Source organism: Methanimicrococcus hongohii (genome assembly GCF_032594095.1).
In the GTDB taxonomy this organism is placed as follows: Archaea; Halobacteriota; Methanosarcinia; order Methanosarcinales; family Methanosarcinaceae; genus Methanimicrococcus; species Methanimicrococcus hongohii.
Map to the genome: position 1 here is coordinate 403,699 of NZ_CP131059.1, position 57,671 is coordinate 461,369.

Below are 57,671 nucleotides of genomic sequence, written 5' to 3' on the forward strand. Positions count from 1 at the left end.
ACCCCGAGAGAATCGCAAAAGGAATTGCCGAAAACGCGGCAAGCGGTCTTCTTTTAAAAGTGAATCAAATCGGGACGCTTTCCGAAGCAATCGACGCGGCAACTTTGGCAACAAGAAACGGTTTCTCGCTTTTTGTCAGCCACAGATCCGCCGAAACCGAAGATACGACAATTTCCGATTTGGCCGTTGCGCTCGGCGCTGATATGATTAAAACCGGAGCGCCCGCGCGCGGCGAAAGAACCGCCAAATATAACCAATTGCTCAGAATCGAAGAAGAACTCGGCGATGCCGGAGAATACATCCGCTTGTAAGCGGATTTCTTTTTTATTTCTTTATTCTTTTTCTTGAAATTGTTTTTCCTTTTCATTTTTAAATTTGTTTTTAATTCATTTTTAAATTCATTTTTAAATTCATTTTTAAATTCATTTTTAAATTTGTTTTTAAATTTATAAAACAGAATTTTATTTATTTTTCATTTTTACATTTTTTATTTTTTACAGTTTCTTTGAATGCTTTTTTTGGTCAAAATCATGCATCAAATATTTATATGAGATTGTTTTTTTCAAAGTCATGGTGGAAATCAGTTCTTACATTATATTTTTGGCAGCAATTTATTTGATTTTAAATATTATTGCATTCTGTGCATATGGTTTTGACAAGGCAAAAGCTTCTATGAACAGATGGCGCGTCACCGAAAAAACACTTTTGATCCTGGCGTTTTTCGGGCCTTTCGGTGCTTATGCCGGCATGATGGCTTTCAGACACAAAACTCAAAAAAAACCTTTTACATGGGCAGTGCCTTTGTTCATGCTGATTCATATTATTCTCGGCGTAGCACTCGTTTATTTTGTTCTTTAAACCGGGTTGTAATATGATTTTTATTCATTTATAATTTTTAATTGATTATTTAAGAGAATATTTCATTTTATTACAGTTATATGATTCATATGAAAACAAACATTTGATATATTTTCAATAAACTTTATATACATTTGAATATTATGTTTGTTCTATACTCTTAATAGAAAGTATTTTGTATGAATACTTAAAAACATACAGACACACAACATTAATTTTAACAATTCAGCTGCCGGTCGTAAAATGAAATCTAAATTAAAACTCTCTATTTTAATATCACTTTTTCTCTCGATTGTTCTTTTGGCAGGAACATCGACGGTCGTTGCAGAAGAGTCCGTATCACCATTAAATTACCCGGAAACCGACAAAAATATCGAATATATTTATATTTCCGGTTTAAATGTAATGTATTCCGCTAATTTTAATTCAAATTTGTCTGTATATTATGGCCCGACAAACGGTTCTTATTATAATGCCGGAGGCAGCAGCACATATTTATCAACGGTTAATTTTGATGCAGGTCAGCCTGTCATATTTGATTTTCCGGAGAACAGACAATTATCCGATAATGAATTGGAAACATATGTTTTACGAGTAGCCGGATCCGGCAGATATTTGACACTGTGTGTTGATGAAATTCTTTTACCGACTGATTTGGATGCGGGTACGGAATCAAGCGGTACAGAATCAAGCGGTACAGAATCAAGCGGTACAGAATCCGAAGATATTCCGGAACAAAGTGTTAAAGTTATTTATCCCGTTTACAGTGATCGACCGTCACCGTCAGCCAGTTATTTCACTTATCTGCCCGAGTTTTATACCGCATTTGATGCGGATATCATGGAAAATCTGGCGGGCTCCGATGTTGTTTATGTTTTTGAAGATGAACAGCTCAGATACATTTATTGGTTTGACAATTCTCTTTTACAATCGAATTCTGAAACAATGGCTGAATCCGGCGTTTTTGATTTTGAATTCCTTGTAAATATGTCTGAAATTGAAATCGAAGAAGCAAATATAAATGTTTTATTTATTTGTCCCGATCATTTGCCGAGCTATGTCGGATCTTACACATCCAAAGATATTCCGAATAATCCGGATATTGAGTCATGTGAAATACATTGGAATCTTAAACTCAATGAATCTCAGATAACGGACGCTGACACAGAACTTTATTTGAATTTTGCCGAAGATTCTCATTCACATATTGTTTCGTTTACGGATGTTGCTCTGCTTGAAAATGATTTATCCAAATCAAGAACGGTAGCGTTGAAATTCTATGCGGGATATAGAAATGCTTTATCCGACGGATCATACGAGGACATTTCATACGAAGATATTTCCATTCCGTTCAAATTCTCAAGAGAATATCAGTCCGTTCAAATTAAACCTGTCTTGGACGAGGATACCGGAACATTTACTGTGGAAATAGATGATGACACGACTTCAAGTTTATCTTCCCTCTCTTTCCCCGAATCAGTTTCAGCTGTTTTGGAAGGCGCTTCTCTAATTATTGAGCCTGTCAGTCGCAGCGTTTTAAATGAAATTGAATCGGATGAACTTGACGAAACAACAAACATTTATTCAATTTTTAGTATTAATTTTGAAAACAACGGCGAAAATATAAAATCAGAACTAAACAATGCTTTAACAGAAAATGATGCGAATGTTTTGTTAACATTTGAAATTCCGAAAACAGATGAAATTATTCTTGATAATGATAATTTGGTTGTTTTTCATATTACTGATGCAGAGGACGGAATAGATTTTGAAATATTGAAACCTTCCGTTGAAGAGATCGGTGATCATTATAGCATTACGGTTTCAACATCAAGCTTTTCAACTTTTGCAATTGCTTCTTTGGAAAGTGATAAGCCTGTTGAGCCGATTCCAACTCCCGTTTCCAAATCCGAATCATATGGTCAAGCAACTCTTATTCCTGAGAGGATTGAAACCGAAGAAAATTCAGGTTATGAAGGAAACATAACACCCAACATTCCGACGATTACAGACATCATTACAGCCGTTCAGGGCTATATGTCCGTCTTCTCTGTGTTGGTTGTTCTCACATCCGGCTTGTTCATGTGGGATTACATCCGCAGAAGAATTTGAGATTAATTTTTCTTTTTCTATTTTGTTTTCGGTTTTATTTTCTATTTTATTTTCTATTTTATTTTCTATTTTGTTTTCTATTGTTTAATACTGCAGCAGACAGACGCTGCGCGCGATCTGCATCGTTTTTCATGATTCTTAAAACGCATCCGCATTTTATTTTGCTTTCATCATCGTGTTGTCGTTTTTTCAAAAAATGTTTCGGAAAAGCTGTTCCGGAGAAAACTGCTAAAAGTAAATTGTTAAGAGTAAATTGTTAAGAGTAAATTGTTAAGAGTAAATTGTTAAGAGTAAATTGTTAAGAGTAAATTGAATTGTTAACAAAATGAATCAGCATCTTTAAAATATAAAGCCGCTCATTCTTTTATTATTCAAATATAATTCAATTAATGTAAGAGATGGTATTTTGAAATTATTCAAAAATGTTGTTTTAACAGTTATCGGCGGCGTCGGCTATGATGTTTTATCAGAAAAACGCGCCGAATCTTATGAAATAAAAACGCCTTACGGCTCTGTTTTTGCTTCTATTCTTTATACCGGCGCGGGCGGCTCGAATTTCGATATTGCATTTATTTCCCGTCATCAGGGAAAACATCATGTTCCGCCGCACAAAATTAATTTTTTGGCGCTCATTGACGCTGCCCGTCAAATCAATGCGCCGATTTTTGCCGTCAATTCCGTCGGTTTGATGAGAAAAGTGCCGCTGGTTGAGAATTTTGAAACGGATGAATTCTTGAAAACGAAAACATTTACGTCTCCTGACAGTTTTTTAAGTTTTCCGTTTTTTGTTCCGAATGATTTTATTGATATGACTCAAAACAGAATCTCAACATTTTATGATAACGAAACAGTTCACACCGACATGACAGATCCGTATTGCACGGATATTCGAAATTTATTGTTCGGCGTTTTAAAAGAATTGTCTGTTTCTTATTCACAAGGAACTTATTTGTGCACGGAAGGGCCCAGATTTGAGACAAAAGCGGAAATTCGAATGTTTGCTCAATTCGCCGATGTTGTCGGCATGACAGGCGTTCCTGAGGTCGTGCTGGCAAAAGAAGCCGGTCTTTGTTATGCTTCGCTTTGCACGATTACAAATCCTGCCGCCGGACTCAGCCAAAATATGGTCACGGCAGATGAAGTTAAAGTCGTTGTTGAAAAAAATCAAAAAACAGTTTTTGAAATTATATCGGCGTTAGCAGCCGTTTTTGCCGAAAGAAAAAACAGTAAAAGTGAATGTAAAAAGAGTTGTCAGTGTCAAAATGCGACAATTCACGGCAAACTTTAATGCCGCTCTTGTTTTTATTTTTTTCGTTTTTAATCTTGTTTTTTATTTACTTTTAATCTTGTTTTTAATTTATTTTTAATCTTGTTTTTAATTATTCTTATTTTTCATTTATGTTTTTATTTTTTTGAATTAAATCGAATTGACATCGAATTCTGGTTTGACGGATTCAACCGGTTGTGCAAACCAGGCGAAAGCGGCCATTGCGCCGATGACGCCGTTGCCGTCTAAAATGATATCAACATGATTTTTTTGTGCCGTCTCAAGCATTTTTTCTCTTGAAACGCGCATCGTTCTGCCCAAATGACTGTATTCTTTTAAATCGTCCGTGATCTCAAAACCGGAATAAACAAGCATTCCCGTATTTTCACTGACGCTGTATTTTAAAAGGAGTTCTTTGATATCGGCAATGAGTTTTTCTTTGGCGGCATCCGTGGTGCAGCCGAATTCTAAAACAGTTGACATGCAATTTTGTGTTTTTTCGGGAACGGGATAAAGCTGAACAAGTGCCTGGGACAGGTAAACTGCATCTTCGCAGCTGACAGCTTTGCCGATGTTGTGCGTCAATGTCCAAGTCGCGCCTTCATCACATGAATCCGTATCGTCGATTGCGATTAAAACGCGTTTTCGTTTCGGGACAAATATTTTTCCGGTCGCGGTTTTGCCGCCGCCTGCTTCCGAAATGTCATATCTTAAAACGCCGTCGGCATAAGCGCGGCATTTGGTTGCGCCGATACCGCCGCCGCCGATTCCCATGTAAGTGATTTGAACTTCATTTTTAGAATCGTCGCAAATGACTGATTCAATGCCGGCCGCCGCAACGGATGATTTGAGTTCAAGCGTTGACGGTCCGATTTTAACAGAATAGCGGATGCATTCGCCGACAGCCCTCGCATTTGTGACAGCGGGTGATTTTGCGTAATGGTGCAAAGACCAGCAAGCGCCGCCGTAGCAATTTGAGTGTTCGATAATTTCAGCCTTTTTGCCGTCTTCATCGCAAATTGCATAAATGCCCTTATAAGGAACTGTATACGGATCTTCCATCAAAAAATACCTCTGGCGAATGTTTCTTTCTGTAAAAGAATCAGCCTTTTATAAATGATGTGGTGACAAAAGTCTCTTTTTCATTTATTTTTCTACTTTAAGGAATTTTTTGACTTTAAGGAATTTTTTGACTTTAAGGATTTTCTCTTTTCATTCAAATGTAATCTTTCTCTCTTAAACTGACATAACACCCGTCTCCGATTATTAAATGGTCCCACACATGAATTCCCAAAAGTTTTCCGCTGTCAATGATTCTGTTTGTAATAATAATGTCTTCACGGCTCGGTTCCGGATCTCCCGACGGATGATTATGGATCAGAACGATAGAAGCGGCGGATTCCAAAAGCGCCGCCTTAAATATTTCACGCGGCTGAACGATGCTGATATCCAAACCGCCGACAAAAACCGTCACGTCTGAAATAATTTGATTTTTCGTATCCAAACACAAGACAATGATTTTTTCCTGCTTTTCTTCTCTCATTTTCGGATAAATGTATCTGAAAATATCATCCGGTTCACTGATTTTTCGTTTCGGTTCATCCGAATAAGTTTCCAATCGGCGGGAAAGTTCAAAAACGGAAATGATTTGACAGGCTTTGGATTGTCCGATTCCGGGAATTTTCATCAGTTCGGAAGCAGTGCTTCTGCTCAGCTTTTTAAGAGACAAATCACGAAAAACATGCTGACAAACGGTGACAATATTCATTCCTTTGGTTCCCGTTCCGAGAACGACAGCCAGCAGCTCCGCATCCGACAAAGCTTCGGCCCCGTATTTCAAAAGACGTTCTCTCGGGCGTTCCGCAGAAGGCAAATCCTTCATTCTGATATCTGTTTTGAGTTTTTCAATCTGAATCATAAAAACAAATATTTCGAAGTTGGATATAACCGCTTTTAATTTTTCAAAATCAAAAACATTATATAGAGCTCTAAAAAATCAAAACTGTCAAAAAAGAATGTGTTAAAACAGAACACATCAAAAACAGAACTCATTTGTTTATTTTTTTGATTATTTGTTACTTCTTCATTATTTGTTACTTATTCATTCATTTTGAACGGAATTTGTCTTCGATTTAATTCATTTTCAATTTCTTCAAAAAAGACACCCTATCCTTCAGCGACTTGATTTTCTGAAGACAAACGAATTTCCTGCGGCAAAATGCTTGTCGTAAAAACGCCGCAGGACGGACTTTTCGGAACGCCTGTTATTGAAATTAAATATCCTTCTTTTGAAAACATTTCAATCATATCGGCGTACGGCAAAAACAGTTGTTGACAAAAGCAGCGATAATCGACTGTATCATAATCTTCCTTCGCTTTTTTCCCGCGGTCAGGTCCGGCGTAAATCAATTCCGGACACGGAAGCTGAATTATTCTTTTATTTTTTGTCTCAAAAGGCTCAGGCTGCCGAATGCCTTTAACACGCGCAAGCGGATTCAAAAGACAATGCGCAATCACAAATATTTCGCCTTTCATTTGATTAGTCATAATTTTACAGCTTCCGTTAGTGTATTTATTTTCGTTTAGATTTTTCAGCCATGTTCGGCTCCGGCTAAAGCTGCCGATCTGCAACTGTTTTTCAGATTGCAGGGGGGAGGTGTTTGTTTGCAGTCGGAGTCAGATTCCTGTTTCCGCTGCCGCTTTCTGCTTTTCCGCTTTTCTGTCAGGTTTCCGTCACAGAAGTCGCCGCCGCGCGCGAGCACCTCTATTTTTATTAAATCTCCAAACCGTCTCCCATTTTTATTTTTATTTTATTTTTATTTGATTCATAATTATTTCTTATGAATCTTTAAATTCTATCGTTTTCACATTTTTTTGTATTTTATTGTTTTAATTTAATAGATATATATTTATTTAACTTCGTTGTATAATTGTTTATCAGCGTGCGTTAAAGATTTTATTACAGCTTTTTCATCATGCTGATTTATTAATATTTGGTAATAATCACGCGACTTCAATTGAATTTTCAATCGCGATCGCAGGTTATTATTTTTCATTATTTCAATATTAAATGATTTAATATAAAAATCAAAATAAAAATTCAATTTAAAAATTTGAATCGTAAAATTTGAAATAAATAATAACTATAAAAATTCAAAATAACGGTGATATCGTATGTTTTCATTAAGTACAATTTTATCAGCGGGCTGGAAAAATTTAAAATCCAATCCGATTCTTTTGGTTCCCGGTATATTGTCTGCAATTCTTTCGTTCGTATTTATATTTGCCATTGCTTGGGCACTGGCCGGCGACCTTGATGCCGCAGCAACTACCGCACTCACATCCGGCGTTGATATGGTCACATATCTGAACTCCATCAATTTTGAAGCATTTGATTTCGGTCATTTCTTCCTGATTTTCTTTGTAGCGCTCATTCTCATGTTTGTTTGTTCCGCTTTTATTGAAGCCGGTTTAACAGGCATGGTCAAAGAAGCAGTCGTTACCGGAAAGACAAAATTCGGTGATCTTTTCACTTACGGCGCCAAATATTTCCTGAGATTTATCCTTTATACAATTCTCCTGAGTCTCGTTATCGGCATACCCATCATTATTCTTGCGGTCATTATGGGTTTTGTCGTGAGCAGTCTTACAGCCGGCACAACGACAATCGCGGTGGTTTCTTTCCTCTTCTTGCTCCTGATCTTTATTGCAGCAATTCTTCTCAGCTTGTTCTTCTACTTTGTTCCGTATATTATCATTGTTGAAGACATGGGCGTCATTGACAGTTTCAAGAGATCTTACCACCTTTTCATGGACAATAAGAAAAATGTTTTTGTCTTCGTTTTAGCAATGGTTGTCATTAACTTTATTCTTCTTCTTCTGACAAATATTCTTGTCGTCGTTCTTGACTTTATTCCGGTTGTCGGCGTTTTCATTGCTCTTTTGGTCAGCTTGATCTTCACGTCAGCAATAACAGCGCTTATCGCTGCTTGGGGAATTCACGCCTTCATTGAATTGGCAGGAAAAGATGTTATCGGCGTCGCTTACGTCGAATATGCGGAAATTACCGAAGAATAAATTTTCTCCAAAATTTCAAAATTTATAAAGTTAAAAAATTAAAAAAATGAATTAATAAACAATGAAAGAAAGGATTTTCCTTTTTTTCTTCTGTTTTTTATTTTTGTATGTGCCCGCGATTTGAAAATATAATAAAAATGCGGCAGTTCGCGCGCGGCGTCGGCTTATCATTTTTCAAATCTAAAATGTTTTGGATTTATTTTTGCTTGCTTTTGATCTCGTTTTTGCTTGCTTTTGATTTCATTTTTACTTGCTTTTGATTTGCTTTATTTTGAATGGTTTTTTGTTGCCGATTCATTTATCCGATTATATCATCAGTATAGTTTTTATATAAATAATTAGTAAATTCAGTTACCGTTTTGTATTTGTGACAGCGGTATTTCATAGTTTTATTCATTTCTAAAGTATTCATTTTTATTTTATAATTCTATAAAACATTCAAAATAAATGGTAGTATTTATGATTTCATTTAACGCAATAATGTCAGGCGGTTGGGAAGATTTTAAAGCCAACCCCGTTCTTTTTATTCCCGGTTTATTATCCGCGATTCTTGCAATTGTTTTTTCAATTGTGTTGATTTGGGCTATGTTTGGCGATCTTGAATCAGCCATCATGCTAACCGGCTCTTCCGGTTCAATGGACATCAATATGTTTGAATCAATAAACTTCGACGCATTTGATTATGCCAATTTCGCCTTGATCTATTTCGTATCAATTATTATAATGCTTGTCCTTTCATCATTTATCAGCGCCGGCTTAACCGGAATGGCAAAAGAAGTCACTTTGACCGGAACGACAAAATTCGGAGATTTCTTCTCTAACGGTTTTAAATACTTTTTCAGAATGCTTCTCTACACAATTGCTTTTATAATCATTCTTTGCATTCCCGCCGGTTTTTTGACTGCCATTTACATGATTTTGGTTTTCGGAATTGCCGCAACAGGTTCAGGCGGAGCTCTTGTATTTGCTCTTCTTCTCGGGTTGCTGCTGCTGATTCTCGTGGTTGTCATAACTGTCCTTTTTGTTCTGATGTTTTACTTTACAGCATACGCAATTGTTGTGGATGAAATGGGTGTCATTGACAGTTTCAGAAAATCTTACAATATCTTTAAGGAAAACAAAGCGGATGTCTTCATTTTTGTTCTGCTCATCCTCGTCATTACGTTTGCCGTTTCATTTGTTGTCGGGATCATTACGAGTATTCTCGGTTTGATTCCGTTCGGTTTTATCGGCGCGATTGCAGGAATTTTGATTAATATCATAATTACGGCAGGATTGACGGCTCTTACAACCGTTTGGGGCGTTCGTATGTATTACGCATTAACGGATGAAACAGTTGTCGAAGAAATTGTTTACGAAGAATATTCTGAATATTCCGAAATCGAAGACGGTATTTTAGAATAATTCAATTTAGAATAATTCAAAAATCATTTAAGAAAGGATTATCTCCTTTCTTTTCTTTCTTTTAATTATTCTTTGATTCGTTTGTCAGTTTTTTTATTCGTTTGTCAGTTTTTTATTCGTTTGTTTTAATTTTCAAATACATATCAGGTAAGTCAAGTAAAGTCGGGTAAATTTATGGCAGAAAACGCTTTCATTACGATTGTCAACGGCTTGAGGATTTTGAAAAAACATCCTGTTTTATTCGTGCCGTCCGTTATTTACTATTTCGCGACGATTGTTTTGGGCGTTTCATTTATTCTTCTTTTATTGGATTTTGAGAAATTCGGATTCGGAACTTTGCTGTATGTTCTTATCGGCTTTCTTGTTTTGATCTTTTTTATTTATTCATTTGTCAATGCCGGCTCAATCGGAATGGCAAAAGAAGCGGTTGAATCCGGTTCAACGAATTTTAAATATCTGTTTTCATACGGAAAAAAATATTCATTCAGATTAATGGCGGCGACCATTTTTATCATGCTGATTCGATCTGTTTCCGCCATTTTTTGGAAACCTGTGTTAAACAAATTCGGCGGTCTTGAATACGATGCGGACTATGTGATCGACGCTTTGAACAATGATCCGTCTTTGCTGCTGCCGATGTTTGAAACTTTGGCGGTTCCTGTTTTGATTGCCGTTTTCGCATCTGCAATTTATCTGATACTCGTTTCTTTTATGTTTTTCTTTGTTTCATACATTATCGTCATTGACGATCTGTCGGTTTTCAAAAGCTATCGAAAATCTTTTAAATTGCTTCGAACACGACCGATTCGCATCATTTCTTTTATTTTTCTGATAACCGTTATTCAGTCGCTGACCACTTTCATCAGTATTCTTTTTACCGCGGCGTTAAATTATTTCGGTTTTCCGTCTTTTATCGGGCTTGCCGTTCATTTGATTCTTTTGATTTTTACGGCGGCGGCGCTGAACATTTGGGTCACGCGGTTTTATATCATTTTGACCAAAAAAGAGACGGCTGCGATTTGCTGAACTCTTTTGGCATTTTCCGTTTTGCTGTTTGCCGTTTGCTGTTTGCTGTTTGCTGTTTGCTGTTTGCTGTTTGTTGTTTGTTGTTTGCTGTTTGCTGTTTGTTGTTTGCTTTTTTTCCGTTTTACTAAACTTTGATAAATTTTAATAAGTTTTGAAACTTGACGGTTTTGTTATACAAGTTTTTATAATGTATTGCCTATTTTACTTGTTGAATGCGATTTGTCATTCAAATTTTATACATTTCATATTTTCACATATTTCATATATTTGAGGAGATTTTCAATGGAAAATATTGGTGATACTTTTACAAAAGGATGGAAGAATTTATCCCGAAATCCTATTTTGTTCGCCCCGGTGGTCATTCTTGCTTTGATCAGTTTTGTTTTGGCGATTGTTTGGTCCGTTTCGTTCGTTGTATTTTTAGAAGCCGGAAATCTGCTCTATATCGGCGCGTCGTTTTTGATCTTTTTGATTGCTGTCATTCTTCTTTCCTGCTATTTGACGGCCGGATGGATCGGTATGGCAAAAGAGGCGATTGCTTTTGGAAGCACAAATTTTTCGGATATGTTCAAATACGGAAATAAATTTGCCATCCGCATGCTTCTTTCAACGATTTTGATGATTATATTGGAACTCGTTGCAGTTATTTTCTGGATTCCGTTAATTTATGTTTATTTGAATTCGGGATATACACTTGAAGGCATTGTTGATTCGATGGTGAATAATCCGGACGCTTTCCTTTCGATTATTCTTTCATTCGCTGTTCCGCTTTTGATCGGTTTTTTACTGACATTCATTTATTCCGTTATCCTGACAGTTCTTTTCTATTTCGTTTCGTATGCGATCGTCGTTGATGATATTTCCGTTATTGGCGCTTATAAAAAGTCATACGCGGTTTTAAAGCAGAATTTCTGGAATGTTCTTGTCTTCATCATTCTGATTTGGGCAATCACTGTGGTTGTTACGACGGTTTTCCAAGTATTGTCGATTGTCGGCGTACTGAGTTTCTGGCTGACTCTCATTATATCAATTGTTCAGATGATTGTCACTTTGTTCTTGTCCGTTGCCGTAACGGTATGGACGACCCGTTTCTACATGTCAGCAACGGATCATCCTTTGTACGAAGAAGAAAAGTTGACGGATTATTAAGTTTGTTTTAAAAACAGGAATCGGGAGAAAGATTCTCTTTCTCTTTTTTCTTTTTTATTTTTCTGCTTCTTTTATTTTTATAATACAAAAACGCGGTCTGCTTTTTTTCAATTTTAATAAATGCGATCTGCTTTTTTTTTCAATTTTAAATACTTGTGCAGCTCGCGCGCGGCGGGAGCCGCAAAAAATCGCTTGCGATTTTTTCATAAACACCTCCCTCCCTCTGCAAACAAACACCTCCCTCCCGCCGGAAACAAACACCTCTCTCCCTCTGCAAACAAACACCTCTTCCAGTTCGGTTAATTTATTTTTTTGTAAGCGGCAGCCGTCAGGTTTTCATGAGCAAAATTATTTTAATCCTTCAAAGAGATTGAATAAATGATTGAAAAGAAAAATTGAATTATTTTTAAAAATGATTTTGTGATTTTATGGAAAAAAAATTCAAAGGAAAAGTTTGGAAATTCGGAGACGACATTGATACCGATGTGATTATTCCGGGAAAATATCTTCGAACGACGGATATGCAGGTTTTTGCCGATCACGCGATGGAAGGCATCGACCCTGATTTTGCGAAAAATGTTCAAAAAGGAGATGTGATTGTTGCCGGCGACAATTTCGGTTGCGGCTCTTCCCGCGAACAGGCGCCGCTTGCGTTAAAATATGCCGGCGTTTCATGCATTATCGCGAAATATTTCGCCCGCATCTTTTTCAGAAATGCGATAAACATCGGGCTTTTGATTATTGAAGCAGATGTTGACGCAAAAGACGGCGACACGGTTGAAGTGGATTTGGAAAACAGCATTATTCGCGTCTTTCCGAAAGACAGTCCCGAAGATGTTCGCGAATATCCGACGGGAAAATTGCCCGATTTTTTGTTAGAGATTTTAAACGACGGCGGGCTTGTCGAGCATCGTAAGAAGCAAAACGCGCCAAATTAATTGAGTTATTGTTAGTAATTTAAATTAGCAATTTAATCATCTAATTATTTTATCTAATTATTTTATCTAATTATTTTATCTAATTGCAATCGGGTGAATGAATGAGAACGGCAATTATTGAAGGCGACGGCATCGGAAAAGAAGTGATTCCCGAAGCGGTTGCTATTTTGGATTATTTCAATGAAACATATGATTGGGGAATTGAGAAAGTTCCCGTTGAAGTCGGTTTCGGAAAATGGGAGCGAACAGGCTCTGCCATAACTGATGAAGATATTGCTGTTCTTAAATCGTGTAATTCAATTTTGTTCGGCGCCATTACGACTGTTATCGATCCGTCTTACAAAAGCGTTCTTTTAAGAATCCGAAAAGAATTGGATCTTTACGCAAATATCCGCCCGATTCTGCCGATTCCCGGAATTTACAAGCTTTTAAAAATAAAAGATCGAAAAGAAAGCGACGTCAACATGATTATTGTCCGTGAAAATTCGGAAGGCCTTTATTCAGGAATTGAAGAAATCGGCGATGAAAAATCAACGACGACGCGCGTCATTACGAAAAAAGCGTCTGTCAGAATTGCAGCGTTTGCGTCAAATTTGGCGGCGGGCGCGGAACGCAAAAACAGTTTGACCGTCGTTCATAAATCCAATGTTTTGAAATCCGATAAATTATTTTTAGACTCTTGTAAACAAACGGCTGAATCAAAAGGCGTGAACGTTTCGGATAAGTTGGTAGACATTTTTGCTTATGACATGATTATGACTCCCGAAAAATATGATGTTGTCGTTACGACAAATCTTTTCGGCGACATTTTAAGCGATCTCGGCGCCGTTCTTCTCGGAAGCATCGGTCTTGCGCCGAGCGCGAATTTTGGTGACAATCAGGCCTTTTTTGAACCGGTTCACGGCAGCGCGCCCGATATCGCCGGAAAAGGAATCGCGAATCCGATGGCAGCGATTCTCAGTTTGAAAATGATGTTTGAATGGATGGGCAAAAAAAGAGAAGCGTGTTTGGTAAACCGCGCCGTGTCCGCCGCCATTCATGATAAAATTGTGACGCCTGATCTCGGCGGCAAATATTCAACCAAAGAAGTCGGCGATTTTATTTTAAGCAAAGTTCGGCAGTTAGATGCGGCTTCTTTTTGTTTGGAAGATCCTGAAGACATGTCCAAATTAAAACCGTAAGTTGCATGGGAATAAAAGTTTAATTTTTATATTTCGGGCAACAACGAAATCCTAAAAATGAGTGAAAAGAATTTTGTTCACATTTCTTTTTCATATTTCCACAAACGGTAGACGAAATAAATCTGGCAGACAAAGAAAAGCGTAACCAATATGAAAAACGCTCTTGTATTGATGTAATCCAAAAGTGCCAGTGCAATTAAAACGAAGGCAAATAATACGCTCATGAGTTCATATGCTCGCGCTTTTGCTGCGTTTCCGATTGCAATATTTCTTTCATCTTTTTTTTCAATTTCTATTTGTTTGATTTCTTCTGGACTGTCAGCTTTCAAACGTGATGTCAACAGTTCCGTAACACCAATAACAATCAAAATGATTCCGCAAAAAATCATTACCCATGGAACAAATTCGGGGCGAATGAAACGGATGTGAATATGCGCTTTTCCAAAGAAAGCGATGATGATGCCGACAATTATCAATAAAAGGCCGATGAATGTCAACGATTGATTGATTAATTTTTTCAAACTTTACTCCTCCTCGTAAATGAAAACGCTTTCAATATCCGTTTCAAAATACCGCGCGATTTTAAACGCGAGGATAATGGACGGATTGTAGCGCCCGTTTTCAAGCGACCCGATGGTTTGTCTGGAAACTTCCAAAGCAGACGCCAGTTCTTCTTGATTAATTCCTTTTTGTTTTCGGAGCTCTTCTAATCTGTTTTTCATATTTTATCTCTTGTATTTGATTCCGGAAATCAAATCTGATAATTATGGAAAGTATACTTTACAAAAGGAAAGTTGGCTTTACATCTATTTATATTTTTAATTCTATTTGCAATTAATTTTCTTTTTGCATTTTTTGAAGGAATTGTTTTTGTTTAAAAAACGGGAATTGGTTTTATTTTTATTTTTGAAAACCGAGGTCTGTTTTGTTTCTATTTTAAATTTGGTGCGGTTCGCGCGCGGCAGCAGCTGCTGTGACTGCCGACAGCGGCAATTGCAGCGCAAACCTGACCGGCAAGCGGCAGCACAAACCTGAAGGCAGCAGCAACATTTAAAGACAGTTGCAGATTGGCAGGCTCAGCAGGAATCAAATGCAACTAAAAATTAGAACATTTTTGTGTTTTTATTTTGTATGGAAAGAATCTCCATCTCCTCCTTCCCTCCGCTTACGCTTCGGGAACTCGTCGTTGGAGGGGGCGGCTTTTGAAATTTAATTCAATTAAAAATAGGTTGAAACATCATTTTTATCAAAATTCTCAAAAATGGAACGCCTTCTTTTATCCAAATCTAAAACAAAGATTAGGATTTTATCGGGCGTTCGGGTTTCAACGTTTTTCAAAAATCGGATGTTTATGTTTTGTTTGTGTTTTTGTTATTATTTTGTTTATGTTTTCGTTTACTTTATTTCTTTTCTTCATCCGGTTCAAATTCCAATGACAAAGAATTCACGCAATGGCGGGTGTTTTTTGAAGTCATATATTCGCCTTCAAAAACATGACCCAAATGGGCGCCGCAATTGGCGCAAAGAATTTCCATTCGGAATCCGTCGGCGTCTTTTTCTCTTTTGACTGCGCCGGGAATTTCATCATCAAAACTCGGCCAGCCGCACCCGGAATCAAATTTGTCTTCCGAACGGTAAAGCGCCGTGCCGCATCTTTTGCAGGTGTAAATGCCTTTTTCTTTATTGTTCAGCAAAGTTCCCGAAAAAGCAGGTTCGGTTCCTTTATACAAAATAATCGATTCTTCTTCCGGCGTCAGTTTTTTAAATTGATCGGATTTCAAATCCTGAGAATTGATGATTTGAGCAGCTTTGTCATTTGAAATTTCATCGGCTAAGTTGTCTGTGTTTACGGGCTTGTAGTTTGACATAATTTTTAATATATAATTGATATTATAAATATTTGAAGTTCAAATCTCAAACAACAATACTTTTTTATGCTTTTGATAATGAAAGCATAGAACTTTAATGAAAATATTTTTAAATTTTGAAATTTTGAAATTTTGAAATTTTGGAATTTTAAAATTGTTTCAAATTTTTGAAAATTTTTAGAAAAATCTCTTTCAACAATTTTTAATTTAATTAATAAAAACAAAGGCGTTTTTCATGAAAACAATCAGTGAAAAAATATTCAGCCGCGCGGCCGGAACCGACGCAAAAGCGAACGATTTTGTTTCGGCAAATGTGGATTATGCAATGGCGCACGACGGCACGAGCGTTTTGGCCGTCAAATCTTTTCGGGAAATGGGTGTCGGAAGGGTTTGGGATTCGGAAAGAATTGTTATTCCGTTCGATCATTTGGTTCCGGTAAGCACGGATGTTGCAGCCGGTCTTCAAAAAGACATTCGCGAATGGATTAAGGAACAAAAAATTTCTCACTTTTATGAAGGCGGCGAAGGAATTTGCCACCAGGTCCTTCCCGAACAAGGTTTTGCGCTTCCCGGAAAATTAATTGTCGGCGCCGACTCCCATTCCTGTACTTACGGCGCATTCGGCGCGTTTGGAACCGGCGTCGGCGCAACCGATATGGCCGAAATTTTTGCGACCGGAAAACTTTGGTTTAAAGTTCCCGAAACGATTAAAATGACGGTCGACGGCACTTTAAACGACGGCGTTTATGCCAAAGATTTGACGCTTTATCTCATCGGCAAAACGGGAATTGCCGGCGCCACTTACAAAGCCGTTGAATTTTACGGCGATGCCATTACGGATTTGTCCGTCTCTGGACGAATGACGCTTTGCAATATGGCGATTGAGATGGGCGCAAAGGCGGGCATTGTTCCGCCGGATGAGAAAACCTTTGAATTTTTGAAAAACCGTTCTCAAGCCGATTTTGAACCGATTTACGCGGATGAAAATGCAGTTTACTGCAAAGAAGTCAGTTATCACGCCGACGACATTGAACCGCAGATTGCCTGCCCGCACGAAGTTGATAATGTTGTTCCCGTCAGCAAAGCCGCCGGAACGCATATTGATCAGGCGTTTCTCGGCACTTGCACAAACGGCAGATTAGAAGATTTGGCAATCGCCGCCGACATTTTGAAAGGCAAACAAGTCACTGTTCGAACAATTGCGGCGCCCGCTTCAAGAACGATTCTTTTGGAAGCCGTTCAAAGCGGTATTTATGAAACGCTTGTCAAAGCCGGCGTCAGTTTCATTACGCCCGGCTGCGGTCCGTGTCTCGGCGCGCATCAGGGAATTATTGCCGAAGGCGAAAACTGCATTTCAACCGCCAACCGCAACTTTAAAGGCAGAATGGGAAAAGGCGGATTTATTTATTTAGCGTCGCCCGCAAGCGTTGCGGCAGCGGCATTGAAAGGAGAAATCGTTGATCCGAGAGAATATCTCTGACGATTTTTCTTGTTTTTCTTTTCTATTTTTCTTATTTTTCTTTTTCGATTTTTTTGTTTGAGCCGTCGCCGCGCGTGAGCTGCTCCATTTTTTATTTGATTTTTAAACCCGAACCTCGTTTTTGTTTTATTTTTCAGAAAAACCCAAACATCCATTTTTCAAAATCGGTGAACCTGAACGCCCGATAAAATCCTAAATTTATATTTTTTGATTTTTGATAAAAAAAGGCGTTCCGCTTTTGAATAATTTTGATGAAAAACGATGTTTCAATTGAGTTTTAGATTGAATTAAATTTCAAAAACCGCTCCCGCAAGTTGAGTTTCCGAGCGCAGCGAGGAAACGAGACTTGGCGGATTCTTTCCGCACAAAATAAAAACAAAAAACAGTCAAATTTATTTCAGCTGCTTTCAGCTCCGAAAAAGTGTTTTCTTGCAACTGTCTTTTACTGCTGTCGGCTCCTGCCAAGCCTGCAAATTTGCAACTGTCTTTAAATTAATGCTGCTGCCTATGGATTTCTGTTTCCGCTGCCAAGCAGGTTTGCATTGCCGCTGCCGTCCGCCGCCGCGCGCGACTCGCTCATTTTTTTAAAAAATTAACTTAAAACACACCGTCGTTTTTTGGACTCAAAAAATCCGGCCAAAACAATTGTTATTGATATTGTTGCAACGCATCGGCAATCTTATTTTTAAGCCGATTTATTTGAAAAAAACTTCAAAAACTTTATTAATCTTCAAAGAGAATGTTTCTTTACGAAAAAATCAATTTCATTTGATAAATTTCCGTTATTTTTTGTCCCTTATTTTTTCAAAACGAGAGGTTAGGGTTATAACTTCTTTTATTTATCGTTCGTCAGAACAACGGATGTTTCCACCTGCCTGTCCGGGATATTCCAGTATTTCTTCAAAAGAACATTCTTCTCTTCCTCCGAAACCTGCCTGAATCCGTTTTTCAGATAGAAGTCTATCGCCCATGTAGCATCTTTCCAAGTGCCTATCAGGATAGTTTTCTCCGAATCATTGGTCAAATAATGGAGTAATTGCGTTCCTATTCCACCTTTCCGCCTATTGGTGCGTACATAAGCGTGGCGTATCAATTTGACATCCTGCACATCCTGCACGCCCATAACTCCGCATATTTCCCCGTCTTCTTCCAGACAGTAAAAAACGACCCCTTCGCCGATCTCATGTTTCAGTTCGTCCATCGGCATATAAGGTTCTTTCCAACGGTCTGCCGGAATATGACCTTTGTAAGCGATTGACGCATCGTTCACTATCTCATAAATCGTCTCAATATCCGAATCTGTATATTTCCGTATCATCTATTACTCTTGTATTGTAATCCGTATTTATTTCTTTCTTCAGCATTACCATATCCTTTAGCTGAACGCCATTCTCATAGATCGGGGTATCGTAAATATCGGTAAAGTAATTCTTCTTTATGTTGTATTTCACAAAACCGTTCTTCTCGTAAAAACGTATTTGTTTTATCCCGCAATCGGCTGTCCCGACAATAATCTGTTTGTATCCTTTTCCCTTTGCAACAGTAACGGCTTTATCTATCAACAAACTGCCGATTCCGCAGCTTTGACGGTTTTCCGCAACGGCAATATTTATTATTTCAACGGTATCGGTATCTATCCGATAAAGGCAGAATACGTCAATCAGCTATCTTATTTTCAGCCGAGCTATTTGAAAAAACTTCAAAAACTTTATTAATCTTCAAAGAGAATGTTTCTTAACGAAAAAATCAATTTTATTTGACAAATTTCCGTTATTGTTTTTATCTGTAATATCTTCAAAACGAGAGGTGAAAATATGGCAGTTATCGGCATTTTAAACTGCAAAATGCTTCAAGATGAAATCATTTATTTGATTCAAAACGATTCCGAAATCAAAGACATCACCGTTATTGAAAACGGTGAGCATGAAGAATTTATTCAAAAATTAAATGAAAACGGCATTTCTTATTCGCTTGCGCCGATGATTCATTCTGTTCCGGATTTAAACGACAGAAATGATCGAAACGACCAAAATGATCAAAATAATAAAAATAATCAAAATGAAGACGGCTTGTCTCTAATTGTTTGGAATTTAGAGCTCGGGCTTCATGAAAAACCGAAACTTTTGAAAGAAGAAGTTTATAAAGATCTGGAAATTTTTGCGAAGAAAGTCGACGGCATTTACCTGCTTTACGGTCTTTGCGGTAATGTTTTGGGTCACGTTGAAGACGATTTCAAAGACGTTTGCCCCGTTGTTATTCTCAGAGATCCCGAAGGCGAAATCGTAGATGACTGTATCGGCGCAACTCTCGGCGGACGCCGCCAATATTTGAATTTGCTGCGCAGTTTTCACGGTGTCGGCACTTTTATTTTCACGCCGATGTACGAAGCGACGACGGATGAATTTTTCAATCACAGCAGAGACAGAAACGGCTTTACCGAAGAGCAGATGATTGAAATGAATAAATTCATGTTTGAATCTTCCAATTATAAGCGAATCGCCCGGCTGGAAACCGGACTCCATTATACAAAAGATACGGAAGAGCCTTTGAAACGATTTGCCGATACATATAACTTTGAAATTTTCGATTTGGAAGGCGGCAATCAAAAAGTGTTTGATGAGTGTTATCAAAAATTGAAAAATCAAATCTCTGAGAAAAGCTGTTCGGTTTGAAGTTGATAACAAACTTCATTCCATTTGTTTTTGTTTTTACTTCCATTCTTATTTTCATTTCTTTTTTTCATTTCTTTTTTCATTTCTTTTATTTCAATTCGTTTTCCTATGAAATAATTTTTTAAAATAACTTCAAGTATCATTAACGCCTTTTTGTTTAATGTTTGTTGTAAAAACGATGTAAAACGGTTAAACGATGTTAAAACGATGTTAAAACGAAGAGAGTGGCCTAAAACCGACAAAAGCTGAAATTTTATTCAGCCGGCGGAGCGTGTAAATATGGCCATAATGGGTATTTTAGCCTGCAAAATGCTTCAGGATGAAATCGTTTATTTAATTCAGAATGATCCGGATATTTCCGATGTTGTCGTGATTGAAAACGGCGAGCACGTCGAGTTTATTGAAAAGTTGGACAGTCTCGGCATTTCTTATCGTTTTGTTCAAAAAGTTGAAGATTTGCCGGATTTAAACCGCGATTTTCCCGTCTCAAACAATTCTCTGACGCTTGTCGTTTGGCAATTGGATTTAGGATATCATGAAACACCGAAACTTTTGAAAAAACGCGTTTATGAAGACCTGCCGATTTTTATCCCCAAAGCAGATGCAATCCTTTTATTTTACGGGCTTTGCGGCAATGTTTTAGCAGATGTTGAAAGCGATTTTAAAAATGAAAATTGCCCCGTCATCATTCTTCGGGACAAAGACGGCATTATCATTGACGACTGCATTGGCGGCGCGCTTGGCGGGCGCGAAGAATACGCCAAAGTTCTGAAAAGTTTCAACGGCGTCGGCACTTTTATTTTGACGCCGATGTACGCGTCTTATTCTGCCGAAGGTTTTTTCGGATTCGGGCAGGCGGCGGGCGGATTTACGGATGAGCAAATGTTTGAACTGAACAAATATATGTTTGAAGCATCGGGTTACAAACAAGTTGCCAATCTCGAAACCGGACTTCATTATACGCCTCATGTTGAAGAAAATATTCAAAATTTCGCGGACAAATATCATTTTAAAATCATAAACCTGGGCGGCGGCAATCAAGAGTTGTTTGAAGATTGTTATCAAAAAGTTAAGAAGATACTGACTTTTGAGAAATAAACAGAAGTGAATAAGAAAGCAATTATCGGGCTGTTTGTGCTGCCGCTGCGCGCGCAAATTGCTTCATTTTTTGTTTGATTTTCAAACTTGTTCTTTGTTTTTATTTTATTTTTCAGATGAAACCTAAACATCCAATTTTCAAAATCGGTGAACCTGAACGCCCGATAAAACCTTAATCTTAAATTTTCAGACTTCGATAAAAAAAGGCGTTCCGTTTTGAATATTTTTGATAAAAACAATGTTTCAATTCATTTTAAATTGAATTAAATTTCAAAAACCGCCTCCTCCAACGACGCATTTCCGGAACGCAAGCGGAGGAAAGAAGGAGTTGGAGATTCTTTCCCGTGCGAAAATAAAAACTTAAAACTGTCAGCTTTTTCAGTTGTGTTCGGCACATGCTAAGCCTGCCACTCTTACAACTGTCTTTTAATGCTGCCGGCTCCTGCTAAGCCTGCTCGTCCGCAACTGTCTTTTTAAGTGTCGCTGCCGTCAGGTTCGCATTGCTGCTGCTGCGATACAGTTACCATCGGCAGCGGCCGCGCGCGACCCGCCCAATCTTTAAAAACATGAAATAAAACAAAACACGAAATTTTTGAAAAAAAATTGAAAAAACGAAATTAAAAATAAAAAAATTGAAAAAACGAAACTAAAATTAAAAATTTTGAAAAAACGAAACACAAAAATAAAAAAATTGAAAAACGAAACCCGAATTAAAGATAAGAAAGAAAAAGAAGAAAAGTTCAATTCAAAGAACTTTTTCCATAATTTTAAGCGCTTTTTCAATATTTTCCATCGAAGAAGCGTATGAAATACGAATGTGATCTTTTCCGTTTTCACCAAACGCCGTTCCGGGTGTTACGACAACATCATTTTTCAAAAGAGTTGCCGCCGCTTCATCACAGTTTTTGACTTCGGGGAAAGCATAGAAAGCGCCCTGAGGCGTCACACAATTGATTCCGATTTCATGCAATCCTTTGATTAGAAAATCACGTCTTTCTTTGAATTCGTTTTTCATAATCGTCACAGATTCCTGCGGTCCCGTGATGGCTTCAAGTGCTGCTTTTTGACCGATTGAACTGGCGCAGGCCTGTAAATATTGATGCACTTTCAAAATCTGGCCGACATAATCGCCTTTGGCCGCCAAATAACCGACACGCCATCCCGTCATCGAATAACTCTTTGAAAACGCGTTGACCGTCACAACGTTGTCGGAAAACTGCGCGGGGCTCGTATGAGATCCCTCATAAATGAAATATTCATAAACTTCATCGGAAATAATGGTGATGTTTTTATCCTCGGCAATTTCGGCAAGCGCTTTGATATCTTCCTTGGAAGACACGGCGCCGGTCGGGTTTCCGGGAGAATTCAGGATCAACGCTTTTGTTTTCGGCGTGATTTTTTCCAAAACATCATTCGGATCAATTGTCAAATCCTCTTTCATCTTGACGCTGACATCTTTGCCGTTGAGCATATTGACAATGGATTTGTAAGCTAAAAATCCCGGATTCGGAATCAAAACTTCATCGCCCGGGCTGACTAAAGCAGCGGCCGTAATGTAAAGCGCTTCTGACGCGCCTGACGTGACCATAATTTGGTCGGAAGTGACTTCAAAACCGTTTTCGCGTTTGAATTTGTCGCTGATTGCGTTTCGAAGTTCGGGAATGCCGAGACCTGCGGTGTATCCCGTAAAACCGTCTTCGATAGCTTTGACGGCTGCGGCTTTGATATTACTCGGCGTATCAAAATCGGGCTGGCCGATGCCTAAGTTGATCGCATTCGGGCCGGCGGCTTCAAAAAGTTTGCGGATACCGGAAATGTTGATGCTTGAAACGCCTTGTGAAAATTGAATGTTTGACATGTTTTTCCTCTGAAAAATTGAATAATTAAAATTGAATCATTATTCGGTATTGGCATGGCGCGCTTTCATTTCATCTTCGGTCACGCCTGTTAATTCGATAAGCTGCATAATAACGGAATCCAAAAAGACAAGCGCCAATATTTCAAATGAAGTTCCCATCGGCGTTTTTGCCGAGCCGCCTGAAGCATCGTCTTTACATTTGGCGGGCAATACGACATTTAGAGACGGCAGTTCTTTTAATTCGGATTCGTCTTTGGATGTCAAAGAAATAACAGGTGCGCCGACGCGTTTGCATTTTTTGCAGACTTCCACGACATACTTTGTATTTCCCGAGCCGGAAATTGCAACCACGACATCGTTTTCTCGAACGGCGGGCGTGACTGTTTCGCCGATGACGTAAGCGTTAAATCCCATGTGCATGAGGCGCATTGCAAAAGCGCGGCCGACGAGACCGGAGCGACCGGCGCCGACAACAAAAACAGCGTTTCCTTTTTCTTTGGCGGTTAAAAGCGTTGTCAGCATATCGTAAATGCTTTTTCGGGAAACCGCTTCCGCCGTTTCTTTGATTTGGTCTGCTAAAATTTTCATCGTTTGAATTACAATTTCCGTTGATGCTGTTTCGGCATCTTTTTGACATCCGCAAGTCATATGTTTTCCATTCCCAAAGTTAAATAAGTTAATATCGTCTTATTTTCAAATACATATAAAAGAACCGCTTAACGGGATTCAAATGAAAAATAAAATGAAGAATAAAAAGACAATTAAAAAGGTTCGAAAATATTTCAAAAAGCTGAATAAAACGCTTCGCCAAAAAAGAACGAAGACGGAAATCGCTGCCGATACGACGCCGTTTTATTCTGTTTTTGCATCCGTTCAAATCCGAAAAGAGCAAAATGCTGCCTTTTTAATGATGGGAAATGATGTTTCGAACAAAAAACTTCCCGACGAATTGAAAAAAAAGGCGGATGACTTAGTAGTTGATACAAACGTTGTCGTCAAAATTAAAAAGTAAATTTGTCATTTGATTTTTTTGTTTTTATTTTTTTGAGAGATTGCAGTTTGTTTTTTTGTATTTTTTGAAAATTGGAGTTCGTTTTTATTTATTTTTAAAATGGGTGCGGCTCGCGCGCGGCGGCGGCAGCTGCATGGCAACCGCGGCGCAAACCGGATCGATAAGCGGAAATAGAAACCAGTAGGTAACAGCGACACGTTCTCGAATGCGAACGGATTACGATTTAAATGAGCAGAAGCAAGCGGAAGCGCAAATCTGATTGGCAGCAGCATAATTAAAAGACAGTTGCAGACTTGCAGGCTCGGCCGGAACTGCCACGCATCTGATAAATCTGACTGTTTTTCGTTTTTCGTTTCGTACGGGAAAGAATCTCCAACTCCTTCTTTCCTCCGCTGCGCTTCGGAAACGCGTCGTTGGAGGGGGCGGAATTTTGTCTTTTGATTTCAATTTCAAAACAAATTGAAACATCTTTTTTTATCAAAATATTCAAAATGGAACGCCTTTTTTCAATGAAATTCAAAAATTAAAATTAGGGTTTTATCGGGCGTTCAGGTTCACCGATTTTGAAAATTGGATGTTTGGGTTCGGTTGAAAACAAAAATAAAAACGAGGGGCGATTTTTAAAAACTAAATTAAAATGGGACAATTCGCGCGCGGCAGCGACAATTCTAAAAAGACAGTTGCAGATCGGCAGGCTCGGCCGGAACTGACACGCATCTGATAAATCTGACTGTTTTTTGTTTTTCGTTTCGTACGGGAAAGAATCTCCAACTCCTTCTTTCCTCCACTGCGCTTCGGAAACGCGTCGTTGGAGGGGCGGTTTTTGAACTTTTATTCAATCTAAAACAAATTGAAACATCTTTTTTTATCAAAATTATTCAAAATGGAACGCCTTTTTTCAATGAAATTCAAAAATTAAAATTAGGGTTTTATCGGGCGTTCAGGTTCACCGATTTTGAAAATTGGATGTTTGGGTTTGGTTGAAATTTGAAAAAAAGATTGAAAATGGTTGAAAAAAAAGATTGAAAAAAAGTTGAAAAGGTGTTAAAAACACCTTTTTTAAAAACAGTTTAAGCTTTCTTAGAAGCAGCAGCTTTTGAAGTTGTTGAAGTTGTTTTTGAAACCGCTGTTTTTGCATCGGTTGTTTTTGTTTGTGTTTTTGAAGCAGTTGTTTTTGCTGCGGTCGTTTTTGAAGCCGTCGTTTTGGAAGTCTTTCCTTTTGAAATATTCCTCTTCTCCTCTTCATATTCTTCTTTCAGCGTCGTTCTCGGAATCCTCACCGCTTTTTCAAGAACAGGCTTCAAATATTGCGCCGTATAACTTTTTTTGCTCTTGATGACATCTTCGGGCGTTCCTTTCGAGACGATCTCGCCGCCGTCATTTCCGCCTTCAGGACCCATATCAATGATATAATCGGCGCATTTGATCACATCCAAATTGTGCTCAATCACAATTACTGTATTGCCCATCTCAACAAGGTCGTTCAAAACCGAAATCAATTTTTTGACATCATGGAAATGAAGACCCGTCGTCGGCTCGTCAAGCAAATAAATTGTCTTTCCCGTCGCCTTCTTCGAAAGCTCGCGCGTCAATTTAATACGCTGCGCCTCACCGCCCGAAAGCGTTGTCGAACTCTGTCCGAGTTTGATATAATCCAAACCGACACGCGCAAGCGTATCCAATTTATCGTGAATATAAGGCACCTTTTGGAAATGCTCCAAAGCCTCGGCAACCGTCATATTCAAGACTTCCGCAATCGATTTCCCATTATACTTCACTTCAAGCGTTTCCTTATTGTAGCGCGTTCCTTTACACTCCTCACACTCCACATAAACGTCAGGCAGGAAGTTCATTTCAATCTTGATCATCCCGTCGCCCTGACACGCCTCACAGCGCCCGCCTTTCACGTTAAACGAAAAACGCCCCGCTGCGTAGCCGCGCACTTTCGCTTCCTTTGTGCTCGCATAAATTTCACGGATCTTGTCAAAGATTTTCGTATACGTCGCCGGATTCGAGCGCGGCGTTTTGCCGATCGGATCCTGGTCAATCACAATCACCTTGTCCACTTTCGTGTCAAACTGAAGCGACGAGTATTCGCCTCCTTCCATTTTTGAATGATAAAAAATATGCATCAAAGCCGGATACAGCGTATCATAAATCAAAGTCGATTTGCCCGATCCGGAAACGCCCGTCACAGCCGTCAAAACGCCCGTCGGAATGTCAACAGACAAATTCTTGAGATTATGCGCTTTAGCGCCTTTCAATCGAATAAAAGCATCCGAAGTCCTGCGATCCGTCGGAATCGGAATAAACTCGGTTCCCGACAAATAACGTCCCGTGAGCGATTCCGAATCATTCAGAATTTCATCCGGCGTTCCCGCCGAAACAACATGGCCGCCCGCAACACCCGCGCCCGGTCCCATGTCAATAACATAATCGGCATTTAAAATCGTATCTTCATCGTGTTCGACAACGACAAGCGTGTTTCCCAAATCACGAAGATGGCGAAGCGTTTCAATCAATTTATTATTGTCGCGCTGATGCAAACCAATCGACGGCTCATCCAAAACATACAAAACACCCGTCAAATTCGAGCCGATCTGAGTTGCCAATCGAATTCTCTGAGCTTCACCGCCCGAAAGCGTTCCCGAATTTCTGAACATCGTCAAATAGCCGATACCGACCTGACTCAAGAAATGAAGACGCGTTTGAATTTCTTTCAAAATCAAATGCGCAATTTCCTCCTGCTTTTCCGTCAGCGGCATATTGTCAAAGAAATCGATTGCATCGTCAACCGATAATTTTGTAATGTCAATAATATTGTAACCGTCAATCTTAACCGACAACGCTTTTTTGCTCAGCCTGTCGCCTTCGCAGGTCGGGCATTTGGAAACGCGCATGAATTTCTCAAATTCCTGGCGGCGGTAATCGGATTCGGTTTGAGAATAAAGTCGAATACATTGCGGCAAAACGCCTTCCCATTTGTTCGTTGACGTATAATTGAATTCGCCGTTATTCATTTTCATATTGAATTTGATTTTATCATCCGAGCCGTACATCAAAGCGTTATACTGCTCCTCCGTCAAATCTTTAATCGGTGTGAGCGCCGAGAAACCGTAATGCTTGGCAACAGACGCCAAATGCTGCTGTCTGTAACCGTCAAAATAATTGCGGTAAACGGCAACGGCGCCCTCGGCAATTGAAAGACTGCGATCCGGAATGATCAAGTTTTCATCAAATTCCATCTTAAAACCAAGACCGTTGCACTCGGCACAGGCGCCGAACGGGCTGTTGAATGAAAACATGCGCGGCTGCAATTCTTCGTAAGCTAAACCGCATTCGGGACAAGCCATTTTGGATGAATAAGTCACTTCAATGATTTCATCGGCGTCGGCTTCACTGTCTTCAAACGAATCATCATCAAGTTCACTTCTCTTTTTAAGAATTTTTTGAGATAAACCTCTCGTTCCTTTTTCTTTGCGGTAGGAATTCGGTTTTCCGAAAACATAAACCAGGCCGCCGGATCTTTCTGTTGCGCGCTCGCAGGCTTCAACCAAACGGGAGCGCTCGTTTTCGTCATCCACATCAATGCGGTCGATGACGATATCAATGTCATGCATTTTGTAGCGCTCAAGTTCGATTTCTTCATCCGTTCTGTAAATTTCGCCGTTGACGCGGACGCGTGTAAAACCTTCGGTATTCAAATCACGGATCAGCTGCTGGTAAGTTCCTTTTTTCTTGCGGATGATCGGCGCGAGAATCGTGACTTGTCCTTCGAATTCGGCAAAAACCAAATCCGCGATTTTTTCGGGCGACTGTGATTCGATTTTTAAATTGTGATCGGGACAATACGGCGTTCCGATACGTGCGAAAAGCAAACGGAAATAATCGTAAATTTCAGTGACTGTTCCGACCGTACTTCTCGGATTTTTGGAAGTTGTTTTCTGTTCGATTGAAATCGCCGGCGACAATCCTTCAATGCTGTCCACGTCGGGTTTGTCCATGATGCCTAAAAATTGGCGGGCGTAAGAAGACAAAGATTCAACGTAACGGCGCTGTCCTTCCGCATAAATCGTATCGAATGCCAATGTTGATTTGCCGGAGCCTGAAACGCCGGTAATAACGGTTAATTGATTTTTAGGAATCGTGACAGAGATGTTTTTCAGATTGTGCTCTCTGGCACCTTTAATAATTAGTTTGTTCATAGTAATCCTGATGTTGTTTTTATTGTTTTTGAAAAGCAATTTTTGTATCATATAAAAAACTTTTAGCTTTAATTTTTAATATACTGTTTTGACTGACAATAGAATAAAAACTTACTTATTGTGCGGTGAAAGTAATCAAAATAAAGTACATAAAGTACAAGACAAAAAATAAAGTAAAAGTTAATACAAGACAAATCCAAATCTATTCATTATTCGCAATTATTTCTATTTGAAAATAATTGCAAACATATTTAGTGTTTGAATACTTGTTGTTAAATAATAGTAACAAAACCTAAACAAATATAGAATATAACTAAAAATAGTTCCTATATAATTGTTGTACGATTCAATTTAAATATTTGTTATACTATATCTAATAAAAATTTATCCGAATTACATATATACTTCAATCGCAAATATATATTTGGGCTTAAATTACTATAATTATTAAAACGATTGAAACCAAACGAGGTTAAATTATGGTTAAAACAGTACAAAGAAAAATCACATCTGCTTATTCATTATGGCTTTTTGCAGTGTTTATCGTGATGGTTGCATATTTATTAGTTGCAGGTAAAATATTTTACACATATGAAGATGCGATGCCTTGGATTTTAGCATACATCGGTCTTGCCGTTCTCGGTAATATCGCTATGCTGATTGCAACATACAAACTTTTAGTTCCGGATCAGGAAAGTTTAAAATTCGTTGCTTTGTATGAAGTTGCTTTCATTGTCATTATGATTTTGTCATTCCTGATAATTTACATGCAGTGGCTTCCTGACGGTATCGGAAACATCAACTTTGAAACGCTTTTGAACGCGGTTTTGCCGTTCATGTTCATCTTATTGATCTTGGATGAATTCATTTTGTCCAAAGCGCTTCGTATGATGCCCGTCAGAGCTTAATATCAATAAACACATTATAACTATTTACAAAATGGAAGATCGGCTTTGCCGGTCTTTTTTTTTGGATTTTTATTGAAGTTTTATTTTAATTTATTATAAATTATGAAGCGGGGGATATAATGGGTTTGACCAAACAAGAAAAACTTGGTATTGTCAATTTTATTTTAACGATTGTTGCAATTATTTTGATAAAATATTTGTCAATGTATATTCCGTGGCTGCCGACGGCGTCTGACGGAACCGTTGAAATGATTCCGCTTGCCGTGGTGACAATCATTGCTGTTTTAATCATTCACGCCGCGACCTGGATCATTTTATGGCGCTATTTCGATATTGCCGCCGAGAAAAACAGCAAAATAATGCTGATTGTTTATGAGGTGCTGTTCCTGCTTTCATTAGCTGTTCTTTACGTCAGTGCCGCTTACGATTTTCTTCCGGAATTTATCAGTAAAAATATGATGGCCGGAATCGGCCTGTTTGTGATCATTCAAATGGCGCTCAGCATTTTCTTTACTTATTCGATTTCAAAAATGCCGATGAAATAAAAAATGGAGAATGAACTTCATTTTTTATTATTTCTTTTATTTCATTTTCTTTATTTTCTTTTTATTTTTGAGATATTTGCAGCCGTCCTGACGGCACCCGCCGCGCGCAAGCCGCAGCATTTATGATTTTGACAACGAAACCGAGATTCGTTTTTCTTTCATTTTTTCCAAATCAGCAACTTTTAAATATGAATCCTCTTATTTTCGAGCAGAGACTATGGTAAACTTTTTTGTCACGCTGACAATGAATTGTGATTTGGAATGCCGTTATTGTTACGGTGAAGTCTGTGATTGTTTCGATGACTTCGATGACGGCATTGCCGTTGATTATGATATTCCCGAAACAATCAGCTACGAAACGTCAGCGCTGCGTGATTTTATTGCCAAAGACAAAGATGCGGTCGTTATTTTTTACGGCGGCGAGCCGCTTCTTGAAATTGAAAAAATGAAAGAAATGATGGACATGCTGCCGGCCAAAACATTTCTTCTGCACACGAACGCAACATTGCTTGATCAGGTTCCTGCCGAATATGTAAAGCGTTTGCATACGATTTCGATTTCCATTGACGGCAACCGCGATTTGACGGATTATTACCGCGGCGACGGCGTTTATGATTTGATTGCAAAAAATGCAAATATCGCGCGCAAAAAAGGTTTTGACGGCGAAATCATTGCGCGTATGACGGTTCAGGAAGAAACCGACATTTATGAAAGCGTGATGCATCTTTTTGAAAATCCGGATTTTTGCTTTGACAGCGTTCATTGGCAATTGAACGCGCTTTTTTGGAGAAATGATTATGAAAGACGGCGTGAAAGTTTTTCGCAATGGGTGAATGAAAGTTATAATCCCGGCGTCCAAAAACTTGCCGACACATGGGTTTCAAAAATGAAATCGGAAGGTAAGGTTTTAAACATTTATCCTTTTGTCAACATTATGAATTCAATGCTTCGCGGCGAAAAAACGCATTTGCGCTGCGGTGCCGCTTGGACGGAATACAATGTGCAGACGGACGGCAAACTGTCGCCGTGTCCGGTGATGAGCGGCATGAGCGATTATTATGCCGGCGACATTTACAACGGCAGACCGGATCAACTGCGTGTGATTCACGTTTCCGGCGAATGTTTGAAATGCGACATTTTAGAAATTTGCGGCGGTCGCTGTCTTTATGCAAACGCGACAATGAAATGGGGCGTCAAAGGTTTTCTTGAAGTGTGTCAAACGGTGCGCTTTTTAATCAATACGCTGAAAGAGAAGAAACCCGAAATCGAAAAATTGATCGAAGAAGGAAAAATCAGTTTGGATGATTTTAAACAGAGAATCGAGTACAACAGCTGTGAAATTATTCCTTGATTGCATTTCTTGATTGATTCAGTTTTTTCTTTTTTCTGCTTGCGGCGCTCGCGCGAACTGTTCCATTTTTTAATAAATTTTCAAACTTGTTCCACGTTTTTGTTTTATTTTATTTTTGATAAAACCCAAACATCCAATTTTCAAAATCGTTGAACCTGAACGCCCGATAAAACTCTAATTTAAATTTTTGAATTTCATTGAAAAAAGGCGTTCCATTTTGAATATTTTTGATAAAAAAAGATGTTTCAATCAATTTTAGATTGGATTAAAAGTTTGAAAACCGCCCCCTCCAACGACGCGTTTCCGGAGCGCGGCGGCAGGATTGAAGGAGTTGGAGATTCTTTCCATACGAAACAAAAAAATTACAAACATTTTGATTTTTAATTGCGTTCGGTTCCGGCTGAGCCTGCAAGTCTGCAACTGTCTTTTACTGCTACCTGTTCCTGTTGGGCCTGTCAATCTGCGACTGTTTTTAGTTGCTGTTGCCGATCAGGTTTGTGTTTCCGCTTGTATCTGCTTTTTTTAATCATAATCCGTTCGCATTCGCGAACGTGCCGCAGCTACCTTCAGGTTTCTGTTTGCAGCTGGAGTGAGGTGTTTGTTTGCAGTTGGAATCAGGTTTCCGTTTCCGCCTGCCTGCAGGTTTCCGTCCGGCAGCAGCTGCCGCCGCCGCGCGCGAGACGCCTCACTCTTTCATAACCAAAAACAAAAACAATGGCGGACTCAATCACCACAATATTTAAATAAAATCAATATCTCTAATGATTGCTGTTTTGACAGCGATTTCATGCATTGATGGTCTAGTGGCTATGACTGCGGCCTTCCAAGCCGCAAACCCGGGTTCGAATCCCGGTCGATGCACTCGTTTCTAAATTCTAAAAATCTAAAAAAAGGGTCAAGGAGAATGTTTCACAAGAAACGTTTCTCTTTTTTTATTTAATTTTTCTTGATTTCAATCATCGGATTCACAATCATCGGATTCAATTATTTAATCATTTGATTTCTTCAATCAATTCGATTCATTCTATTTTTGCGTCAATCACAATGTGATAAACGCCCGGCGAATACTTTTTAATCTTCCGCGCTTCCAAAATCAAGGCTTTTCGCCCGCATTTTTCAGCTGCTTCCCAAATTCTGGAAATCGGACGCTCGGGGAAATCCTTTTCGTGAACGGTTTCATGATAATGCAAAATGCCGCCTTCTTTTTTGATCGCTTTGATTCCCGTTTCCAAATATTCATGAGTTGTTCCCACATAACCCATTAAAACACGATCCGCAATATTGGCAGGAACAGAATCTTTACAATCCCCGCAAATCGGCTCAATAATCGATTCTACGCCGTTTAAACGAATATTTTCACACAAATATCCGTAAGAAATCGGATTAAGTTCTACAGCAAGAATTTTCACGGGTTTTTCAGAATTCCGGAAATTTGAATGAACAGCAATCGGAATTGAAAAATAACCGATTCCGGCAAACATATCAACAATCATTTCACCGTCGCAGCTGTTTGCTAAAATTCTTTTTTCTTCGAGATTGCCTTTGGAAAACATAATTCGAGCGACATCTAACTTAAATTTGCAGCCGTTTTCCTTATGAATCGTTTCTGTTGAATTCGATTCGCCTTCACGGAAGCAAATTAATTCACGATCGGGAATTCGAAATTGTCCCGAAATGCCGCTGTCATTTAAAACAAGGCGCGCTTTTTCATCCGTAAGCAAAAGAAGCCGGCCGATTTCCCGGTTTTTATGAGAAAGAGAATCCGGAATTGAAACAATCAAAATGTCGCCGATTTTTTGTTTATTGGCGGGCAGAAGACCGATTTCTTCATCCGTCAAAGAAATACCGTATTTTTTTGCGTCTTCCGGAAATTCCGACAAATAATATTTTGCAAAATCTCTTAACTTCTGCGGTTTTTTCAACATAAGAATAAATCACTCGCCAAAAACATCATTTGTTTTAAATTTGTTTCAAATGATTCCTAAATAAATTTTTAAATGCTTTTTAAATGCTTTTTAAATGCTTTTTAAATGCTTTTTCAAATGTTTTTCAATTAATTCTTTAGATGATTTTTTAAATAATTCTTTTCAATCTCGGATTCGGTTTATACACTCTGCCGACTTTTGCCGTCGGAACCATCGAATCAATCGTTTCGCCGACGGCAACGATATCCATTGTCGAATCGCGCGAATCGTAAATGCCGCCGACACCGAGACTGTCAAACAATTTCATTCCGATCATTTTTTCGGCTTTTACGAAAGCTTCAACCTTTCGAACGTCGCCGAATCCGCCGGAAAGCATGATTTGAATATTTTCAAAACCGTTTTCATTCAGCGCTTTTCGAACCGCGTAAACGCTTGTCACCGACGCGCCGTTTCCAAACCAATATTTCTCATCGCCTTTCGGAATCTGAACGGGTTTGCCGAAGAAATCATGAAGCAAAGCATCGATTTCAGCTTGTGTTTTTCCATCCAAATCTTTCATTGAAAGCGCGCCCTGCCCGACATTTTCGCCGCACGTGTCAATTCGAATGGCAGCGACGGCAGGAACCGCTGAAACCGTTTGAAGCATGTCATCGATTTCTTTATTGTTATAATCAATCAAAGCGACGCGAACGACATCTTTTGACATATATTTATCAAAAGCAATCGTCGCATTTTTGACGGCGTTTTCTTTTCCGTCTTTCCAAGCGTAAATATTTTCAAGCGCGTGCGGAATTGTTCCGCTTCCTTCTTTGTGAATGTAAGCAGCGCCGGCATCCGTTGACGCGCCGACAGCGCCGCCGTCAATTGCGGCTTTTGAAATCGCGGCGTCATCTTTGTAATGCCAGTGGCGAGCGCCGAAATAAGTGACGGGACGGTTTCCGGCGGCGTTGACGATTGAGCGCATTCTTTTTTCAACGCTGTTTAAATCCAACTTTTGATTATCGTTGTAAATCGCAAGCGATGAGCTGATCATTCCGAGATAAACAGTTTCAAGGCGAATGATATCCAAAACAGGCGCTTCCAAAATTAAAATCGTTTCAAGCGGTTCATAAGAGTTGCCGTCAGAAAGCGCGTAGATTCGGCCGCCGTTTTTTTCCAAATCGGAATTGGCGCGAATAAAAGAAACGGCATCTGCCATTCCCGAAATAATTCCGGGACCTTTTCGAACAAAAATTTGAGCGCGGACAAACGGATTCAAATCGTCTTTTTGAAGAATCACATACGCTCTTAAAAAATATTTGTCCGTGTATTTTTCAAAATCAAATTGCTGCTCCGCCGCCATAATTTGTAAATCCCGCAATGCTGTCGTAAAAATGTGATAAATGTGATTAAAATGCAATAACAAATCTAATAATAAATGTGATTAAAATGTAATAAACAAATGTAATAAAAAGCTCTCTCATTTGTTAAATTTTTCAAATTTATATAAAATTAAGTTACTTTAAAGGGACGAAAGACATAAATATTTATACCCGATTTTTTCTGTTCTATTAATAAATAATATTCTTATCAAAATCAAACAGTTATCGATTTCTGATTTAAATCAATCGCTTCATCATTATAACAATTTAATAATTATTTCTTTCACTCATTTTTAAAATTTCAAAATTATTTTAAATTGATGACGCATTGATTTTACAAATTATCATAATTATCCGTTTCATTCAGGAAAATAAAACACTTAAAATTAAAACATCAAATCAAAAACGATTGAAATAGATCAAGATTAAATTAAAAACAAATCAAAAACAAAGGAAATCAAAAATGGAAAATCAAACACAAAATGAGGAACATTATCCCGAATATTGCCGCAACAGCTTAATGGATTTTGTTAAAATCAAAGACATTGACATTGAAATTTGTGATGTCACGCTCAGAGACGGTGAACAAACGCCGGGCGTCGCTTTTTCAAAGGAACAAAAAATGTCGATCGCGCAGCATTTAGATGATATTGGCATTGACGTCATCGAAGCCGGTTTTCCTGTCGTTTCGGAAGCCGAAAGAGATGTCGTCAAATCGATTGCCAACATGGGACTTGACGCCCGCATCTGCTGTCTTTGCCGTTCGACTCAAAAAGATGTTGAAACCGCAGTTGACTGCGATGTTGATTTCGTCAGCATTTTTTTAGCCATGTCCGATTTGCATTTGAAATACAAATATCACAAAAGTTTGGATGAAATGCTTGATGTGGCGATGAACGCTGTTGAATACGCCAAAGATCACGGCATCGGCGTCAGATTCGCGGCGGAAGACGCAACGAGAACGCCGATTCCTCGTTTGATTGACGCTTTTAAAATGGCGGAAGAGCGAAACGCTGATTACGTCAGCATCGCCGATACGATCGGCATTTTGAATCCGACAACTGCGACTTATTTAGTCGATCAGATCTACAACGCGATTGACACGAAAATGACAAAAATCTGTATGCACTGTCATGACGATTTGGGACTTGCCGTTGCCAACACGCTGGCGGCTGCCGAGGCCGGCGCTTTTCAGCTTCATACCACTGTGAACGGAATCGGCGAGCGCGCGGGAAACGCCGCTTTGGAAGAAGTTTTAATGAATCTGCGAATTCAATACGGTATCGATCGCTACGATCTTCACACGCTGGTCGATCTTTCCAAACAGGTTGTCGAGGCTTCCAAAATTGATGTCGCGATCAACAAATCCGTTGTCGGTCAAAATGCATTCTCACACGAATCCGGAATTCACGTTGCCGCGATTCTTGAAAATCCGAGAACGTACGAGCTTTTCCTTCCGGAAATGGTCGGCGGCAAAAGAAATTTAATCGTCGGCAAACACACCGGAACGAAAGCCTTGGCCGGAATCATTAAAAATATCGGTTATGAGTTGAATGAAGCAGATTTCAATACGCTTTTTGATGAAGTGAAAATGATTACGGAAACCGAGCAAAGAAGCATCGATCGCGATGAATTGGAACAATTGATTAAGAATATTTTAAAATGATTGATAAAAACAGATTTGTGATTTGATTTCGTTTTCCAATTCCGTTTTTTCCTATTTTCTTTATTCTTTTTTGTTTTTTGGATAAACCTAAACATCCGATATTCAAAATCGGTGAACCTGAACGCCCGATAAAACCCTAAAAATTGTTTTAGATTTTGGAGAAAAGACGGCGTTCCGTTTTGAATAATTTTGATAAAAACGATGTTTCAATTCATTTTTGAAATTTGACTAAAAAGACAAAATACCGCCCCCGCAAGTCGAGATTCCCGTAGCGTAGCGAAGGGAATTGAGACTTGGCGGATTCTTCCCATACGAAACAAAAAATGCAAAACCGTCGACTGTAAATTGCTTTTCGGCTCATGCAAAGTGCTTTCTAACGCCTGTCTTTTACGGTTGCAGTTTCTGCCGAGACTGCCAGTCTGCAACTGTCTTTTAATGTTACAGTTCCTGCTGAGCCTGCTCGTCTGCGACTGTCTTTTAATGTTACTGCTGCCGATCAGTTTTCTGTTTCCGCTTGCATCTGCTCTTTTTTAAGAAATCCGTTCGCATTCGCGAACGTGCCGCTGTTACCTTCAGGTTTCTGTTGCGCTTGCCATCAGGTTTGCATTGCCGTTGCGGCTGCCCCCCGCCGCCACGCGCGAGCCACTCTATTTTTAAAACTAACTAAAATTTGCCATTCAATTTTTAAAACAAAATAAAACCTGTCGTTTGATTTTAAAAAAATAAATCAAAAATGAAGCCCGATTTTTTAGAAAATAAAAAAGAAAAATGAGAAAAAGAAAAAGAAAGAAAATTAAAAAAATCTCTAAATCTCTTATTCAACCTCAATTTCGCCCCATTCTTTTTGGAGCGCTTCGCTGATTGCTTTTCTTAAATTCAAATAATTGTAATAACCGCTTCTTTTCATATGAACATTCACGGCCGGAATCGAAATTTCAAACAAATCGGCGAGTTCTTTTTGCGGCACTTTTGTGTCATAGCCGTAGCGATAAATGCTTTCCCGAACAATATTTTTTTGCTTGTCCGTCCATCCTTTTTCAATAAAATCGCAAAGATTGAGGCTCTCGTTGATGACTTCAATCCACGTGTCTTTATTTCTTTCATTATCTTCCGTTTCAAAAAGAATTTTCGGGCGCGTGTAACTCTTATTTTTCTTCATTTGCTGAATCGCAAAGCCGGCATTCCAAAAAGCGGGACCGTCGGGGCGGTTGCTGCTGCGCTTGTTAATTCCCGAATAAATCGGACCGATGCCGATGCCGAAACAGAGTTCAAGCGGATCGGCTAAATATTCAATCTTATCTAAAATTTCAAGAACCGAAGATGCATTTTTGATCAAACCTTGGAATTCGTCGCCTAAAGTCAGTTTAAAATCAAAAGCAATGTCGTTTTTGTGTTCTTTGTTGATTTTTGTTAAAATCTCATCCACTTTTGTCTGCATTTCATACCGTTCTTTGTTGACCATTTTTTCGGCAGAAATAATGTTTCCGATAACCGCAAAATACATTTTTAACCAATCCGCTTTTTGAATTAAAATTTAATTTTCATTTTTATTTTAAAATTAATCTTTAAATTTTGAATTTTCAATCTTATTCGTTTTTTTAAATATTTAACTCATTTTTAATTAATTCATGATTTTTTAACTAAATATATTTAATTGATTCGCTGATTTTTTATTTAAAACAAAATTAATAATGCAAGGACAAGTTTTGAAAAGCAAAACAAAAATGGTGCAACTCGCGCGCGGCGGCTGGCAGCGGCGGCGGCTGCCGGAAGCGGCAACCCTGCAGTATCGGCACATTTCAGTGGCAGCGGAAGTGTAAACCGCAGCCAAGACGGCAATCACAAAAGACAGTTGCAGATTTGCAGGCTTAGCCGGTGCCGGCAGCAATAAAAGACAGTTGCAGATTGGCAGCCTTAGCAGGAGCTGAACACAGTTGAAAAAGCCGGCTGTTTTTAGCTTTTCATTTCGCATGGGAAAGAATCTCCATCTCCTCCTTCGCTCGCTTACGCTCGCGAACTCGTCGTTGGAGTGGCGGTATTTTGTTTTTTCAGTCAAATTTCAAAATGAATTGAAACATCGTCTTTTATCAAAATTATTCAAAACGGAACGCCTTCTTTTATCCAAAATCTAAAACAATTTTTAGGGTTTTATCGGGCGTTCGGGTTCACCGATTTTGAATATCGGATGTTTAGGTTTATCGAAACGATTAAAAAAATGACAAAATGAAAATCAATAAGAAGATTGAAATAAAAAGCATCATAACCTTTGAATACTTCATTTATTCAACTTTATCATTTCTTTATCATTTAAATCACAAAATTTTATTGGATTTCATTGAATTTTACTATTTAATCAAAAGAGATCAAGAGAGCGAAATCTTATGTTTATCGGCGGTGAAAAATACACTCCTTCTCATGCAAAATGCATTGATGTCATCAATCCCGCGACAGGCGAACTGATCGAATCTGTTCCTTCGGCAACGCCTGAAGATATTGAAAAAGCAATCCATTCATGCGCTCTTGCTTTTGAATCAAAATCGACGGGATCCGAATCAATTGAATCCAAAATTGCTGAACCCAAAACTGAATCTTGGTCTCAAAAATCCTATGCCGAAAGAAGCGCCGTTTTATCAAAAATTTCCGCCGCTTTAAAAGAAAAACGAACTTTAGAAAAATTGGCCGTCATCCTAACGAAAGAACAGGGAAAACCGCTGACTGAAGCGCGCCGCGAAATTGAAGGCGTCATCAACGTTATTGATTATTATATCGGCTTATCCTCTTCATTTCATACCGATTTTTTTGAAAACAAAAAAAATCAAAGCTATTCTTTTACAATCAAAAAACCGCTCGGCGTCTGCGCAATCATTTTGCCGTGGAATATGCCGGCGCTCATTTTATCCTGGAAATTGATTCCCGCGCTTTTGACGGGCAATACCTGCATCGTCAAACCGTCTTCCATTTGTCCGCTGACAGTTTTAGAAATTGCCGCCGTATTTCACAGTGCCGGACTTCCTGACGGCGTTTTTAACGTCGTGACCGGATCGGGCGAAGAAATCGGAAAACAATTGGCAGCATCTCCCGTGATTCGAAAAATTTCATTCACGGGAAGCGCCGAAGCCGGAAAATGCATCGCTCTTGAAGCGGCAAAATTCAATCAAAGAATAACGCTTGAACTCGGCGGCAGCGACGCCATGATCGTCTGCAACGATGTCGATGTCAAAGACTGCGCCGCAAAAGCCGTTCACGCCCGTTTCTTTAACGGCGGACAAGCCTGTATTTCTCCAAAACGCATTTTTGTCTTTGAATCCGTTTTTGATGATTTTACAGCGTCTGTTTTGGAATCGGTTTCCAAAATTCAAATCGGAAACGGTTTGTCCGAAAACACATCAATGGGACCGCTCAGCTCGGCCGGCGGTTTAAGACAAATGATTGAATTTACCGAAGAAGCGCGATCTGAAGGCGCAAAAATAATTGCCGGCGGCAAAATCCCCGACGGCGCCGAATTTGAGAACGGTTATTTTTTCGAGCCGACCGTAATTACAAATGTTCCGAAAAATTCTTGCCTGCTCAGAGAAGAAGTGTTCGGGCCGATCATGGTCATCAATCCCGTGAAAGATTTGGATGAAGCGATTTTTGAAGCAAACAATACCGATTTCGGACTCGGCGCTTCGATTTGGACCAACGATCTCAAACGCGCAAAACGCGGCGTTGAAGAGTTGAAAGCCGGCGTTGTTTGGGTCAACCAGCATGCAAAAGTGCTTCCCGAGTTGCCGTTTGGCGGCGTCAAAGACAGCGGATTCGGACGCGAAAACGGCTATGAATCATTGAATGATTACTTAGAAACGAAAACAGTCGTGTTTAAGTTTTGAATTTATTTATTCAATTTTAAATCTGTTTATTCAGTTATTGGATTTATTTAATTTCAATTTTTATTATTTATTCAACTTATATCATTTACAGAATTATTTAGCCCATATCATTTACAGAATTTAGATTTCAAAATAAATTTCAAAATAGATTTCAAAAACATGGTGATTTTTTGGTAACAATCGGCACTCCTCTCTCTGATACGGCAACCAAAGTTCTGCTCTGCGGCGCGGGCGAACTCGGCAAAGAAGTTGCCATCGAACTCCAGCGCCTCGGCGTTGAAGTTGTCGCGCTTGACCGCTACGCAAATGCGCCTGCCATGCAGGTCGCGCACCGCTCTTATGTTCTTCAAATGACGGACGGCGCAGCGCTTCGAGAAATTATCGAAAAAGAAATGCCGGATTTTATTGTTCCCGAAATTGAAGCCATCGCAACCGACACGCTTGCAGAAATCGAAAAATTCGGGATTCCCGGACAAACCAAAAAAATTCAAGTCGTGCCGTCGGCTAAAGCGGTTCAATTAACAATGAATCGCGAAGGCATCCGCCGTTTGGCCGCCGAAAAGCTGAAACTGAAAACATCAAAATATTATTTTGCCCAAACCGAAGAAGAAGTCAAAGCCGCCGCCGAAAAACTCGGTTTTCCGTGTTTGATCAAACCGATCATGAGTTCTTCCGGCAAAGGTCAAAGCGTCATTCGCGGCGCCAATCAAATCAAAGACGCGTTTGCCAAATCACAAAGAGAAGCACGCGGCAGTAGCACAGACGGCGCAGGCAGCACAAGCGGAACCGGCAACAAACCGATGAAAGTGATCGTTGAAGAATTCATTGAATTTGACTATGAAATCACTCTTTTGACTGTTCAAAGCGTTTCCGGAACGATTTTCTGCGAGCCGATCGGTCACATTCAAATTAATGGTGACTACCGCGAATCCTGGCAGCCGCAGAAAATGGATCCGGTTGCGCTCAAACGCGCTCGAAAAATTGCCGGCCAAATCACAAAGGCACTCGGCGGTTACGGTATTTTCGGCGTCGAACTTTTCGTGAAAGGCAAAACCGTTTATTTCAACGAAGTTTCTCCGCGCCCACACGATACGGGAATGGTGACAATGATTTCCCAGGATTTATCGGAATTCGCGCTTCACACGCGCGCTTTTTTGAACCTGCCGATTCCGGCCGAAAAAGTAACGAAAGGCAAAGGAAAGAAAAAAGAAAATAAAAGAAGTAAAGGAAACCAATCTTTTAAAGTTGTGAAACTCAACGGACCGTCCGCATCCAAAGCCATTTTCAGAACGGGAACATCGAATAAAATTTCGTATTCGGATTTGGATAAAGCTTTGGAAGAAAAAGACACGCAGATCCGATTGTTCGGAAAGCCAAAAATTAAAGGGGAACGGAGATTGGGTGTTGCTTTGGCGAAAGGAAAAAGTGTGAAAGAAGCAAGGAAGAAAGCTGAAAAAGTTGACAAAGCAATCAGTGTCAATTTTTATTATATAATGTGATTTTAAAGTTAAAATCTTGTAACGGATGATATCTTACTGTTGCTTAAACTAAAGAAAATGCTGTGAAAGAAACGAGAACGAAAGTAAAAACTGATACTTTCTGTTCTGTTTATTTTTATTTCCATAACTCAGATAGATCAATTGTATTACTTTGTGGTTGCAATTGTGAATTTAATATGTCAATTTGGGTCAATACAGGGAAATTGGCTGAAACGCCTGTAAATATACATACTCCTTGAGGTAATATTGGTATCATCTCATATGATGTGTTATCAATAAATGATACAGCTTTATTTATTGCTCTTAAATCTTCATTATTTACAAGTCGATGGATGAAATAATGATGTAATTGAGATATTATCGTTTCTGATATGTCTGAAGGCCTTTGACTTGCAATTGTTAGAAATACCCCAAATTTTCTTCCTTCTTTTATTATTTCTTCAAATGTTTCGAGTCTATAATCTTTCCATGTAGCACTTTCTCTTTCAGAAGTCTCAGATAAAATGGTATGAGCCTCATCAATTATTAAATGTAAACTTCCTTTTTTTTCTTTTAATTTATGTTTTTCATATTTATGTTTGCAAATTATTAATGGTATTATTTTTTTAAATTCAATATTTACATCTTCAAGATTATATATTTCAATATTTGATTCTTCAATATCAGCTATTTTAAAAATATTTTTTATTGATATTAACCTATTTTCAAATCTTCTGATAAAAGGTGCAATATGTTCTTCGTTTATTGATTGTCTTTGTAATTCATTAATGTAATTATATAGCATTGAATATTCAAAAAGTGAATAATTATCACATTTTATTATATTTCCATCTGTAAATAATTTCTCTATTAATGGATTAGTAATTTTATTTTCAAAATCTTCAAATTTATCGCAATATTGTTTATTGTTTCCATTTTCTATTACAATCGTCATTTTTCCATTTGCGGCATGAATATATAAAGTATCTAACATTTCTTGAAATTCTTCGGTTGATTTAAACATTAACTCTACTATTTTTTTAATTAGTCTGTTATGCGGTGTGATTAAATTTGGTTTTTCAAAATAACCATTTATTAACTTTGTAAATGTTTTTTTAAGTGTGCTAATATATTCATCCGAGTGCATATCTTCCTTTTTCTGAAATTTATACAATCGAATAGCTCTATTTAAAAATGGTCTCTGTGTCTTTTCTGTTGCTTCACAAATTATTGACCAAACATCAATATCTTCTAAAAATGAATCTTCTATACTAATTTTATCAGCATTATTTTTTCGAGTAGATAAATTTAATACTTTTTTTTCTTCGACAAAAGATGATTTGTATTCTCCATTAAAGTCTATAATTATAAAAGAACTTTTTTTAAAATTGGCATTAGTTTTGTATTTTTCAAAACATTCTGTATATATTTTTGCTAATGTGTTTGATTTTCCACTTCCGGTATTTCCAAATATTCCAATATGGCTGGCAAACAAAGAAATATCAACACAAAATTTCTGGCTTTTATAATCGTGTAATGTTCCAATACAAATTGATTTTTCTGGTTTTTCGCTCATCTTAAAAATTTCTTTGATCTCTTCGTTTTCAATAATATAAACATCTGAAAAAATCAATGGAATTTCAATTAATCCGCGTTTGAATTTGTTATTTTCCAAAACACCCAAAATGCTTACTTCAATAATTCGTTTAATTGATTCATTTTCTTTTGTAAAATCTGATAGATTTTCATATTTTTCAATATATTCACCTTCAATTCTACATATTACATTTGAAAAACCCTTTGGAATTTTTACATAACTTCCTACCGAAACATTTTTTACGATTTTTCCTTTATGAATTAAAATTGTACTATTTTTATTTTCAAATACATGAATTTTTATTTTTTTACCGTGTACACTAATTACTTCTCCGATTTTATAAAACTCAATTAACATAAAAATCACTTATTAAATATGCAGTTCAATATCTCATTCAAACGATTTAAATCTAAATTTTGAGGTTCTTTTAAATAAACATATGAAATATTTTCATTTTTTGAATTTTCAAATAATGATTTTATAGAATCCAATGATGACCTGTTATAACAAAATATTATTACTTTTAATGAAGGATTTATCAGAGATCTACGTGTAATTTCTAATATATGTTCATCTCTAAATGAGAAACCATTTACTAATAATATCGAATTTTCTTTTTCTAATTCATTTGAATATATTCTTAATAATTCATGATAATTTTTATCCAATAGTGTACTTGAAAACTTTTCTTTTGTTGGATTAACAATTAAAAAAGTTTCTTTATAGTCCTCCATCATAGCTTCATATTTGTTTAAATCACTAATCATTGTGTCCATTGAATCAGATTCTATGTAGTTCCCCAATTCAGTGCATAATCTATCACCATTTTTAAGCATTTCTTCTATATTTTCTTGTATTGTGTCGATTGAAAAAAGAGATGAATGTTCGTTATAGAAATTTTCAATTTTATCTTTGTAATTTGAATAAATGATGTTATCATCAGAATTTTTACACCATGTCAAAGAACCATGAATTTTTAAAATATTTACAGACGGAACTTCTGTTTTTTTGTTAGAGTATATTGCTTGTCGATAATACGATTTACTAAAATGGTCTGTTGAAAAATATGGATAAATTCGTCCTTCAAACCCATCATTATAAATAAAATCTCTATTGCTATCAAATATTATTTCCAAGATCGGGTCATAGTTTGTTGTAAATATATTTAATTGTCTTTCTATTACGGGATTACTTCTTTCTCGAAGTATTTTATAAAAAATCTTTCCAAAATTACGAAGCGAATCAAAATTTGCATTACTTGTAATATCCTTAGAAATTGGATGTATACAATTTCTAAAAAAAATCCAATATAGATATGAATTAAAAATTTGTTTTTTAGCATTATTGTTAGCATCAGTGTAATTTAAAGCCTTAATACATTCAAAGGCATTTTCATTATTATCTAATAGACCTAAAAAATGTGCTGAGAATCCTGCTCCTAATAATAAATTAATTCTTGAGCCAGAAAAAACCAATTTCAAATGATCTTTCATGTCATCATTTATTTTTATTTCGTTTTCTTCAATTTCTAAACACACTTCTTCTCTCATCGTTTAACAAACATTTTATTAATATAAATAGTATATCAATAGATTAATATGATTCAACCCTACCCGACTTATGAACTCAAAATTGCCGGTCTCACCCGCAATCTCCCGATTTGCCCCGTCAACGAACATTTAGATATCGCAGGCTTCGTCATTTTTTCCGACGTTGAACTGACAATCGCCTGCGTGACCGAACTTCTTCAAAAAGTTCCCGACTGTGACGTATTGTTAACAGCAGAATCTAAAGGTATTCCGCTGGCTTATGAAATGTCTCGACAATCAGGAAAGAAATACATTTTGGCGCGCAAAAGCAAAAAACTTTACATGCGCGATCCCGTCGCCGTTGACGTGAAATCTATCACAACAGAAAAAATGCAGACACTTTATTTGGATGCCGGAGATATGGAATACTTAAACGGCAAGCGTGTTTTGCTCATTGACGATGTCGTCAGCACAGGAGAATCCATGGCGGCCATGGAAGAATTATGTAAAGAAGCAGGCGGCATTGTCGTCGGTAAAGCCGCGATTTTGGCGGAAGGTGATGCCGGTGAGCGCGAAGATTTGATTTATCTTGAAAAATTGCCGCTTTTTTTCAAATAAATTTTTGATATTTTTTAGATGACAAATCTTGAAAAATATTATAATTATTTCAATTTTTGTCTTATTTTAATTAATTCAAAAATAATTAACTATTTTTGTCTAATTATTTTTAAACTTAAAAGAATTCCTCAAGAATTTCAGCGTGTATTTCTTCACGAGCTTTTCTCATTTCAGGCGTTAAACTGTAATATTCAACGGCTCCCTCATAAGACAAACTGTATGCAGCTTCACCGACACTTGTTAAATTTATGACTTTGATTTTGCTGTCATATTCTTTTTTGCTCATAAATTCCAAAAAAGGAGCTAATGCGACATTAAAAAAGAAAGTCGCATACATTTCAATTCCTTCAAAATCGATGATAATCGGCTCATTATTTTTATCGGCATTATTAATCGCATTACGGACAAGAGAATTTAAAATATCGGCATCTGAACCTGTAAAACCCGTGGATATGTGTTCTTTTACTAAAATTTTCATAATTTTGCCTCTTCTTTTTGAAATTTTATTGTCGGGAAGTCAATTCGAAATCAATAAATTCTTTGTATATATACTCTTTTAAATTTTTAAAAAAGTAATGTTTTTATAGACCGATAGTTTCCGAAGTTGATTTTTGAAAATTAAAGCTTTATAAAATTAAGAATCAGAGACGAAAAATGATAAGTAAAATTGCAAGAAATGAAAAAGAAAAACCAAGTTGAAAAAAATCAAGTTAAAAAGAAAACAGAAAAAGAAATAAAAATATCAAAAAGAAAATGATTGATATTTCAATCTTTAAAAATCATCTCGAAGCGGCGGCATTTCTTCGAATTTCGGCTCGACTTTGGGAAGCATTTCAATCAATTTTTCTGTCAATACATCAATTCCTTCGCCCGTCATTGTTGAAATCACATATTCGATCTCATCCGGCTTTTTAAATTCATCGCGATCGGATTTGTTGGCGGCAATAATTGACGGAATCGCAAACTGATCCTGAATTTCATGCGCCAGCTTCAGCTGAGCCGTGAGGTCATAACCGCAGCTTTCGCTCGGGTCAATTAAAATGAGAACAATGGCATCCAAGCGGCGCAAAGCGGTAATTGCCTGAAGCTCGATTTCATTTCTTTCGGACATCGGGCGGTCCAAAAGGCCGGGCGTGTCAATGATTTGGTAGCGAATGTTGTTTTTTTCCATGTGACCGATCAAAATGCCTTTTGTCGTGAAAGGATAAGAGGCAACTTCGGGCGTTGCGTTTGTCACGGCTGTGACAAAACTGGATTTTCCGACATTCGGGTAACCGGCAACGATAATGGTCGGCTCTTCTCTGACATCCGGAAGTTTTCTCAAAATGTTTCGAGCTTCGCCGAGAAGCAACAAATCTTTGCTGACGGATCCGACAATCGAACTCATGCGCCCGAACGCTTCTTTTCTCGGAACATCCGGCGTTTTGTTGCCGCGGATTTTTCCGATGTATTCGCGCGACATCGTATGAATTTTTTCGGAAGCCCATTTCACGTTGTTGAGCGCCTTTTTCAAATCATCGACGCCGATTAAAATGTCGGTTAAATCATAATAAAAAGGAGAAATCTGATCAAAACTCGGAAACATTTTGTTGATGCTTTTTAAATTATCCGATAAAATGTTGGCGGCGGTCAAAAGCATCGCTTCATTCGCCTCGCAGCGGGTGGTGGGACCGTCAATTGTTTTGCCGGCCATTGTTCTGACGGAACGGCTGAAAGCTTTGTCCAAAAGCTCCTCCGACGTCGGAATAGTTTTAATTTTTTCAAAAATCATAATAAAACCTGAAATCAGTTAATCTTTTTAGAAACGCTACATAGATAAATGAAGTAGATAAGCTTTCTTATACTTTTTATGCTCTTTTATGCACTTTATATTTTTTCAGTATTTTCATTTTTTGACTGTTTCTGTTTCGGCAGACTTCCGTCAGGTTGCGCCGCGCGCGAACTGCATAAATTTTAAAAAATAATTGAAAAGAAATTTTCATTTTTGAAAAATAATTGAAAAGAATAGGCATTTTGTTATTGATTTTTATTATTGACGGATATTGCAATCATTTCATTTGAAAAGATTTTTTTTCAAAAATACATTAATTATATATATTCTAATTAATAATTATATTGAAATTCAAAAATTGGATTGTTAACATAACATTTATAAATATATTCTATTGAATAAAAATATCATCTGAAATATATGTAAAATGGCTCTGAATATTTGTAAACTGTCGAAAATGGATTTATATAGATAAATGTACTAAATGTAATTTACATATTTGATGATTATTAATTATTTCTTAATAAATTATTTCAATCAAGCAATCCGGTCAGACTGTTCAGCTTGTTCAGCTTTTTGTCACGGATCAGCATTAAGTGGTAATCATGGATTTAACAGCGATACAAAAGGACATTTTAACGGCTTTAGTCAACTTACAGCGTCAAAAAGAAGCTGCCGTCAAAGGTGAAGAAATTGCGGATTTAATTCACAGAAATCCAGGCACGATTCGAAACCAAATGCAGCTTTTAAAAGCGCTCGGCCTTGTAGAAGGCGTTCCGGGACCCAAAGGCGGCTACCGCCCGACAGGCGAAGCATATCAGGCACTTGACATTGAAGTGATGGATGAAGAAATGGTTGTTCCGGTTTACCGCAACGGAACGGCTGTCAATAACACAACGACGGCTGAAATTTCGTTCACAACTGTTCGCAATCCCGAAAAATGCAAAGGTATTGTCAAAATCATCGGAAACATTAAAGACTTCAATGCCGGCGACCAAATTCAGGTCGGCCCGACGCCTGTTAACCGTCTCACCGTCCGCGGTGAAGTTTACGGCCGCGACGACAGCAACAACCTGATTTTGATCAACATCACTGAAATGGTTTCACTGCCGAAGAAACATGTGAAATTCTATATGAAACCTTTAACGCTTGCCGTCAAAAGTGATCAGGATTTACAAGAAGTTTCAAGACATTTCATTGCCAAAAACCTTCACGGCGCCGCTGTTGAAGACAACGGCAAAATCGTCGGCGTCATCACGACAACCGATGTGACAAAAGCGGTTGCAACAAACAAATTAGATATCAAAGCCAAAGATGTGATGACCAAAGAACTCATTACAGTCGACGGCGAAATGCAGCTTTACGATGTTGTCCGCCTGTTCCATAAATACAACATCGGTCAGCTTGTTGTGACGGTTGACGGCATTCCGAAAGGCATTTTGTCAAAAACGGATGTCATGAACGAATTAGCTGTCTACTGAATTTGTTTTTTGTATTATATTGGTTTTAAATTGAAAAATTTAAAATCAAACTTTTTTTCTTTATTTTTTGTTTTAATTGCTTTTAGTTTATTTTGATTTATTTTTTGAGTTTTAACTCCTTTCGAATTAATTTTTTGCAATTGATTCAATTTGATTTAATTTTTTAACATTTACCTAATTCAGTTTAAATTTTTACAATTAATTTCATTAATCTAATTTTTTCGATTTTAATCAATTTTGATCATTTTATTATTTTTAATTGTTTAAGGTTTATTCAATCATTTTTAATTAAATTCGGTTAATCTGTCCAGAGTTTCTGTTTGCAGTTGGAGGGAGGTGTTTGTTTGCAGTTGGAGGGTGGTGTTTGTTTCCGCTTGGAGGGCGGCGTTTATTGAAAAATCGCTTACGCGATTTTTTGCGCCGCCGCGCGCGAGCTGCATAAATTTTTCAAAAAAATAAAAACGGCAGATGGTTTTTACAAAAAGTAAAACCGGGAGACTGTTTTTTCAAAAAATAATCAAAAATTTGAAATGAGTTATATCAAAATCAATTAAAAATTTAAAATCATTCTTTCAAAAACAAAAAAATATGCTGAAATGAATATAATTATCAAACTTTATATGAAAATCAAAGACTTAATGAAACAAAACGTAATAAACATTCATGATGGAAATAACAACTCAAAAACAGCAACAGTAAGTCGTTTTGGGTATGTTTTTGTTTCTGTACTTGTCGAATCGAAAAATTGTGAATCGAGCGAAGAAGTTTTGTGCTGCCGAATTGCCGTCGGCGCAAACAATCTTTTTTTGAGAAAGGTATTTAATGATTATTGTATAAGTATGGGTCATGATTGGTATTTCTAAATTATATTGCGGTACCGTCGAGCCTTCTGATGCTCTTCGATATAACCGCGATTCAAAAAAGTTACCGTCACATCTGCTTCAGTTTTCAAAGGACAAAAAACCTGTTGTCGTGTGGAACATGACAAAAAGATGCAATCTGGGCTGCGTTCACTGCTATGCGCAGGCGGTCAACCCGGAAGAAGTCGACAAAACGGAACTCACAACGGAAGAGGGTAAGGCTTTAATTGATGATTTGGCTGAATTCGGGTCGCCTGTCATGCTGTTTTCAGGCGGCGAGCCGCTGCTTCGCGAAGATTTGGTGGAATTGGCTCAATACGCAAAAGACAAAGGCATGCGCGCCGTGATTTCAACAAACGGAACGCTCATCACAAAAGAAAAAGCGCGCCAGTTAAAAGACGTCGGCCTTTCATATGTCGGCATTTCATTAGACGGCATGCCGGACGTGAATGACCGATTCAGATGCCATGACGGCGCTTTCAACGAAGCAATCCGCGGCCTTAAAAATTGTCAGGAAGAAGGCATCAAAGTCGGTCTTCGCTTTACGATTAATAAACACAATGTCCGCGAAATTCCCGCAATTTTCGAATTCTTAGAACGCGAAAAAATTCCGCGTATTTGTTTCTATCACTTAGTTTACGCCGGCCGCGGCAGCAAAATGGTTGAAGAAGATTTAACGCATGAAGAGACGCGAAAAGTCGTTGACCTCATCATGGACAAAACCGCGGAAATGCACGCCAGAGGATTCAAAGCGGAAGTTTTAACTGTTGACAATCACTGCGACGCCCCTTACATTTATATGCGCCTTCTCAAAGAAAATCCCGAACGCGCCGCCGATGTTTATGAACTTTTGGAAATGAACCAAGGCAATTCAACCGGTATCGGAATCGGCTGTGTTTCCTGGAACGGCGATGTTCATCCCGATCAATTTTGGCGCCATTATACATTCGGAAATGTTCGCGAAAGAAAGTTTTCTGAAATCTGGACCGACACAAGCGATCCGCTTATGGCCGGCCTCAAAGACCGCAAAGATCTGCTTCGCGCAAACGCGCCCAAATGCGCCCGCTGCCGGTGGCTGGATGTTTGTAACGGCAACTTCCGCGTCAGAGCAGAAGCCGTGACAGGAAACGTTTGGGGAGACGATCCCGCCTGTTATTTTACGGAAGAAGAAATCACACAAAAACCCGAAACGAAAAAACCTGAATAAACAGGTTTCTTCATTCATTTTTTGTTTTTTACTTTTTCATTTTGTTATTTTTCATTTTGTTATTTTTCATTTTGTTATTTTTCATTTTGTTATTTTTCAAATTTCATTTTTTCTATTTTCCGGTTTTTCTATTTCTTTCATTTATTTTTCTTACTTTTCATTTCGATTTTTTTGTTTAAAATTAAATGTTTTAAATTCGCAAACAGAATATCCAAATATTTTATTCAATTAATTCATATATTATGTCAATTATAATTATTATTGAAAAACGGATTAAACGGAGGTAAATGACATGACAAACAAAATGACATCTGCCGAGCGTATGGCAGCTTTAATTTCAGGGCAAAAACCTGATCGTATACCTGTTATTCCGTTTATTTCGGGATACAGCACCAAAATTACCGGTATTTCTCTCGGTGACTTTTATGCCGATGCAGACAAATGTTTTGAAGCGCAAATGGCTTCCATGCGCCTTCACGGCTATGAACAGACACCGATGTACGGCTACGCTTCCTGCGGCGCATGGGAATTCGGCGGCGAAATCGGCTTCCCTTACAAAAAAGGACAAGGCGCCCCTTACGTTGTAAAACATCCTGTCAATGAAATCGAAGACATTGAAAAACTTGAAGTTCCTGATTTTGAAAAAGAACTGCCGGGCGCCTACAAAATTGCTGACAGAGTCGCGACCAGATGCGCAGAACACAGTATGCCTGTCACCATTCAGACGGGTAGCAATTTTACCGCGGCTTCGGTTGTTGCAAACACATCTGAATTCATCACCTGGCTCATCATCGACCCTAAAGCCATTCATCTTCTTTTGGACAAAGTCAGTGACATGTTTATCAACGCTTTAGATTTTTTTGCGGACAAATATGGTTCTGAAACACTGATGCCGTTTGACGGCGGACCGTCCGAATCCAATAATATGATCCCGCCGGCAATGTTTGAAGAATTCGTATATCCGTATATGAAAAAAGTTCACAGTCACATCAAAGACCTGGGCATCAATACCGTTTTGATGCATCCCTGCGCCGACCAAAACTTAAATCTTCCTTATTATGAAAAATTAAGAAAAGAATTGAATTGGTCGGGAAAATATTTCTGGATTTTCGGGCCGGAAACACCAATCAAAGATCAAATAAAAGTTTTCGGAGATCACGATATTGTCTGCGGAAACATTAATCCGCCGCTCTTTTTGACACAGCCGTATGAAGAAGTGGTGGAAATTTGCCGAAAAACAATTGAAGAAGGCATTCATTCACCTTCAGGATTTGTTCTTGCGCCCGGCTGCGAGTTTCCGGTCGATGCCGATCCGATAAAAGTAATGGCAATGGTGGATGCTGCCGATCAATACGGCAGAATGTGAATAATAAATCAAATTCTGGCCTTATTTCCTTTTTTTCTTTTCAATTTTTTCATTTTACTTTTTCATTTTATTTTTTCATTTTCATTTTTTTATTCATTTTTCCTTTCCGTCATTGCTTTATATCCTGTTGCCCTGTTATATCCATTCTTTCCGTTTTTAACTTCAAATTGCAGGGGTTGCCGAGCTTGGTCAAAGGCGCAGGGCTTAGGACCCTGTTCTGTAGAGATCCGCGGGTTCGAATCCCGTCCCCTGCATTCAAAAACAGAATTGTTACAGAGGTTTAGAAAATGTCGCTTATCAATGAAATCCTGGAATTCAACAAAAATTTTGTTGAAAATAAAGAATATGAAACCTTTAACACAACTCGATTTCCAAGTAAACGCATTGCCGTTCTTTCCTGTATGGACACGCGCCTGACAGAATTACTGCCGGCCGCGCTCAATTTTAAAAACGGCGACATTAAAATCATTACAAATGCCGGCGCCATGATCACGCATCCGTACGGCAGTGTTATGAGAAGCATGCTGGTTGCGATTTACGAACTCGGTGTTCGGGAAATCATGGTTATCGGCCATTACGGCTGCGGCATGAAAAATTTAGACGGCTGCGAACTGATTCGAAAAATGAGAGCGCATAATATTCCCAAAGAAAATATTGAAGCGGTTTTAGCCGACGGTGTTGATATTCACAAATGGCTGGACGGATTTGAAGACTCGGAAAAATCGGTTATGGAAACCGTCAATGTAATCAAAAATCACCCGCTGATTCCCGCCGAAGTCGAAGTTTTCGGATTTTTGATCGATCCGCACACGGGAAAGCTTGACAGGCTGGAATAATCATAGAATAATCAAATTTTTGAAAAATAATTTTGTGTTCAATCACAAATAAAAAATAAAAAAATTAAAACAAAAAATTAAAACAACAATTTTAATCAAAAACGATTAAATGTAATGAAATTAGTTGAAAATAGTCAATTATGATTATTCTTTGAAAATAAAAAAAAGGTTTTAATAAATTTTTTTTTAATCTCCGTGCGGAATATCGAGTTCTTTCATTTCTTTATCCAATTCTTTTTCAATTCTCTTGACAATGGTTTTAAGTATTTTGATTCTGGCGTAATATTTGTCGTTGGCTTCAATAATGACCCACGGCGCATCTTTTTTATCTGTTTTGATAATCATTTCATTCACGGCATCATAATATTGATCCCATTTTTCGCGGTTGCGCCAGTCTTCGTCTGTTAATTTCCATTGCTTCAGCGGATTTAAAGAGCGGGCGGTAAATCGTTCATATTGTTTTTCTTTGCTGATATGCAGCCAGAATTTTATGACGATCATGTCATCGTTTGTCATCGCTTTTTCAAAATGATTAATCTCTTCATAAGCGCGCGACCATTCTTCTTCAGTGCATAATCCTTCGATCCGCTCAACCATGACGCGCCCGTACCAGCTTCGATCATAAATGGAAGTTTTACCGCACGGCGGCACGCCGTCCAAAAAACGCCTTAAATAATGATATTTCTGATCGACTTCAGTCGGCGTTCCGATCGGAATCACGCGGTAATAACGCGGATTCATCGCTTGAACAATACGCTTGATGCTGCCACCTTTTCCGGCCGCGTCCCAGCCTTCAAAAACCAAAACCATCGGCTTTTTGTTCAAAAATAATGAATAGTGGGCAAAAGAAAGCTTCTTCTGATACTTTTTCAGCTTCTCTTTGTATTCCTTTTTTGTATATGATTTGGATAAATCCGCCAAGTCCAGCGGTTTTGCAGCAATTGAATTTTGAGATTTTCCGTTTTCGGCGGCTTTATTGCTTGTTTTTTCATCATTGATTTCTTCAAAACTTGTTTTTTCATCATTAATATCTTCAAAATTTGCTTTTTCATCATTGACTTCTTCAAAATTTATTTTTTTATTATTGACTTCTTCAAAATTTATTTTTTTATTATTGACTTCTTCAAAATTTGTTTTTTCATCATTTGCCGTTTTTGATTCATAATCGATTTGCTCTTGTTTTGTTTTTGTTTCATAAATGATTTGTTTCATTTGATCGATTATGATTTTCATAGTGCCGGCGGTTGCTTTATCAATGTCCGGGTCGACAAAATACAAGTGCCAGGGAGCATTTTTCGTATTCGTTTGTTCTATAACTTCTTTGATGACGTAAATGTCTTTTTTGTAAATCTTTTCAGTAGATCTTTTATCGATATCGTACGGAATGATTTTCTTCCAAATCTTTTGACTGTCGACTCTTTTTTCTTTTCGGGCGCCTAAATATATTTTAATGAAACGGGTGCCGTTATCATAAAGTGTTTTTTCAAAATCATTGATTGTTTTGACGAGGCGCGTAAATACAGGCGTGTTGACAACTTTTTTGTCTGCCGGCTCTGTTAAAACAGTTTCCAAATTTGTTTTATGCGTCAAATTTTGGCATCCGAATTTTTCGGAATCATTTAATAAATGTTCGATCAATCCGCGCATATACCAGCTGCGGTCAAAAACGGCGATTTTTCCTTTCGGCGGTGTTTTGCGGCTGAAGCGGAAAATAAACGGCTGCTTATTTTCTTCCGATGTCGGCGTGGTCGTAAAATAAAAATCAAAACCGCGCGAGTCAAGAGGTAAAAGCTGACGGTTAATGATTTCGCCGATAAAAACATCATACCATCCTTCAAAAACAATGATCAAAGGAATTTCAAGCTCTCTTGCTTCTCTTTGTAAAACGCCGAGCTCATCGCTGTATTTTTTGATTAATTTTGAAAAATCCGTATCTTCCGGAAAATCCTGCTTTATTTCAGAAACCATTCTGTCACCTGTTTTTAACGTTTTTAATATACAAATATTATTCTCGGAATAAATATATAATTTTGTTTTCAAATAATTTGTTTTTGATTAAAATGAATAAATTTTTTAACAGTTGTTTCAATTTTTTGGTTTGTATAATTGAGTTAACAAAATCATACAAATTTGAACAAAAATTCATTTTTTCAAAAAAATTTAATTTTTTTAATTTTTTCTTGTTTAGTCGATTTTCTCAAAAATGCAAAAATTCTAAAGACATTATGAATACAAGAATCGAAAATCTCAAAATGTTTTCAAAATAACTTTTTTGCAGTAAATACCCATTAAATCGTTCGAAAGTCCTAAGTTCATAGAGTCTTTGGAATGGTCGAGTTTGGAAAAATACATTTTTTCAGAGATTTTTGATGACCAATTTCATATATACATATAGTCTTTAGAACAAATGTGTTTTGTTGAAATTTTCAAAAATATTTTTAATTTTTCGGGTAAAATTTCTTCGAAAAAATTTAGAAAGTCCCCAAAAATTGCCTATGTTTTGAAGCTAATATTTGAATTAATGAGTCTATATGTTTTGATTGATTTCTAATTATATAAATATAGTCAAATAATTTTAAACATTATTACTTTTTTAATAAAGATTCTTTTAAAAATTTTACTGAGTGTAAATACATTTAAAATAAATAACATAAGTTTGGACTTTTTAATTCATTTTAAAATTTTATTTTTTATTAACTTAACTTTTTCCCAAATTTTCAAAAATATTTTATTAAAATGATCTTTCAAACATTTTGTAAACACAAATATTGTCGGCTTTCTGCTGAACTGCCGTTATCATCAGTTTTTCCGCTTGCACCGCCGCTGTCGCGCGCGAGCCGCACAAATTTTAAAAACAAATATTGAAAAATGGTTCCCTCGCTTTTGATTTAAAATTAAAAGAATGATAACAAAATCAAATTACTCATTTCGAATTAATTTTTTTAAAATTAATCGTATTTGTTAATTTCAATACAAATTAACCAATTTTGAATAATCATAATTTTTCAAAAAATAAAAAATTAAATAAACCGAGTTTTTTGGTTTATTCAATTCATATAATTATTCCACAAATTATTCCACACATTCCACTTTATTAAAACCAAGGAAAAAAGTTCCTTTTTCATTTGATTTTTCAAAATTATAAGCTTCGCGGATATATTCATCACTCGGTGTCGACGGCGATCCCAAAACGGCATCTTCGACTTCAAGCGCTCCCAAATCACAGGGTTTTGGCGGCAGCACGACAATCGGTTTTCCGGTTTGACCGACCGTTTTTGTTTTGTCCATAATAAATGTGCCCATCACCATGAAATCCGGATGTTCTTCATATTGAGCAATATCATTTTCGGAACAATCGAATCCGATAATTTCTCCGCCTTGCATCATAATGACATTCGGCGGCTCCGGCCAAACATATTCTTTGTTTGTCGTAACACATAAAATATGATCGCGCTTGAACACTTCGGCAATTCCTTGGTTATCGCCTTCACCCATGCCCATCAAAACATTTCCTTTGGCTTCTTCTTCAAGCTGCTCAATTATTTTTTTATCGACTTCAGTTAAAACGAAGACTTCTTCAACGCCTTTGACCTGAAGCATATATTCTTTCACAGCTTCGACTAATTCATCCTGAGTCGTACAATCACACGCTGACATTTGATTCCTCCGTATCAAAGTTCAAATAATGATAATAAATTATGAAATGAAATTATGAAATGAATCCATAATATATCCATAATGAATCATAAATTGTATTCACTAATATCGCTTTACTTGTATTTAAAAAATAGCAGTCTTTTTCATTAAACAATGGAAATAAATGAAAATAACTCAAAAAAGATTAATAACTCAAAAAAATCACAAAAATGATTAATTTTTAAATAATTTATTAAAATCAATTAAAATCGGCGAATGAATAAATTCAGTCAAATTTTCATTACAATAATTTCAGCCTCTTCAACCGTTTTTTGAACCATTTCATCAATATCAAATGTGAATTTTTCTTCTTCCAAAACGGCTGCCGTCAAAACGGCTTTCACTTCCGGTTTATCGGGAACGGCCAAACACTCTTTTTCACCGTTGGAGCGAATCGAAATATCAAAAGTCCCGATTTTCTGCGCGATATCTACAATTTCCTGCTTATCAAACGCAAGCAGCGGATGATAAAGCGGCAAACTCAAACCGTATGTTTCGGAAAGCATATTTTCAGCTGTCTGTGAAGCGACTTGTCCGAGAGACGAGCCTGTAATAATGCCGCTCGCATTTTCTTTTTCCATAACGGCGCCGGCAATTCTGAACATAAAACGCTTGCACATGAGACAAATATTTTTATGACCCGTCGTCTGCATCATTTTTGTCATATATTCGCTGTTTTTGATTCGATAAATTTTTTGTTTTCGACCGGGTGTCCATGAAAAAAGAACTTTGGCGTTATCGATTGCTTTTTCAGCAACGATCGAACCTGCATATTCTTCATTATCAAAAAAAACGGGAATTATTTCAACGCCGCGCCTCATCATCATCCAAGCGGCAACGGGAGAATCGATTCCGCCGGAAAGCAAAACAATCATTTTCCCCTGTGTTCCCGTCGGGAAGCCGCCCGGACCTTTAATTGTCTCAGAATAAACATATGATTCGGACTGGCGGACTTCGACAAAAACTTCTTTATCGGGATTTGTTAAATCAACAGCCGGCGTTTTACCGGCTTCGAGCAACTTGTTCCAAATCGCATCGCCGCATTGTCTTGCAATTTCATTGGACGTAAAAGAATGATTTCCCGTACGGCGCGCGCGGACGGCATAATTTTCGCCGTCATGAATCATTTCGTTTCCGATATCGGCGCAAAGAGCCGTGATTTCTGCCGGTTCGGACAAGCAGGAATAAGCGGGTGAAACGCTGACAACACCGAAAACGAGCGCCGCTTTTTCGGCGGCTTTCGGATCTGTTGTGTGAATAAAAATGCGGCCGAAATCTCTTTGGATTTTTGAAAAAGAAACGCCGTGAAATTCAAGCATTTGCTGAATGTTATTTTTTAAAATTTGTTCATAACGATCGCGAACGCCTTTGCTTTTAAGCGACAGCTCACCGTAGCGGACAA

Annotated in this window: 55 protein-coding genes and 2 tRNA genes (2 of these 57 only partly in view); 31 read left to right on the forward strand and 26 right to left on the reverse strand. The window is 37.8% G+C overall.

The window, feature by feature from the left end; all coding sequences use genetic code 11:
* The 4 genes from eno to MmiHf6_RS01815 form a co-directional block, all read left to right on the forward strand.
* On the forward strand, positions 1 to 311 hold the 3' portion of the coding sequence (eno, locus tag MmiHf6_RS01800; RefSeq protein ID WP_316558005.1) for a phosphopyruvate hydratase. It extends 970 nt beyond the left edge of the window; 311 of the gene's 1,281 nt are visible here — the last part of the coding sequence; its start codon lies off the left edge, out of view; its stop codon occupies positions 309 to 311.
* Positions 312 to 570: 259 nt separating this feature from the next.
* The gene (locus tag MmiHf6_RS01805; protein ID WP_316558006.1) at positions 571 to 858 is read left to right on the forward strand and encodes a DUF1294 domain-containing protein; all 288 of its coding nucleotides are present in this window, start codon (positions 571 to 573) and stop codon (positions 856 to 858) included.
* Between the two features lie 300 nt (positions 859 to 1,158).
* Entirely contained in the window at positions 1,159 to 2,970 is a 1,812-nt protein-coding gene (locus MmiHf6_RS01810; protein WP_316558007.1) for a hypothetical protein, read from the forward strand.
* Between the two features lie 406 nt (positions 2,971 to 3,376).
* The gene (locus MmiHf6_RS01815; RefSeq protein ID WP_316558008.1) at positions 3,377 to 4,258 is read left to right on the forward strand and encodes an MTAP family purine nucleoside phosphorylase; all 882 of its coding nucleotides are present in this window, start codon (positions 3,377 to 3,379) and stop codon (positions 4,256 to 4,258) included.
* Between the two features lie 129 nt (positions 4,259 to 4,387).
* On the opposite strand, the gene mmp11 is transcribed toward MmiHf6_RS01815, so the two are convergent.
* The 3 genes from mmp11 to MmiHf6_RS01830 all read right to left on the reverse strand — a co-directional run bounded on the left by mmp11 (position 4,388) and on the right by MmiHf6_RS01830 (position 6,784).
* On the reverse strand, positions 4,388 to 5,299 hold the full coding sequence (gene mmp11 / locus MmiHf6_RS01820) for a methanogenesis marker protein 11 (protein ID WP_316558009.1): 912 nt from the start codon (positions 5,297 to 5,299) through the stop codon (positions 4,388 to 4,390).
* Between the two features lie 154 nt (positions 5,300 to 5,453).
* Complete coding sequence (gene radC, locus MmiHf6_RS01825; RefSeq protein ID WP_316558010.1) at positions 5,454 to 6,155, reverse strand: RadC family protein; 702 nt, start codon at positions 6,153 to 6,155, stop codon at positions 5,454 to 5,456.
* 248 nt (positions 6,156 to 6,403) lie between these two features.
* Positions 6,404 to 6,784: a hypothetical protein gene (locus tag MmiHf6_RS01830; protein WP_316558011.1), complete on the reverse strand. Its 381-nt coding sequence runs from the start codon at positions 6,782 to 6,784 to the stop codon at positions 6,404 to 6,406.
* A 627-nt stretch (positions 6,785 to 7,411) separates the two neighbouring features.
* Between MmiHf6_RS01830 and MmiHf6_RS01835 the strand changes: the two genes are divergently transcribed.
* The 4 genes from MmiHf6_RS01835 to MmiHf6_RS01850 all read left to right on the forward strand — a co-directional run bounded on the left by MmiHf6_RS01835 (position 7,412) and on the right by MmiHf6_RS01850 (position 11,893).
* A complete protein-coding gene (locus MmiHf6_RS01835) occupies positions 7,412 to 8,314 on the forward strand; it encodes a DUF7847 domain-containing protein (protein ID WP_316558012.1) in 903 nt (300 codons plus the stop codon).
* Positions 8,315 to 8,773: 459 nt separating this feature from the next.
* Positions 8,774 to 9,718, forward strand: coding sequence for a DUF7847 domain-containing protein (locus MmiHf6_RS01840; protein WP_316558013.1), 945 nt, complete (start codon positions 8,774 to 8,776; stop codon positions 9,716 to 9,718).
* 174 nt (positions 9,719 to 9,892) lie between these two features.
* Positions 9,893 to 10,744 carry a DUF7847 domain-containing protein gene (locus MmiHf6_RS01845; protein ID WP_316558014.1) on the forward strand — a complete coding sequence of 284 codons (852 nt, stop codon included), beginning with the start codon at positions 9,893 to 9,895 and terminating at the stop codon, positions 10,742 to 10,744.
* Between the two features lie 282 nt (positions 10,745 to 11,026).
* Positions 11,027 to 11,893, forward strand: coding sequence for a DUF7847 domain-containing protein (locus tag MmiHf6_RS01850; RefSeq protein ID WP_316558015.1), 867 nt, complete (start codon positions 11,027 to 11,029; stop codon positions 11,891 to 11,893).
* Positions 11,894 to 11,947: 54 nt separating this feature from the next.
* Here MmiHf6_RS01850 and MmiHf6_RS01855 read toward each other — a convergent pair whose 3' ends face one another.
* Positions 11,948 to 12,178, reverse strand: coding sequence for a hypothetical protein (locus MmiHf6_RS01855; protein WP_316558016.1), 231 nt, complete (start codon positions 12,176 to 12,178; stop codon positions 11,948 to 11,950).
* A gap of 143 nt (positions 12,179 to 12,321) precedes the next feature.
* Here MmiHf6_RS01855 and MmiHf6_RS01860 point away from each other — a divergent pair, with 143 nt between their 5' ends.
* Complete coding sequence (locus MmiHf6_RS01860) at positions 12,322 to 12,831, forward strand: 3-isopropylmalate dehydratase small subunit (RefSeq protein ID WP_316558017.1); 510 nt, start codon at positions 12,322 to 12,324, stop codon at positions 12,829 to 12,831.
* A 101-nt stretch (positions 12,832 to 12,932) separates the two neighbouring features.
* Positions 12,933 to 14,012: an isocitrate/isopropylmalate dehydrogenase family protein gene (locus MmiHf6_RS01865; RefSeq protein ID WP_316558018.1), complete on the forward strand. Its 1,080-nt coding sequence runs from the start codon at positions 12,933 to 12,935 to the stop codon at positions 14,010 to 14,012.
* Positions 14,013 to 14,089: 77 nt separating this feature from the next.
* Here MmiHf6_RS01865 and MmiHf6_RS01870 read toward each other — a convergent pair whose 3' ends face one another.
* From MmiHf6_RS01870 to MmiHf6_RS01885, 4 genes are all read right to left on the reverse strand, one after another.
* Positions 14,090 to 14,533, reverse strand: a complete 444-nt coding sequence (locus tag MmiHf6_RS01870) for a hypothetical protein (protein ID WP_316558019.1) — start codon at positions 14,531 to 14,533, stop codon at positions 14,090 to 14,092.
* Positions 14,534 to 14,536: 3 nt separating this feature from the next.
* A complete protein-coding gene (locus tag MmiHf6_RS01875; protein WP_316558020.1) occupies positions 14,537 to 14,734 on the reverse strand; it encodes a helix-turn-helix transcriptional regulator in 198 nt (65 codons plus the stop codon).
* Positions 14,735 to 14,943: 209 nt separating this feature from the next.
* Positions 14,944 to 15,108, reverse strand: coding sequence for a hypothetical protein (locus MmiHf6_RS01880; protein WP_316558021.1), 165 nt, complete (start codon positions 15,106 to 15,108; stop codon positions 14,944 to 14,946).
* A 304-nt stretch (positions 15,109 to 15,412) separates the two neighbouring features.
* Entirely contained in the window at positions 15,413 to 15,880 is a 468-nt protein-coding gene (locus MmiHf6_RS01885; protein ID WP_316558022.1) for a methionine-R-sulfoxide reductase, read from the reverse strand.
* Between the two features lie 235 nt (positions 15,881 to 16,115).
* On the opposite strand from MmiHf6_RS01885, the gene MmiHf6_RS01890 reads away from it, so the two are divergent.
* Both MmiHf6_RS01890 and MmiHf6_RS01895 read left to right on the forward strand, forming a co-directional pair.
* Entirely contained in the window at positions 16,116 to 17,360 is a 1,245-nt protein-coding gene (locus tag MmiHf6_RS01890; RefSeq protein WP_316558023.1) for a 3-isopropylmalate dehydratase large subunit, read from the forward strand.
* A 429-nt stretch (positions 17,361 to 17,789) separates the two neighbouring features.
* Positions 17,790 to 17,948 (forward strand): hypothetical protein, encoded by a 159-nt coding sequence (locus tag MmiHf6_RS01895; RefSeq protein WP_316558024.1) that lies wholly within the window; start codon positions 17,790 to 17,792, stop codon positions 17,946 to 17,948.
* A gap of 247 nt (positions 17,949 to 18,195) precedes the next feature.
* Here MmiHf6_RS01895 and MmiHf6_RS01900 read toward each other — a convergent pair whose 3' ends face one another.
* Together MmiHf6_RS01900 and MmiHf6_RS01905 are read right to left on the reverse strand one after the other, a co-directional pair.
* Positions 18,196 to 18,678 carry a GNAT family N-acetyltransferase gene (locus MmiHf6_RS01900; RefSeq protein ID WP_316558025.1) on the reverse strand — a complete coding sequence of 161 codons (483 nt, stop codon included), beginning with the start codon at positions 18,676 to 18,678 and terminating at the stop codon, positions 18,196 to 18,198.
* A complete protein-coding gene (locus MmiHf6_RS01905) occupies positions 18,647 to 19,024 on the reverse strand; it encodes a GNAT family N-acetyltransferase (RefSeq protein WP_316558635.1) in 378 nt (125 codons plus the stop codon). Before MmiHf6_RS01905 ends, MmiHf6_RS01900 begins: the two co-directional genes overlap by 32 nt.
* A 150-nt stretch (positions 19,025 to 19,174) precedes the next feature.
* Between MmiHf6_RS01905 and MmiHf6_RS01910 the strand changes: the two genes are divergently transcribed.
* Positions 19,175 to 20,032, forward strand: coding sequence for a DUF1638 domain-containing protein (locus MmiHf6_RS01910; RefSeq protein ID WP_316558026.1), 858 nt, complete (start codon positions 19,175 to 19,177; stop codon positions 20,030 to 20,032).
* Here the strand turns inward: MmiHf6_RS01910 and MmiHf6_RS01915 are convergent.
* Entirely contained in the window at positions 20,002 to 20,175 is a 174-nt protein-coding gene (locus tag MmiHf6_RS01915; protein WP_316558027.1) for a hypothetical protein, read from the reverse strand. The two genes, MmiHf6_RS01910 and MmiHf6_RS01915, sit on opposite strands and share 31 nt — an antisense overlap.
* A gap of 136 nt (positions 20,176 to 20,311) precedes the next feature.
* Between MmiHf6_RS01915 and MmiHf6_RS01920 the strand changes: the two genes are divergently transcribed.
* Positions 20,312 to 21,130 (forward strand): DUF1638 domain-containing protein, encoded by an 819-nt coding sequence (locus MmiHf6_RS01920; protein ID WP_316558028.1) that lies wholly within the window; start codon positions 20,312 to 20,314, stop codon positions 21,128 to 21,130.
* 745 nt (positions 21,131 to 21,875) lie between these two features.
* On the opposite strand, the gene MmiHf6_RS01925 is transcribed toward MmiHf6_RS01920, so the two are convergent.
* Both MmiHf6_RS01925 and hxlB read right to left on the reverse strand, forming a co-directional pair.
* Complete coding sequence (locus MmiHf6_RS01925) at positions 21,876 to 22,988, reverse strand: pyridoxal phosphate-dependent aminotransferase (RefSeq protein WP_316558029.1); 1,113 nt, start codon at positions 22,986 to 22,988, stop codon at positions 21,876 to 21,878.
* 39 nt (positions 22,989 to 23,027) lie between these two features.
* Positions 23,028 to 23,636 carry a 6-phospho-3-hexuloisomerase gene (gene hxlB / locus MmiHf6_RS01930; RefSeq protein ID WP_316558030.1) on the reverse strand — a complete coding sequence of 203 codons (609 nt, stop codon included), beginning with the start codon at positions 23,634 to 23,636 and terminating at the stop codon, positions 23,028 to 23,030.
* Positions 23,637 to 23,718: 82 nt separating this feature from the next.
* Here hxlB and MmiHf6_RS01935 point away from each other — a divergent pair, with 82 nt between their 5' ends.
* A complete protein-coding gene (locus MmiHf6_RS01935) occupies positions 23,719 to 24,000 on the forward strand; it encodes a hypothetical protein (RefSeq protein ID WP_316558031.1) in 282 nt (93 codons plus the stop codon).
* Between the two features lie 627 nt (positions 24,001 to 24,627).
* Here the strand turns inward: MmiHf6_RS01935 and MmiHf6_RS01940 are convergent.
* Entirely contained in the window at positions 24,628 to 24,771 is a 144-nt protein-coding gene (locus MmiHf6_RS01940) for a hypothetical protein (protein ID WP_316558032.1), read from the reverse strand.
* A 299-nt stretch (positions 24,772 to 25,070) separates the two neighbouring features.
* Positions 25,071 to 28,205, reverse strand: coding sequence for an excinuclease ABC subunit UvrA (gene uvrA / locus MmiHf6_RS01945; protein ID WP_316558033.1), 3,135 nt, complete (start codon positions 28,203 to 28,205; stop codon positions 25,071 to 25,073).
* 479 nt (positions 28,206 to 28,684) lie between these two features.
* Between uvrA and MmiHf6_RS01950 the strand changes: the two genes are divergently transcribed.
* The 5 genes from MmiHf6_RS01950 to MmiHf6_RS01970 all read left to right on the forward strand — a co-directional run bounded on the left by MmiHf6_RS01950 (position 28,685) and on the right by MmiHf6_RS01970 (position 31,870).
* The gene (locus MmiHf6_RS01950) at positions 28,685 to 29,113 is read left to right on the forward strand and encodes a hypothetical protein (RefSeq protein ID WP_316558034.1); all 429 of its coding nucleotides are present in this window, start codon (positions 28,685 to 28,687) and stop codon (positions 29,111 to 29,113) included.
* A 125-nt stretch (positions 29,114 to 29,238) separates the two neighbouring features.
* Positions 29,239 to 29,658 (forward strand): hypothetical protein, encoded by a 420-nt coding sequence (locus tag MmiHf6_RS01955; RefSeq protein WP_316558035.1) that lies wholly within the window; start codon positions 29,239 to 29,241, stop codon positions 29,656 to 29,658.
* A gap of 217 nt (positions 29,659 to 29,875) precedes the next feature.
* Positions 29,876 to 31,009, forward strand: a complete 1,134-nt coding sequence (locus tag MmiHf6_RS01960; protein ID WP_316558036.1) for a TIGR04084 family radical SAM/SPASM domain-containing protein — start codon at positions 29,876 to 29,878, stop codon at positions 31,007 to 31,009.
* A 384-nt stretch (positions 31,010 to 31,393) separates the two neighbouring features.
* Positions 31,394 to 31,708: a hypothetical protein gene (locus tag MmiHf6_RS01965; protein WP_316558037.1), complete on the forward strand. Its 315-nt coding sequence runs from the start codon at positions 31,394 to 31,396 to the stop codon at positions 31,706 to 31,708.
* A gap of 90 nt (positions 31,709 to 31,798) precedes the next feature.
* Positions 31,799 to 31,870 (forward strand) — tRNA-Gly (locus tag MmiHf6_RS01970).
* Between the two features lie 158 nt (positions 31,871 to 32,028).
* Here the strand turns inward: MmiHf6_RS01970 and MmiHf6_RS01975 are convergent.
* Together MmiHf6_RS01975 and MmiHf6_RS01980 are read right to left on the reverse strand one after the other, a co-directional pair.
* Positions 32,029 to 32,934: a class I SAM-dependent methyltransferase gene (locus tag MmiHf6_RS01975; RefSeq protein WP_316558038.1), complete on the reverse strand. Its 906-nt coding sequence runs from the start codon at positions 32,932 to 32,934 to the stop codon at positions 32,029 to 32,031.
* A 148-nt stretch (positions 32,935 to 33,082) separates the two neighbouring features.
* Positions 33,083 to 34,276 (reverse strand): hypothetical protein, encoded by a 1,194-nt coding sequence (locus MmiHf6_RS01980; RefSeq protein ID WP_316558039.1) that lies wholly within the window; start codon positions 34,274 to 34,276, stop codon positions 33,083 to 33,085.
* A 482-nt stretch (positions 34,277 to 34,758) separates the two neighbouring features.
* On the opposite strand from MmiHf6_RS01980, the gene MmiHf6_RS01985 reads away from it, so the two are divergent.
* Complete coding sequence (locus MmiHf6_RS01985; RefSeq protein WP_316558040.1) at positions 34,759 to 35,961, forward strand: homocitrate synthase family protein; 1,203 nt, start codon at positions 34,759 to 34,761, stop codon at positions 35,959 to 35,961.
* Positions 35,962 to 36,306: 345 nt separating this feature from the next.
* Positions 36,307 to 36,495: a hypothetical protein gene (locus MmiHf6_RS01990; RefSeq protein ID WP_316558041.1), complete on the forward strand. Its 189-nt coding sequence runs from the start codon at positions 36,307 to 36,309 to the stop codon at positions 36,493 to 36,495.
* A 280-nt stretch (positions 36,496 to 36,775) separates the two neighbouring features.
* On the opposite strand, the gene MmiHf6_RS01995 is transcribed toward MmiHf6_RS01990, so the two are convergent.
* Entirely contained in the window at positions 36,776 to 37,465 is a 690-nt protein-coding gene (locus MmiHf6_RS01995; RefSeq protein ID WP_316558042.1) for a SatD family protein, read from the reverse strand.
* Positions 37,466 to 37,597: 132 nt separating this feature from the next.
* Positions 37,598 to 37,933, reverse strand: coding sequence for a hypothetical protein (locus MmiHf6_RS02000; protein ID WP_316558043.1), 336 nt, complete (start codon positions 37,931 to 37,933; stop codon positions 37,598 to 37,600).
* Positions 37,934 to 38,342: 409 nt separating this feature from the next.
* Between MmiHf6_RS02000 and MmiHf6_RS02005 the strand changes: the two genes are divergently transcribed.
* Positions 38,343 to 39,830: an aldehyde dehydrogenase family protein gene (locus MmiHf6_RS02005; RefSeq protein ID WP_316558044.1), complete on the forward strand. Its 1,488-nt coding sequence runs from the start codon at positions 38,343 to 38,345 to the stop codon at positions 39,828 to 39,830.
* Between the two features lie 170 nt (positions 39,831 to 40,000).
* Positions 40,001 to 41,329, forward strand: a complete 1,329-nt coding sequence (purT, locus tag MmiHf6_RS02010; RefSeq protein WP_316558045.1) for a formate-dependent phosphoribosylglycinamide formyltransferase — start codon at positions 40,001 to 40,003, stop codon at positions 41,327 to 41,329.
* A gap of 115 nt (positions 41,330 to 41,444) precedes the next feature.
* On the opposite strand, the gene MmiHf6_RS02015 is transcribed toward purT, so the two are convergent.
* Complete coding sequence (locus tag MmiHf6_RS02015; protein WP_316558046.1) at positions 41,445 to 43,262, reverse strand: ATP-binding protein; 1,818 nt, start codon at positions 43,260 to 43,262, stop codon at positions 41,445 to 41,447.
* 5 nt (positions 43,263 to 43,267) lie between these two features.
* Positions 43,268 to 44,455 carry an SIR2 family protein gene (locus tag MmiHf6_RS02020; RefSeq protein WP_316558047.1) on the reverse strand — a complete coding sequence of 396 codons (1,188 nt, stop codon included), beginning with the start codon at positions 44,453 to 44,455 and terminating at the stop codon, positions 43,268 to 43,270.
* A gap of 48 nt (positions 44,456 to 44,503) precedes the next feature.
* On the opposite strand from MmiHf6_RS02020, the gene MmiHf6_RS02025 reads away from it, so the two are divergent.
* Positions 44,504 to 45,052 carry a phosphoribosyltransferase family protein gene (locus MmiHf6_RS02025; RefSeq protein WP_316558048.1) on the forward strand — a complete coding sequence of 183 codons (549 nt, stop codon included), beginning with the start codon at positions 44,504 to 44,506 and terminating at the stop codon, positions 45,050 to 45,052.
* A 115-nt stretch (positions 45,053 to 45,167) separates the two neighbouring features.
* Here the strand turns inward: MmiHf6_RS02025 and MmiHf6_RS02030 are convergent, their stop codons facing one another.
* Positions 45,168 to 45,530 (reverse strand): STAS-like domain-containing protein, encoded by a 363-nt coding sequence (locus tag MmiHf6_RS02030; RefSeq protein WP_316558049.1) that lies wholly within the window; start codon positions 45,528 to 45,530, stop codon positions 45,168 to 45,170.
* A 294-nt stretch (positions 45,531 to 45,824) separates the two neighbouring features.
* On the reverse strand, positions 45,825 to 46,823 hold the full coding sequence (locus MmiHf6_RS02035) for an NOG1 family protein (RefSeq protein ID WP_316558050.1): 999 nt from the start codon (positions 46,821 to 46,823) through the stop codon (positions 45,825 to 45,827).
* Positions 46,824 to 47,428: 605 nt separating this feature from the next.
* On the opposite strand from MmiHf6_RS02035, the gene MmiHf6_RS02040 reads away from it, so the two are divergent.
* The 6 genes from MmiHf6_RS02040 to MmiHf6_RS02065 all read left to right on the forward strand — a co-directional run bounded on the left by MmiHf6_RS02040 (position 47,429) and on the right by MmiHf6_RS02065 (position 52,573).
* Positions 47,429 to 48,304, forward strand: coding sequence for a CBS domain-containing protein (locus MmiHf6_RS02040; protein ID WP_316558051.1), 876 nt, complete (start codon positions 47,429 to 47,431; stop codon positions 48,302 to 48,304).
* 336 nt (positions 48,305 to 48,640) lie between these two features.
* On the forward strand, positions 48,641 to 48,763 hold the full coding sequence (locus tag MmiHf6_RS02045) for a hypothetical protein (RefSeq protein ID WP_316558052.1): 123 nt from the start codon (positions 48,641 to 48,643) through the stop codon (positions 48,761 to 48,763).
* Positions 48,764 to 49,150: 387 nt separating this feature from the next.
* On the forward strand, positions 49,151 to 50,371 hold the full coding sequence (ahbC, locus tag MmiHf6_RS02050) for a 12,18-didecarboxysiroheme deacetylase (protein WP_316558053.1): 1,221 nt from the start codon (positions 49,151 to 49,153) through the stop codon (positions 50,369 to 50,371).
* A gap of 292 nt (positions 50,372 to 50,663) precedes the next feature.
* Entirely contained in the window at positions 50,664 to 51,737 is a 1,074-nt protein-coding gene (locus tag MmiHf6_RS02055) for a uroporphyrinogen decarboxylase family protein (RefSeq protein WP_316558054.1), read from the forward strand.
* Positions 51,738 to 51,906: 169 nt separating this feature from the next.
* Positions 51,907 to 51,991: transfer RNA gene (locus MmiHf6_RS02060), tRNA-Leu, on the forward strand.
* 33 nt (positions 51,992 to 52,024) lie between these two features.
* Positions 52,025 to 52,573 (forward strand): beta-class carbonic anhydrase, encoded by a 549-nt coding sequence (locus tag MmiHf6_RS02065; RefSeq protein WP_316558055.1) that lies wholly within the window; start codon positions 52,025 to 52,027, stop codon positions 52,571 to 52,573.
* Between the two features lie 186 nt (positions 52,574 to 52,759).
* Here the strand turns inward: MmiHf6_RS02065 and MmiHf6_RS02070 are convergent, their stop codons facing one another.
* From MmiHf6_RS02070 to thiI, 3 genes are all read right to left on the reverse strand, one after another.
* Positions 52,760 to 54,541, reverse strand: a complete 1,782-nt coding sequence (locus MmiHf6_RS02070; protein ID WP_316558056.1) for a hypothetical protein — start codon at positions 54,539 to 54,541, stop codon at positions 52,760 to 52,762.
* 1,104 nt (positions 54,542 to 55,645) lie between these two features.
* Positions 55,646 to 56,230, reverse strand: a complete 585-nt coding sequence (locus MmiHf6_RS02075) for a hypothetical protein (protein ID WP_316558057.1) — start codon at positions 56,228 to 56,230, stop codon at positions 55,646 to 55,648.
* A 269-nt stretch (positions 56,231 to 56,499) separates the two neighbouring features.
* On the reverse strand, positions 56,500 to 57,671 hold the 3' portion of the coding sequence (gene thiI / locus MmiHf6_RS02080) for a tRNA uracil 4-sulfurtransferase ThiI (protein WP_316558058.1). It continues 43 nt past the right edge of the window; the window shows 1,172 of its 1,215 coding nt (coding positions 44-1,215); its start codon lies off the right edge, out of view — the gene reads right to left on this strand; the stop codon is at positions 56,500 to 56,502.

What these genes read in the sequence shown, in the direction of transcription:
- MmiHf6_RS01805 (WP_316558006.1), top strand. Translation starts at nt 571, where the DNA reads ATGGTGGAAATCAGTTCTTACATTATATTTTTGGCAGCAATTTATTTG.
- mmp11 (WP_316558009.1), bottom strand. Translation starts at nt 5,299, where the DNA reads ATGGAAGATCCGTATACAGTTCCTTATAAGGGCATTTATGCAATTTGC.
- radC (WP_316558010.1), bottom strand. Translation starts at nt 6,155, where the DNA reads ATGATTCAGATTGAAAAACTCAAAACAGATATCAGAATGAAGGATTTG.
- MmiHf6_RS01830 (WP_316558011.1), bottom strand. Translation starts at nt 6,784, where the DNA reads ATGACTAATCAAATGAAAGGCGAAATATTTGTGATTGCGCATTGTCTT.
- MmiHf6_RS01835 (WP_316558012.1), top strand. Translation starts at nt 7,412, where the DNA reads ATGTTTTCATTAAGTACAATTTTATCAGCGGGCTGGAAAAATTTAAAA.
- MmiHf6_RS01840 (WP_316558013.1), top strand. Translation starts at nt 8,774, where the DNA reads ATGATTTCATTTAACGCAATAATGTCAGGCGGTTGGGAAGATTTTAAA.
- MmiHf6_RS01845 (WP_316558014.1), top strand. Translation starts at nt 9,893, where the DNA reads ATGGCAGAAAACGCTTTCATTACGATTGTCAACGGCTTGAGGATTTTG.
- MmiHf6_RS01850 (WP_316558015.1), top strand. Translation starts at nt 11,027, where the DNA reads ATGGAAAATATTGGTGATACTTTTACAAAAGGATGGAAGAATTTATCC.
- MmiHf6_RS01860 (WP_316558017.1), top strand. Translation starts at nt 12,322, where the DNA reads ATGGAAAAAAAATTCAAAGGAAAAGTTTGGAAATTCGGAGACGACATT.
- MmiHf6_RS01865 (WP_316558018.1), top strand. Translation starts at nt 12,933, where the DNA reads ATGAGAACGGCAATTATTGAAGGCGACGGCATCGGAAAAGAAGTGATT.
- MmiHf6_RS01875 (WP_316558020.1), bottom strand. Translation starts at nt 14,734, where the DNA reads ATGAAAAACAGATTAGAAGAGCTCCGAAAACAAAAAGGAATTAATCAA.
- MmiHf6_RS01885 (WP_316558022.1), bottom strand. Translation starts at nt 15,880, where the DNA reads ATGTCAAACTACAAGCCCGTAAACACAGACAACTTAGCCGATGAAATT.
- MmiHf6_RS01890 (WP_316558023.1), top strand. Translation starts at nt 16,116, where the DNA reads ATGAAAACAATCAGTGAAAAAATATTCAGCCGCGCGGCCGGAACCGAC.
- MmiHf6_RS01900 (WP_316558025.1), bottom strand. Translation starts at nt 18,678, where the DNA reads ATGATACGGAAATATACAGATTCGGATATTGAGACGATTTATGAGATA.
- MmiHf6_RS01910 (WP_316558026.1), top strand. Translation starts at nt 19,175, where the DNA reads ATGGCAGTTATCGGCATTTTAAACTGCAAAATGCTTCAAGATGAAATC.
- MmiHf6_RS01915 (WP_316558027.1), bottom strand. Translation starts at nt 20,175, where the DNA reads ATGATACTTGAAGTTATTTTAAAAAATTATTTCATAGGAAAACGAATT.
- MmiHf6_RS01920 (WP_316558028.1), top strand. Translation starts at nt 20,312, where the DNA reads ATGGCCATAATGGGTATTTTAGCCTGCAAAATGCTTCAGGATGAAATC.
- MmiHf6_RS01925 (WP_316558029.1), bottom strand. Translation starts at nt 22,988, where the DNA reads ATGTCAAACATTCAATTTTCACAAGGCGTTTCAAGCATCAACATTTCC.
- hxlB (WP_316558030.1), bottom strand. Translation starts at nt 23,636, where the DNA reads ATGACTTGCGGATGTCAAAAAGATGCCGAAACAGCATCAACGGAAATT.
- MmiHf6_RS01935 (WP_316558031.1), top strand. Translation starts at nt 23,719, where the DNA reads ATGAAAAATAAAATGAAGAATAAAAAGACAATTAAAAAGGTTCGAAAA.
- uvrA (WP_316558033.1), bottom strand. Translation starts at nt 28,205, where the DNA reads ATGAACAAACTAATTATTAAAGGTGCCAGAGAGCACAATCTGAAAAAC.
- MmiHf6_RS01950 (WP_316558034.1), top strand. Translation starts at nt 28,685, where the DNA reads ATGGTTAAAACAGTACAAAGAAAAATCACATCTGCTTATTCATTATGG.
- MmiHf6_RS01960 (WP_316558036.1), top strand. Translation starts at nt 29,876, where the DNA reads ATGGTAAACTTTTTTGTCACGCTGACAATGAATTGTGATTTGGAATGC.
- MmiHf6_RS01975 (WP_316558038.1), bottom strand. Translation starts at nt 32,934, where the DNA reads ATGTTGAAAAAACCGCAGAAGTTAAGAGATTTTGCAAAATATTATTTG.
- MmiHf6_RS01980 (WP_316558039.1), bottom strand. Translation starts at nt 34,276, where the DNA reads ATGGCGGCGGAGCAGCAATTTGATTTTGAAAAATACACGGACAAATAT.
- MmiHf6_RS01985 (WP_316558040.1), top strand. Translation starts at nt 34,759, where the DNA reads ATGGAAAATCAAACACAAAATGAGGAACATTATCCCGAATATTGCCGC.
- MmiHf6_RS01995 (WP_316558042.1), bottom strand. Translation starts at nt 37,465, where the DNA reads ATGTATTTTGCGGTTATCGGAAACATTATTTCTGCCGAAAAAATGGTC.
- MmiHf6_RS02000 (WP_316558043.1), bottom strand. Translation starts at nt 37,933, where the DNA reads ATGCGAAATGAAAAGCTAAAAACAGCCGGCTTTTTCAACTGTGTTCAG.
- MmiHf6_RS02005 (WP_316558044.1), top strand. Translation starts at nt 38,343, where the DNA reads ATGTTTATCGGCGGTGAAAAATACACTCCTTCTCATGCAAAATGCATT.
- MmiHf6_RS02015 (WP_316558046.1), bottom strand. Translation starts at nt 43,262, where the DNA reads ATGTTAATTGAGTTTTATAAAATCGGAGAAGTAATTAGTGTACACGGT.
- MmiHf6_RS02020 (WP_316558047.1), bottom strand. Translation starts at nt 44,455, where the DNA reads ATGAGAGAAGAAGTGTGTTTAGAAATTGAAGAAAACGAAATAAAAATA.
- MmiHf6_RS02025 (WP_316558048.1), top strand. Translation starts at nt 44,504, where the DNA reads ATGATTCAACCCTACCCGACTTATGAACTCAAAATTGCCGGTCTCACC.
- MmiHf6_RS02030 (WP_316558049.1), bottom strand. Translation starts at nt 45,530, where the DNA reads ATGAAAATTTTAGTAAAAGAACACATATCCACGGGTTTTACAGGTTCA.
- MmiHf6_RS02035 (WP_316558050.1), bottom strand. Translation starts at nt 46,823, where the DNA reads ATGATTTTTGAAAAAATTAAAACTATTCCGACGTCGGAGGAGCTTTTG.
- MmiHf6_RS02040 (WP_316558051.1), top strand. Translation starts at nt 47,429, where the DNA reads ATGGATTTAACAGCGATACAAAAGGACATTTTAACGGCTTTAGTCAAC.
- ahbC (WP_316558053.1), top strand. Translation starts at nt 49,151, where the DNA reads ATGATTGGTATTTCTAAATTATATTGCGGTACCGTCGAGCCTTCTGAT.
- MmiHf6_RS02055 (WP_316558054.1), top strand. Translation starts at nt 50,664, where the DNA reads ATGACAAACAAAATGACATCTGCCGAGCGTATGGCAGCTTTAATTTCA.
- MmiHf6_RS02065 (WP_316558055.1), top strand. Translation starts at nt 52,025, where the DNA reads ATGTCGCTTATCAATGAAATCCTGGAATTCAACAAAAATTTTGTTGAA.
- MmiHf6_RS02070 (WP_316558056.1), bottom strand. Translation starts at nt 54,541, where the DNA reads ATGGTTTCTGAAATAAAGCAGGATTTTCCGGAAGATACGGATTTTTCA.
- MmiHf6_RS02075 (WP_316558057.1), bottom strand. Translation starts at nt 56,230, where the DNA reads ATGTCAGCGTGTGATTGTACGACTCAGGATGAATTAGTCGAAGCTGTG.